Annotated in this window: 57 protein-coding genes, 1 tRNA gene and 1 pseudogene (1 of these 59 running past the window's edge); 39 read left to right on the top strand and 20 right to left on the bottom strand. The window is 41.9% G+C overall.

Features of this window, described 5'->3' with window-relative positions:
- The 4 genes from HY960_11960 to HY960_11945 all read left to right on the top strand — a co-directional run.
- Positions 1-1,376, top strand: the 3' portion of a protein-coding gene (locus HY960_11960; protein ID MBI5216457.1) for a hypothetical protein. The gene continues 1,075 nt to the left of window position 1, outside the view; only the last 1,376 of its 2,451 coding nucleotides appear in the window; its start codon lies off the left edge, out of view; the stop codon is at positions 1,374-1,376.
- 36 nt (positions 1,377-1,412) lie between these two features.
- Positions 1,413-2,819: a T9SS type A sorting domain-containing protein gene (locus HY960_11955; protein ID MBI5216456.1), complete on the top strand. Its 1,407-nt coding sequence runs from the start codon at positions 1,413-1,415 to the stop codon at positions 2,817-2,819.
- A gap of 317 nt (positions 2,820-3,136) precedes the next feature.
- On the top strand, positions 3,137-5,086 hold the full coding sequence (locus HY960_11950) for a hypothetical protein (GenBank protein MBI5216455.1): 1,950 nt from the start codon (positions 3,137-3,139) through the stop codon (positions 5,084-5,086).
- A gap of 134 nt (positions 5,087-5,220) precedes the next feature.
- The gene (locus tag HY960_11945; protein MBI5216454.1) at positions 5,221-6,072 is read left to right on the top strand and encodes a DUF1003 domain-containing protein; all 852 of its coding nucleotides are present in this window, start codon (positions 5,221-5,223) and stop codon (positions 6,070-6,072) included.
- A gap of 208 nt (positions 6,073-6,280) precedes the next feature.
- Here the strand turns inward: HY960_11945 and HY960_11940 are convergent, their stop codons facing one another.
- The 7 genes from HY960_11940 to msrP form a co-directional block, all read right to left on the bottom strand.
- On the bottom strand, positions 6,281-8,386 hold the full coding sequence (locus HY960_11940) for a VCBS repeat-containing protein (GenBank protein ID MBI5216453.1): 2,106 nt from the start codon (positions 8,384-8,386) through the stop codon (positions 6,281-6,283).
- A 498-nt stretch (positions 8,387-8,884) separates the two neighbouring features.
- Positions 8,885-9,355: a hypothetical protein gene (locus HY960_11935; GenBank protein ID MBI5216452.1), complete on the bottom strand. Its 471-nt coding sequence runs from the start codon at positions 9,353-9,355 to the stop codon at positions 8,885-8,887.
- 314 nt (positions 9,356-9,669) lie between these two features.
- Positions 9,670-11,949: a hypothetical protein gene (locus HY960_11930; protein ID MBI5216451.1), complete on the bottom strand. Its 2,280-nt coding sequence runs from the start codon at positions 11,947-11,949 to the stop codon at positions 9,670-9,672.
- A gap of 170 nt (positions 11,950-12,119) precedes the next feature.
- Positions 12,120-12,938, bottom strand: a complete 819-nt coding sequence (locus tag HY960_11925) for a hypothetical protein (GenBank protein MBI5216450.1) — start codon at positions 12,936-12,938, stop codon at positions 12,120-12,122.
- Between the two features lie 121 nt (positions 12,939-13,059).
- Positions 13,060-14,079, bottom strand: coding sequence for a hypothetical protein (locus HY960_11920; GenBank protein MBI5216449.1), 1,020 nt, complete (start codon positions 14,077-14,079; stop codon positions 13,060-13,062).
- 185 nt (positions 14,080-14,264) lie between these two features.
- Positions 14,265-14,879 (bottom strand): sulfoxide reductase heme-binding subunit YedZ, encoded by a 615-nt coding sequence (locus HY960_11915; GenBank protein ID MBI5216448.1) that lies wholly within the window; start codon positions 14,877-14,879, stop codon positions 14,265-14,267.
- Positions 14,880-14,894: 15 nt separating this feature from the next.
- A complete protein-coding gene (msrP, locus tag HY960_11910) occupies positions 14,895-15,848 on the bottom strand; it encodes a protein-methionine-sulfoxide reductase catalytic subunit MsrP (GenBank protein ID MBI5216447.1) in 954 nt (317 codons plus the stop codon).
- A gap of 271 nt (positions 15,849-16,119) precedes the next feature.
- Between msrP and lpdA the strand changes: the two genes are divergently transcribed.
- The 18 genes from lpdA to polA all read left to right on the top strand — a co-directional run bounded on the left by lpdA (position 16,120) and on the right by polA (position 33,803).
- Positions 16,120-17,514 carry a dihydrolipoyl dehydrogenase gene (lpdA, locus tag HY960_11905; protein MBI5216446.1) on the top strand — a complete coding sequence of 465 codons (1,395 nt, stop codon included), beginning with the start codon at positions 16,120-16,122 and terminating at the stop codon, positions 17,512-17,514.
- Positions 17,515-17,550: 36 nt separating this feature from the next.
- On the top strand, positions 17,551-17,871 hold the full coding sequence (locus HY960_11900) for a hypothetical protein (protein ID MBI5216445.1): 321 nt from the start codon (positions 17,551-17,553) through the stop codon (positions 17,869-17,871).
- Entirely contained in the window at positions 17,868-18,080 is a 213-nt protein-coding gene (locus tag HY960_11895) for a hypothetical protein (protein MBI5216444.1), read from the top strand. Before HY960_11900 ends, HY960_11895 begins: the two co-directional genes overlap by 4 nt.
- Before the next feature lie 175 nt (positions 18,081-18,255).
- Positions 18,256-18,558 (top strand): DUF4258 domain-containing protein, encoded by a 303-nt coding sequence (locus HY960_11890; GenBank protein MBI5216443.1) that lies wholly within the window; start codon positions 18,256-18,258, stop codon positions 18,556-18,558.
- Positions 18,555-18,773, top strand: a complete 219-nt coding sequence (locus HY960_11885) for a YgiT-type zinc finger protein (GenBank protein ID MBI5216442.1) — start codon at positions 18,555-18,557, stop codon at positions 18,771-18,773. The genes HY960_11890 and HY960_11885 overlap by 4 nt, the downstream gene beginning before the upstream one ends.
- Positions 18,773-19,480, top strand: a complete 708-nt coding sequence (gene lipB, locus HY960_11880) for a lipoyl(octanoyl) transferase LipB (GenBank protein MBI5216441.1) — start codon at positions 18,773-18,775, stop codon at positions 19,478-19,480. Before HY960_11885 ends, lipB begins: the two co-directional genes overlap by 1 nt.
- Positions 19,481-19,542: 62 nt before the next feature.
- A complete protein-coding gene (locus tag HY960_11875) occupies positions 19,543-21,567 on the top strand; it encodes a dehydrogenase E1 component subunit alpha/beta (protein ID MBI5216440.1) in 2,025 nt (674 codons plus the stop codon).
- A 22-nt stretch (positions 21,568-21,589) separates the two neighbouring features.
- Positions 21,590-21,991: a DUF5618 family protein gene (locus HY960_11870; protein MBI5216439.1), complete on the top strand. Its 402-nt coding sequence runs from the start codon at positions 21,590-21,592 to the stop codon at positions 21,989-21,991.
- A 45-nt stretch (positions 21,992-22,036) separates the two neighbouring features.
- The gene (locus HY960_11865; GenBank protein ID MBI5216438.1) at positions 22,037-23,026 is read left to right on the top strand and encodes a thiamine pyrophosphate-dependent dehydrogenase E1 component subunit alpha; all 990 of its coding nucleotides are present in this window, start codon (positions 22,037-22,039) and stop codon (positions 23,024-23,026) included.
- 93 nt (positions 23,027-23,119) lie between these two features.
- A complete protein-coding gene (locus tag HY960_11860) occupies positions 23,120-24,097 on the top strand; it encodes an alpha-ketoacid dehydrogenase subunit beta (GenBank protein ID MBI5216437.1) in 978 nt (325 codons plus the stop codon).
- A 1-nt stretch (position 24,098) separates the two neighbouring features.
- A complete protein-coding gene (locus HY960_11855; protein MBI5216436.1) occupies positions 24,099-24,686 on the top strand; it encodes a hypothetical protein in 588 nt (195 codons plus the stop codon).
- 20 nt (positions 24,687-24,706) lie between these two features.
- Entirely contained in the window at positions 24,707-26,041 is a 1,335-nt protein-coding gene (locus HY960_11850) for a 2-oxo acid dehydrogenase subunit E2 (protein MBI5216435.1), read from the top strand.
- A gap of 47 nt (positions 26,042-26,088) precedes the next feature.
- On the top strand, positions 26,089-26,451 hold the full coding sequence (locus HY960_11845) for a four helix bundle protein (GenBank protein MBI5216434.1): 363 nt from the start codon (positions 26,089-26,091) through the stop codon (positions 26,449-26,451).
- A gap of 48 nt (positions 26,452-26,499) precedes the next feature.
- Positions 26,500-27,360: a lipoyl synthase gene (lipA, locus tag HY960_11840; GenBank protein MBI5216433.1), complete on the top strand. Its 861-nt coding sequence runs from the start codon at positions 26,500-26,502 to the stop codon at positions 27,358-27,360.
- Positions 27,361-27,381: 21 nt separating this feature from the next.
- On the top strand, positions 27,382-28,614 hold the full coding sequence (locus tag HY960_11835; protein MBI5216432.1) for a serine/threonine-protein phosphatase: 1,233 nt from the start codon (positions 27,382-27,384) through the stop codon (positions 28,612-28,614).
- Positions 28,615-28,623: 9 nt separating this feature from the next.
- Positions 28,624-30,213: an ATP-binding protein gene (locus HY960_11830; GenBank protein MBI5216431.1), complete on the top strand. Its 1,590-nt coding sequence runs from the start codon at positions 28,624-28,626 to the stop codon at positions 30,211-30,213.
- Positions 30,214-30,229: 16 nt separating this feature from the next.
- Positions 30,230-30,922 carry a hypothetical protein gene (locus tag HY960_11825; GenBank protein ID MBI5216430.1) on the top strand — a complete coding sequence of 231 codons (693 nt, stop codon included), beginning with the start codon at positions 30,230-30,232 and terminating at the stop codon, positions 30,920-30,922.
- Between the two features lie 7 nt (positions 30,923-30,929).
- Positions 30,930-33,803, top strand: coding sequence for a DNA polymerase I (gene polA / locus HY960_11820; GenBank protein MBI5216429.1), 2,874 nt, complete (start codon positions 30,930-30,932; stop codon positions 33,801-33,803).
- A gap of 143 nt (positions 33,804-33,946) precedes the next feature.
- Here polA and HY960_11815 read toward each other — a convergent pair whose 3' ends face one another.
- The 10 genes and pseudogenes from HY960_11815 to HY960_11770 form a co-directional block, all read right to left on the bottom strand.
- Positions 33,947-34,477, bottom strand: coding sequence for a hypothetical protein (locus HY960_11815; GenBank protein MBI5216428.1), 531 nt, complete (start codon positions 34,475-34,477; stop codon positions 33,947-33,949).
- 11 nt (positions 34,478-34,488) lie between these two features.
- Entirely contained in the window at positions 34,489-34,764 is a 276-nt protein-coding gene (locus HY960_11810) for a PspC domain-containing protein (protein ID MBI5216427.1), read from the bottom strand.
- A gap of 222 nt (positions 34,765-34,986) precedes the next feature.
- Positions 34,987-35,208, bottom strand: a pseudogene (locus HY960_11805) (PspC domain-containing protein).
- Between the two features lie 115 nt (positions 35,209-35,323).
- A complete protein-coding gene (gene frr, locus HY960_11800) occupies positions 35,324-35,881 on the bottom strand; it encodes a ribosome recycling factor (GenBank protein MBI5216426.1) in 558 nt (185 codons plus the stop codon).
- Between the two features lie 42 nt (positions 35,882-35,923).
- Entirely contained in the window at positions 35,924-36,679 is a 756-nt protein-coding gene (locus tag HY960_11795) for a UMP kinase (GenBank protein MBI5216425.1), read from the bottom strand.
- A 49-nt stretch (positions 36,680-36,728) separates the two neighbouring features.
- Complete coding sequence (tsf, locus tag HY960_11790; protein MBI5216424.1) at positions 36,729-37,331, bottom strand: translation elongation factor Ts; 603 nt, start codon at positions 37,329-37,331, stop codon at positions 36,729-36,731.
- A gap of 17 nt (positions 37,332-37,348) precedes the next feature.
- Positions 37,349-38,092: a 30S ribosomal protein S2 gene (rpsB, locus tag HY960_11785; GenBank protein ID MBI5216423.1), complete on the bottom strand. Its 744-nt coding sequence runs from the start codon at positions 38,090-38,092 to the stop codon at positions 37,349-37,351.
- Between the two features lie 208 nt (positions 38,093-38,300).
- On the bottom strand, positions 38,301-38,699 hold the full coding sequence (rpsI, locus tag HY960_11780) for a 30S ribosomal protein S9 (protein MBI5216422.1): 399 nt from the start codon (positions 38,697-38,699) through the stop codon (positions 38,301-38,303).
- A 9-nt stretch (positions 38,700-38,708) separates the two neighbouring features.
- The gene (rplM, locus tag HY960_11775; protein MBI5216421.1) at positions 38,709-39,152 is read right to left on the bottom strand and encodes a 50S ribosomal protein L13; all 444 of its coding nucleotides are present in this window, start codon (positions 39,150-39,152) and stop codon (positions 38,709-38,711) included.
- A gap of 489 nt (positions 39,153-39,641) precedes the next feature.
- Positions 39,642-39,884 (bottom strand): hypothetical protein, encoded by a 243-nt coding sequence (locus HY960_11770; GenBank protein MBI5216420.1) that lies wholly within the window; start codon positions 39,882-39,884, stop codon positions 39,642-39,644.
- A 443-nt stretch (positions 39,885-40,327) separates the two neighbouring features.
- Here HY960_11770 and HY960_11765 point away from each other — a divergent pair.
- The 16 genes from HY960_11765 (at position 40,328) to HY960_11690 (ending at position 54,901) form a co-directional block, all read left to right on the top strand.
- Positions 40,328-40,401 (top strand) — tRNA-Arg (locus HY960_11765).
- A gap of 96 nt (positions 40,402-40,497) precedes the next feature.
- Positions 40,498-41,196, top strand: coding sequence for a tetratricopeptide repeat protein (locus HY960_11760; protein MBI5216419.1), 699 nt, complete (start codon positions 40,498-40,500; stop codon positions 41,194-41,196).
- A 208-nt stretch (positions 41,197-41,404) separates the two neighbouring features.
- Positions 41,405-42,754 (top strand): MATE family efflux transporter, encoded by a 1,350-nt coding sequence (locus HY960_11755; protein MBI5216418.1) that lies wholly within the window; start codon positions 41,405-41,407, stop codon positions 42,752-42,754.
- Positions 42,755-42,790: 36 nt separating this feature from the next.
- Positions 42,791-44,896, top strand: a complete 2,106-nt coding sequence (locus HY960_11750) for a SpoIIE family protein phosphatase (GenBank protein ID MBI5216417.1) — start codon at positions 42,791-42,793, stop codon at positions 44,894-44,896.
- A gap of 9 nt (positions 44,897-44,905) precedes the next feature.
- Positions 44,906-45,253: an STAS domain-containing protein gene (locus HY960_11745; protein MBI5216416.1), complete on the top strand. Its 348-nt coding sequence runs from the start codon at positions 44,906-44,908 to the stop codon at positions 45,251-45,253.
- Between the two features lie 23 nt (positions 45,254-45,276).
- On the top strand, positions 45,277-45,702 hold the full coding sequence (locus tag HY960_11740) for an ATP-binding protein (protein MBI5216415.1): 426 nt from the start codon (positions 45,277-45,279) through the stop codon (positions 45,700-45,702).
- A 3-nt stretch (positions 45,703-45,705) separates the two neighbouring features.
- On the top strand, positions 45,706-47,448 hold the full coding sequence (locus tag HY960_11735; protein MBI5216414.1) for a PP2C family protein-serine/threonine phosphatase: 1,743 nt from the start codon (positions 45,706-45,708) through the stop codon (positions 47,446-47,448).
- A 65-nt stretch (positions 47,449-47,513) separates the two neighbouring features.
- On the top strand, positions 47,514-47,729 hold the full coding sequence (locus HY960_11730) for a type II toxin-antitoxin system HicB family antitoxin (GenBank protein MBI5216413.1): 216 nt from the start codon (positions 47,514-47,516) through the stop codon (positions 47,727-47,729).
- Entirely contained in the window at positions 47,729-47,950 is a 222-nt protein-coding gene (locus HY960_11725) for a type II toxin-antitoxin system HicA family toxin (GenBank protein ID MBI5216412.1), read from the top strand. Before HY960_11730 ends, HY960_11725 begins: the two co-directional genes overlap by 1 nt.
- Before the next feature lie 60 nt (positions 47,951-48,010).
- The gene (locus tag HY960_11720) at positions 48,011-48,238 is read left to right on the top strand and encodes a type II toxin-antitoxin system HicB family antitoxin (protein ID MBI5216411.1); all 228 of its coding nucleotides are present in this window, start codon (positions 48,011-48,013) and stop codon (positions 48,236-48,238) included.
- The gene (locus HY960_11715; GenBank protein ID MBI5216410.1) at positions 48,239-48,427 is read left to right on the top strand and encodes a type II toxin-antitoxin system HicA family toxin; all 189 of its coding nucleotides are present in this window, start codon (positions 48,239-48,241) and stop codon (positions 48,425-48,427) included.
- A gap of 1 nt (position 48,428) precedes the next feature.
- Entirely contained in the window at positions 48,429-49,319 is an 891-nt protein-coding gene (gene prmC / locus HY960_11710) for a peptide chain release factor N(5)-glutamine methyltransferase (protein ID MBI5216409.1), read from the top strand.
- Positions 49,316-49,765, top strand: coding sequence for a D-tyrosyl-tRNA(Tyr) deacylase (locus tag HY960_11705; protein MBI5216408.1), 450 nt, complete (start codon positions 49,316-49,318; stop codon positions 49,763-49,765). The genes prmC and HY960_11705 overlap by 4 nt, the downstream gene beginning before the upstream one ends.
- Positions 49,766-50,686: an alkaline phosphatase family protein gene (locus HY960_11700; GenBank protein MBI5216407.1), complete on the top strand. Its 921-nt coding sequence runs from the start codon at positions 49,766-49,768 to the stop codon at positions 50,684-50,686. It begins immediately after the preceding gene.
- Positions 50,687-50,701: 15 nt separating this feature from the next.
- Entirely contained in the window at positions 50,702-53,137 is a 2,436-nt protein-coding gene (locus HY960_11695) for a DNA internalization-related competence protein ComEC/Rec2 (GenBank protein MBI5216406.1), read from the top strand.
- Between the two features lie 126 nt (positions 53,138-53,263).
- Entirely contained in the window at positions 53,264-54,901 is a 1,638-nt protein-coding gene (locus tag HY960_11690; protein MBI5216405.1) for a methylmalonyl-CoA mutase family protein, read from the top strand.
- 632 nt (positions 54,902-55,533) lie between these two features.
- Here HY960_11690 and HY960_11685 read toward each other — a convergent pair.
- The 3 genes from HY960_11685 to HY960_11675 all read right to left on the bottom strand — a co-directional run bounded on the left by HY960_11685 (position 55,534) and on the right by HY960_11675 (position 56,439).
- Positions 55,534-55,728 (bottom strand): DUF2283 domain-containing protein, encoded by a 195-nt coding sequence (locus tag HY960_11685; protein MBI5216404.1) that lies wholly within the window; start codon positions 55,726-55,728, stop codon positions 55,534-55,536.
- 86 nt (positions 55,729-55,814) lie between these two features.
- A complete protein-coding gene (locus HY960_11680) occupies positions 55,815-55,988 on the bottom strand; it encodes a hypothetical protein (protein ID MBI5216403.1) in 174 nt (57 codons plus the stop codon).
- Positions 55,978-56,439, bottom strand: a complete 462-nt coding sequence (locus HY960_11675) for a PIN domain protein (protein ID MBI5216402.1) — start codon at positions 56,437-56,439, stop codon at positions 55,978-55,980. Before HY960_11675 ends, HY960_11680 begins: the two co-directional genes overlap by 11 nt.
- Positions 56,440-57,064: 625 nt before the next feature.
- Here HY960_11675 and HY960_11670 point away from each other — a divergent pair.
- Positions 57,065-57,439: a caspase family protein gene (locus HY960_11670; protein ID MBI5216401.1), complete on the top strand. Its 375-nt coding sequence runs from the start codon at positions 57,065-57,067 to the stop codon at positions 57,437-57,439.
- Positions 57,440-57,671 lie beyond the last annotated feature (232 nt).

The following is a 57,671-nucleotide window of genomic DNA, read 5'->3' as shown; positions in this document are numbered from 1 at the left end:
TAGAAGTAGTGGGGACAACAAAAACAACAAACTTTCAAATGACAAATGGCGCTTCTGCTGGTTTGGTCTTGCAAAGTGATGCAAGTGGAAATGCAAGTTGGGTGAATCCCTCAACTCTCACAGGTTCGTATCTTTCCCTGTCTGGCGGAACAATGACCGGAGCGATAACAAGTACAGGCGACCCATCAATCACAATGGGGAAAGGAAATTTCGGAACAAGCAATACAAATGAAGGGACACAAGCCTCCGTTGCAGGAAGTAATAACCATGCACGCGGCAATTTCTCCGTTATTAGTGGTGGTGGTGGTGCTGAGGCAGATTCAAATTCGGCTACAGGAGAATATACAACGATAGGAGGCGGCAGAGGAAATATTGCAAGTTATGACCACGCGACGATTGGCGGCGGTTATTTTAATCAAGCAAAGAGATATTATACCACTATTGGCGGAGGTTACACGAACACAATCTCTGCAAGTTACGGTACAGTTGGAGGTGGCGCGCAGAATTTGGTAAGTCAACAGTATGGGATTATCGGAGGCGGAGGCTCAAACACGGCAAGTGGATTCTCTTCAACAATAAGCGGCGGAAGTTCAAATACAGCAAGCGGTGAATATTCAACGATATCTGGAGGCGAGTCAAACACTGCAAGCGGTGCATATTCGTTTGCGGCAGGCAGACGAGCACAAGCGCTCCATGATGGTTCGTTTGTCTGGGCTGACCAGACGGACGAAGACTTTTCATCAACAAGTACAAATCAATTTCTCATCCGTGCTACGGGTGGCATGCGCGTATATAGTCCGTCGGGAAATGCCGATGCGAAAGTAGAAAGTAATTCAGGACATACATACATGAGTCTTTCTGCTGTATCAGGAAAAGAAGATGCACTTATTTTTCAAACAACAAGCAGTGGATATAAAAACAGATGGGGATTTGGAAAAAGCGTAGCGTCAGAATCAGGTTCGAATGCAGGCTCGGATTTCTTTATTAACAGATATGATGATGCCGGCAGTTATCTCGGTCAACCGTTTACCATTATCCGTTCGACTGGATTTGTCGGAATCAATACAAGTTCAAATAAATCTACGTTGGATGTGAACGGTTCTGTCGGGATGAGAATGAAAACTAATCAAATTGCCGGCACAAATAACCCCGACGAGACGGCGACAACTTGGATTTTTACAACAGGAGCGGGAACTATCAATTTGCCTACGGCAAGCAATTGCACAAACAGGATGTATGTTATTATCAATAAAACGGGAGCGACACGAACAGTCTCCGGTTATTATGATTTATCTGATACATTTCAAACTTCACTTGCGACGGCGACTGCATTGTGGGTTCAGTCAGATGGCACGAATTGGTTGCAAGTGAAGTAATCGTGAATTGATATTTCTATTTGAAAGAAAATTAAAATGAAAATATTTCTAATCTTATTGTTGATGTTCGGATTGTGGGGCTATGCACTGAGCCAATCAATCGAACATCCGTGGAGAACAGTTGACCAAGGAGGCGGAAAAATCATTTCAAGTCAAAGCGTAACGATGAGAAGTTCAGTTGCCAATGCAAATGGAAAATTATCAGGTGTTGCGGGCGTGAATCTCGAAAGCGGGTATATTCCCGGAGTGCGACAGTATTCAGGAACAACTTCAACTTCTACTCTGATTGCAGAAGCAAGTTGGAATATGATTTCACTTTCATTACGTGTGAGCGATAACAGAAAGAGTTCGTTGTTTCCTTCTTCGATTTCGGCGGCTTTTGAATATACTACGGGATATGTAATGAAGGACTCTCTTCAATTCGGGAAAGGATATTGGTTGAAATTTTCCGTTGGAGATACAATGATGTTTTCGGGTTCGTCGTCATTTATTGAAACACTCAATGTGAACAGTCAGTGGAATATGATTGGATGTATTTCGTATCCGGTAGATATTTCAAGTATTGAAGCAATCGGAACAATGGTAACATCACAATATTTTGGTTTTTCAAATTCGGGCGGTTACGTTTCGACTACTACATTACAACCGGGAAAAGGATATTGGGTAAAGACAAACGGTGCAGGGAAATTAGTATTGCGGGCAACAAGCGGACTGGATTTTTCTGCACCTGTTTCTTCCGTGAATAAAAATAAATCACCGATGAAAAACGTAGCCACTGTTCAATCTGATATGAACTCAATTCTCATTCGTGATGCAATAGGGCGGGAGCGAACATTGAATTATTCGACTTCACAAAATGGCATAGATTTGAATCAGTTTGAGTTACCGCCCGTTCCTCCTGCAGGAATGTTTGACGCACGGTTTGCGACGCAACGTTCATTGGTTGTGTATGATATGAAGAAAAAAGAGCCTCAACTATTTGCACTTCAAATCAATGGTGCGGAATATCCATTAACCATCGAGTTGGAAAATTCTTCCGGCGCTTCTTTATTCGTTGATGGGAAAGAAGTGAAGTTGACTGAGAATAGAAAGGCTGAAATCCTAAATCCTGAATCATCAATCAAACTGAAATTAACGCCTCCATCTTCAAAGGAATTGCCGACAGAGTTTGCACTTGAACAAAATTATCCGAATCCGTTTAACCCGTCAACAGTTATTCGTTATCAGTTATCTGTTAATAGTAGAGTAACGCTAAGAGTGTTTGATGTGCTTGGACAAGTAGTTACAACGATGGTTGATGAGATGCAGGATGCAGGATTCAAGTTTGTAGAGTTCACTGCGAATGGACTTGCAAGCGGGACATATTTCTATCAATTGACGGCAACGGAAGATGGGACGGGGAAAGTGTTTCGAGATGTGAAGAAATTTATACTGACAAAATAATTCCACTGTCCCTGTCACTCGAACGTGATGGCAAGGAAGGATATGGTTTATTGCCGTTGACTTTAGTCAACGGTAACGAAAGCAACTAAAAGCACAGTCTCAATTCATCGGACTGTGCTTTTCATTTTTTCTTCCCGAATCATCATAGTTTCTTGGACGAATATTTGGTATATTTACACATCATTTAGGCGTTCTTCCCTTTCCATTCAAACCTGAATGGGCAGTTATCATTTCTTGAAGTTCTTTTGAATATCAGTTCACTCTGAATATCAAATTATTATTTCAGTTATTCTTCATTATCAACAGCAAACGAAACTATGAACCGCAATCTCATTTCTTTTTTCATTTTCATTTTTCTTTTCATATCCATTTCAAGCGCACAGATTGACAGTCTCGTCATCAATGGCTCGGATACGAGTTTTACCATGGTGACAGGTTCTGTGTTGACTTGGAGGATACATGTGGCATCCGGGGTAACTTCCGCAATCGAGGTTTGGTTGGATGTAAACAACAATGGAATCATAGATACATCTACAGACAAACGACGTTATTCTCTTACTCAAACCGATGGTTCCAATAGTGGAGGAATTCCCGATATGGATGGAACTCTCAACGGAATTATTTACCTTGAATACAATCTCGGCATTGCACCGGGAACGTATCTTTTTCAGTTTACCGTAGGCGCTTTAACAGTGACCCGCAGGGGAACAATAACACCATTACCTTCACCTGCACATTCAATTTCAGGTCATGTGACACCACCACCCGGAAAAAGCGCACAGTACCTGTTCATGGAAGCGAGGCGTTCAGGACATAGCGCAGTGCCGGAATCGTGGGAAGGATTGACCGACGCGCTTGGCAATTATGTGATTTATACCGATGCCGACACTTCGGGAAATCCTTGGGAAATACGATTTGCCGAGGGGAGTAGCCCGTATCCACCGTCGGTTCCGTCTCCATCGAAATATTCGATTACGTTGACAGGAAATCCTTCAGTATTGGATTTCACGTTCAGCGCTGTTGCCGCGAAAGTTGTCGGGTATTTGAAAGATGAAATCGGAAATCCCATTCCCAACAGAGGAGTTTCCATCAACAATCAGGATTTTAGTTTGTTCAGAAGAGAGAACACGAATGAATCAGGATACTTTGAAATCGGGTTGATGGAAAGTGAATTGTCGGACAGTACATTTCGTCTTGCATCGTACTTTATTTTTAATACTGACGACGATATGATTGGAGTAAAATTCATTAACGGCATTCACAACGGAGATAGTTTGTTTTATAATCTCGTATCGTATCATGTCAATTCTTCGATTCAGGGACAGGTGTTGGTTAATGGAAATCCTCCCGGATTTCGGATTACCATTGGTGGCAACGTGTATGATACCGCGATGACATTTACAATCGCAGACAGCGCGACCGGAAATTTCTCGCTTCCCGTTTCGGGTAATTTATACAATTACATCGTCAGTCCCAATAATTGGGAGGGAAGTTACAACTATCATTGGAATTCGATACTCGCACATCCCGGTCAGACAGGGCTGATAATTCACATAACACATAATGTTTCTTCACCTCAATATTCATTAAGCCTTAATTCATCGAACGGAACGATTACAAAAAGTCCTAATCAATCGTTTTATGATAGCAGTTCCGTAGTTCAACTCACTGCGATACCGAATTCCGGCTACCATTTTACAGGATGGAGCGGAGACATAAGCGGAACATCCAATCCCGTTTTTGTGATGATGAATTCAAACAAAAACATCACCGCAATGTTTGCACAAAATCAATTCACCATCAATGTTCAGAATAAATGGAATTTGGTTTCGTTGCCATATCAATCTTCCGGAATCCTGAAACCGTTTGCGTACCCGACCGCAGTTTCAAATGCATTCGCGTACGAAGGTTCATACGATGCAAAGGATTCATTGAAATCAGGTGTTGGCTATTGGTTGAAATTCAATGGTGAACAACAACACATTCATCTTGGTAATGATTCGCTGTATTCTCTCTCTGTTGATGTTGTTGAAGGATGGAACTTGCTCGGTTCACTTTCGATACCGTTCGATATTTCATCAATCACCAGCGAGCCGCCCGGCTTGGTGACAAGTCAATTTTATAGTTATGCGAAGGGATACGAAGTTGTTGAGACAATCCAACCCGGGAAAGCATATTGGGTGAAAGTGAATCAGGAAGGTGAATTGTTTTTCTCGACGTTACCTGCAAGCGCGGCAAAGAAAATCAAAATTGTACCGATGCGATAATATAATCACTGTCCCCGTCAGTTGAATCTGACGGTAACTGATAAACGGAATCATTGCCGAGAAAAACCGGTACCTCCGACAGTAAACTCTGAACGGAAATTTAGTTATCTTTGAGAGAATTAATTTCATCAACTATGATTGACCAAAACTTTCTCTCAAAGATTTCTATTTTTTCTTCGCTTGGCGAGGCAGACCTTCATCAATTAAAATCGCTCTGGAAGCCGCTGACAAAAGAGGAGGGACAACTTCTCTTCAAGAAAGGGGACCCGGGAAATTCCATGTTTATTATTAAAGAGGGGGAAATTGCCGTAACTCTTTGGACGGAGAATAATCAGCAAACAATTCTTTCCGTGTTCGGAGAAGGGGATTTCTTCGGAGAACTTGCCTTGTTTGGCGATGCGCCCCGAAGCGCAAATGCGAAAGCGTTGAAACGAACATCCCTGCTGGAAATGAACCGGAAAGATTTCAACGAGTTTCTTCTTTCCCGCCCTCAAGTTTGTTTGACGATGCTTCACGAAATTTCCGAGCGACTTCGCGCAACAAACGAAATGATGGAACGTTCTGCGTCAAAGAATGTCAACGAAGAAATCGAGCATCAATCGCATCTCTCCGACCGTTTCTCCGATATTATTGCGCGGGTCATCGGTAGTTGGAAATTTATCATATCTTTTCTCACGTTTTTTTTCAGTTGGATACTTCTCAACACGATTCAACTTCTTTTTCAGCCGTTCGATTCGTTTCCGTTTACATTTCTGAACCTGATGCTTTCCACCGTTTCGGCAATTCAGGCGCCGATAATATTAATGAGCCAGAACCGGCAATCGAAGAAAGACCGTATCAAAGCAGAACTCGATTATCAGGTCAACAGGAAGGCAGAAATGCAGATTCAAAGCTTGCATGTGAAGTTAGATGAACTCCGTGCAACTGAAATTCATGAGTTGCTGAATATACGACGGGATGAACTTGCACTTTTGAAGAAGCAATAACGGAGCACTGCGTAAGAGTGTGAGACATTCGTACTAAAGAAAAACCCACCGTCTCGCTGGCGGAGACGATGGACTTTCTCTTTGCTTTGTGAATCGTTAATTGGTCTACGACTCGTAGAGTGAGTGGTTAATTCGTGAGTGGTTAATGAGGAAATGTTTTCAACTCACCACTCACACGAATCACGATTCACTAATCACAAGTTACCAATTAACGAAGGAGTAACATCTTCCTTACCTGACTGAACGTGTTCGTCGGGTCGTCCGTGCTGACGGCGTCGAGGCGGTAGAGGTAGAGACCGGACGGAGTTGTCGCTTCCCATTTCACTTCATAATAATTTGCATCTTGCTCTCTGTTCACCAACTCGGCAACCTGCTGACCAAGCGAGTTGAATACACTCAACTTAACATGGCTGCGTGCTGGTAACGCATAACTGATGGAAGTTGACGGGTTAAAAGGGTTGGGGAAGTTTTGTTGTAAAAAGAAATATTCTGGATAAATATTTTCAGATAAAATCGTTTCTTTACTAAGACTGTGAGGAACAGAAATTAAAATAGTTTTGAAAATTTGGTTTCCACTATTATCAATAGCAGAATATGTGACAGAATAATTTCTTCCATTTCCATTGCCTGCTCTTTCAGCTCTCAAAAGGAAAGAGGTATCAAGGCTACCAGTGCTGACTTGTTGAATATCGTTAACCTTATCTCCATTCCCAGTACCATTATCTGCTTCATCGCTTGTAACTGAGAGAAGTAAAACCGAGAAATTTTGTGAATTATCACTCGCTGATATACTTACATCTATTTGTCGCATTTTATGATTAGGTGGCCATAAAAATTGAGGGGTACAGGTTAGAGTTATCTTCGGTTTTTGAGAATCAATTACAGTTACATAAAATGAACAACTATCAGTTCCGCTTTCATTGGATGCATAACACCTCACTTGTGAAATGCCAATAGGAAACAAACTACCTGACGGAGGAAAACAAGAAATGTCTGTAGCTGAAGTATTGAGCACGGAGGGTGTATAGAATGCAATTGCTACATTACTATCAACGCCAGTATACACCACTATGTCGTTAGGACATTGTAAGACAGGTGCTGGAATGAAATCTGAATTGTTAATCAATATAGAAAAGGCAGGCTCATGTTGTGTTGTAACTGCTATATCTAAATCAAAATCATTGTCAAAATCATTGAGGGAAAAGTAATAAGGCACTGGCAAGATATCAAAGTTAACCCTTTCACCAAAGATGAGATCTTCTAAAGATGAGTTGTTTTTCAAAACAGATATACTCGCTCCCAATATATTGGATACTATTAACTCTGGATAATTATCATTATCCAAATCGTTAATATTTAAGTAAACAGGTCCTAAGTCTGTTGTGAAATCAATATGGGTTGAGAATGAGGACGCGTCAATATGTTCGTTGAAGTTAATATTCTTCAGTACTGATAACGTATTACCGAAACCGCCATTGGTATTTAGAACTGTTAGATCATTTTTCCCGTCGATATTTAAGTCTTTAATTACTACATATTCAGGTCCAGTTCCTACCGGAAAATTTATCATTGGGTAAAATTGAATTTCTGAAGTAGACGTATTGTTTTCTAACACCGAAACGATTCCCTTTGCTTTGCTCGGGACTGCAATATCAATTAGGCTATCATTATTTATATCACCGACAGAAATTCCATTTGGTGAACCTTCAGTCGGAAATGAAAAAATATCATCAAAGAGAATGTTTCCTGGCGTACTGATGTTTCGATAAACATAAACCATATTTACATTATTACTGGGTGAAATTATTTCTAAAGTATGATCATGATTCAAATCGGCAAGTGATAAGAAATTTGGATTCACAGCATTTACAATTTCTATTGCTGGTTCAAATGATATATGATTAACGCTACTATTATTACGGTATACTTCTAATTTTACATTTGCACCTGAGACAACAACCAAATCAGGTTTGTAATCATTATCTATGTCACCAATAGTTAGATGCTGTGGCGCATTAAGTGAGACGACATCGAGTTTTTTGAAGGCAATTGAATCACTTATTCCAATATTCTGATACACGGTGATTTTATCCCCTGCATAACTTGTTGTTACTATGTCTATTAGTCCATCGGAATTTAAATCTGCAGATGCAATTCCGTATGTTGTATATGTTGTTGGGAAGTCAAACTTATTTTGAAAAAGAGAAGTATCGACATTGTAAGAATGAAATTTTCTATCGTAGTTTTTTTGACTAAAAGTATTATTTAGAGAAAACATTGTAATTAAGAAAAAAGCAATTATTGTTTTTAACATAAAATGGTTCCTTTTATTAATGGATTGATGTATAATTTTTAAAAGTAAATCGTCCCACATATCTTCCCTTGCAGAATTATCTTTTGAAATTATTGTAACAATTGTAATTTTTCCATCCTTTTTCCGAGAAATACCCTCAAACACTCAAAAAATACCCTCCGAGAGTATTTATAATACCCTTTTTGGCTATTTCTAATACCCTCGGAGATACAAAAATGTATCTCCGAGCCAATTTTCAATACTCTTTGAGAGAGTAATAGGTATCGGAAAGACACTATGAAATACCCTCCGGGAGTGAAATAAGTACCTCCGAGGGTATTTCAAAGACCCTCGGAGGTAGTAAAAGGATGGTTATTGGTTAATTCGTGACTGGTTAAATGGTGCATAGTTAATCGGTGATTAGTCAATTAGTGAATAGTTCTCAGAACGACACTTATACTCACCAATCACGACTCACCAATTAACAAATTAACCCATCACTATTCACCAAATAACCAACTACGGTGTCGGTCCGGATTTTGGTGGGCGACCCGGGAACCGGGTTTTAAGGTCATCGTAAATTGAGGTAATTCCGGTGACGTTCGATTTGGATGCGGCTTTGACCGAATTATAGAATACGAGTGCTGAAGTAAATGCTTCGCTCCCGACTGCCATGTAGGTATCACTCACTGCTTCGAACAGTGAGGCAAGTTCCTGCATAATGGGTGAAAGTTGTTGCGTGAGCACAACATCTTTTTGCAACTCGGTTGCATCGAGATATGGAGGTGAGAGGTTCGGGTTCGCTTTGCAATAGTCGAGCGATTTCGACACAAACGAAACGGATTTATCTCCCATCTTGAGCATTGTTCCTCGCTCTTCGGCGGTGAGATTGATAAGAAATGGTAATTTTGCTCGGGCAGATTTTAATGCATCGATGGCTGCATCGCGATCTGCATCCGGAAGTTCTGCTGATATATTTGAGTATGGCATAAGGTTTTTCCTTTATATGATTATGAATATGAACTATGATTTACAATCGACGATTTATGTCTACAATCCGTAGGGATTGAAGATTTTATCATTACATCAGTAGAGACGGGTAAATGTTCTGATTACTGATTACTCTTTACTGAAATATATATCGTCACAGATTGGAAGGGTTGCAGAAAATTAACCACGAAGGGAACGAAGAGTATTAAGCGTGGTTCCAAAGAGGTCCTTAAGTCTCTCGTTTGAAGGGAATAACCTTGCGAAGGTTAGGATAAATGAAAAACCTTCCATGCCTTCGGCAGGCAGGCGTAAGGTTAGTGTAAGAGTGAATCCGGAATCCCCGGAGGTATTGGTAAACCCCGTTCCTTCAATGCTTGGAGCCAGCGTTTGTTAACGGTCGGTGTGTTGCCCCACTGATAGCCATCCCAGTATTTTATGGTTTTCATCCACTCATTGAAGTACTCATAATCTGGTAATCGGTTGATTCGTTTATTGACAAAAAGACTTTCTGCTAACATATCGAACGGGTCACCTGTAGTGACGAAGGCAGGAGAAAGGTCGAAATTAAAGTATGTGTAGATATTATAATATTCGCGATTTCCGATTGAACCGTTTACATCGTGTACATTAACTTTGAACTGCTTATCTTTTTTCTGTATGTCTTCAATGAAACACAGAGAATATTTTATTTGATATTTGAACGCCTCCCCAACGATGGTTTTTGGAATATTTATATAGGTTCGTTCTAACCCCGGTTTTACTCCTTCTGTAATATAATCTCCTTGCGTAGGAGAATGACCGGTAATGAAACGAGGGTCAAGAATAAAAATACTTGCTGAACGTAGTGGTTGGTCAATACATGGAACAATAATTTCAGTTATACCATCATTTTCCAAATCGATCATTTTTATCTCACCGACTCCGCCAATGTGGAGATAGCATCCTATCTCCTCTCCCGTTGACGCATCGAGTTTGACAATAATTTGATGAAAGTAAGGAGAACCACCTTTCAAAATAATTTCCGGAGTTCCGTTATTATCAAAATCACCAATTTCAAGGTTTCCAGCTATGAAGTTATCATCTTTCGTTTCCGGCTTTTTCGGAAAATGAAAATATTTTTTTAACAAAGAAGTCCAGAGAATTTCATTTGTTGAAATATCTTTACATTTAATAACTGCCGTTTGAAGTCCGGTATTTTCCTGATACTCTATCCAGAATACTTCGTTGATAGCATCTTTGTTAATATCCAAAAAGGATAAAATACGAGGGTTGTGTAACTGATGATTAACAGATTCCGACCCAATTTGCATTACATCAACGGACTCACCCATTCTATTTTTCAATGTCATCATTTCGCCTGCAAATGATGCGCTCACCGGATTCATATCCATCGGTCCATACAAAATCTTCCAAATCACTAAAAGTAACAGAACAATAATCGTTGCCGCAATCGGTAAACGGTGTTTCCAGAGTTTGCGCCCTGCTTGTTTTGCAAGAGGGATTCGGCGGGAGTCAGTGAGGCGGCGGTTGAAGAAGAGTTCGGAGAAGTTCTCGATGCCTACGATTTCAAAAGGTTTTAGGTCATAGGTGGTAGGTTGTAGGTGGTTAACGGTTGACGGTTCGAGGTATTCATTTTTTTGCCGCCTTGCGGCATCCCGCTCTGCGGGAAATTTTTCATTTTTAATTTTGCATTGTTGCTTGGGGACGACAAGAAATCTAATCGGAGAGAAAAGACACGCTTCAACCTTCAACTTCAATCCATTGGAATCAACAGGGAGGAGTTTACCAGAAGAATCGAGCGCTCCGGTGATGGCAACATCGGGACGGATGCTGAATTCTTCTTTGTATTGGTGAAGTCGAAGCAAGTCGGTGAAGATAACTGCGGCAAGTCCTGCACACAACGATTCGCCGATGATGAGATTTGCATGTTCAAAAGTACATCGTACAATCAACTTCCGCTTGATTTTAATGTGCGTTACCCGTTCAAAGAAATCCTTCGCCGCAATTAATGCAGAGCGGAGTTCCTGATGGTTGTTCTTATTGTTTTCTGCAAATTGTGTTACGTGTAATTCATCTTGCTGAATGGGTTTTGGACTGAACGAAACATCAACCCGTAGTTGAGAAAGTGTTGCAAATTCCGGAGGAAGTTCAGTGAGGATTGGCTCATGCTCAACCATAGGAATCCAAACTTTATCCGTCGAAAAAGATTTGGGTTTGGTTGTGGAAAACAAGCCGTTTGTTTGTTGGTGTTGCCACGATGCAAATTTTTCTTCTTCCTGTTTGAGATGCTCAAGCGCTCTTGACAGTTCTTCATTCTTATCTTGTCTTAAGACCTTCGAAGAAACATCAAGCAGATTCTTCAATCGAAAAAGAAACTCAGGGTTTGTTCCGGTAAAATCTGTCTGAAGAATTGATGTGGTAATTTCAGATAACAACTCAGGAAGATAGGCGATAAGATAGTGTGTGGCATCTTCTGACGAAAACTGCTCAATAAACTCAAGAATCTCCAGCAACTTCATTCTCTTGCTTGAAAGAAGCGGGAGAGATTGCTTGAGAGTCTGAAATCTGTTTTCTATTGTTAACGGGTCATTCATAATTTCGAATTGCGAATTGCCAATTGCCTACGGCTCATAGAGCGAATTATCCAATCTTGGATTATCCATCCGATTGAAGCGCGTAGAGATTTTAGGAGGTCGTGCAAACTACTCACCAATCACCACTAACCACTCACGAATAACAACTAACGGATAACAGATAACGAACCTCAACTGAACAACCGGATTTCTGTAATTGTTTGATTCGCAGTCAGCGGAATGGCGATTTGATGAGAATGCACTTCTTTCACTAAGGTTGATTCATCATCGAAAAGAATAAGCGCGTAACGGATGTGTTCGTTCGTAGTTGATGTAATTGTTGCTTTGAACGTGTCCGGTTCCGGATGTAATAGTAAGGAAAAGTTTCCGTCTGTGATATATTCCTTATCATCTTCCACAGTAAGGATAGCTGAAGGGAGATGGAGCGTAACACCCGAACGTTTCCATTCGATTATTTCCAGAGACGGGAAGGATGAGACCCCTTGCTTATTTGTTGGGAGAAAGAACGAACGACCTGATTCATCTACAATTCCAAGCAACACCAACTGACTGAGAAGTGGATTTTCCGCAAGAACATGGAAGCGATACTGTTGCTCGAATCTATCTTTGACAATTCGAACCAATGTTTTCGAAGGTTCTGAGGCAAACGTAGCAACAGTAACAAACCGACCTGTTTCTTCTGCTACATGCTGTGCGGCAAGGACAATCGTGTTATCCGTTCCGGTCAGTTTGTTCAAATCAATTTGAGGTTGGTACAAACTTAACTCAATGATGTTTGAGCGTGTTATCTTTCGTGAAAGCGTTTCAACTCGTTCCGAGATTGGTTTTACCATTTCACCTTCAAGTGTCGAATAATATTGTTGTAAGAACTTTAATTTCTCTTTGCAACTATTACACAAATCAAGATGATTCTTCTCGCTCTCATTAAGACGAGCAGAATCACGGGCAAGCCGGTCAAGTTCGAGTTCTGTTAAATGGTTTTCTGTCATTTGTTAATCATCATTGGTCAATTGTCATTAGTCATTTGTACGAATTTAACAGATAACTGATATTTATTTTCATTTTGAATTTTTCCTTTTGCATTGATAATATCGTTCCATTTTCGATGGTTCACAGAAACCCCAATTCACGTTTCAATCGCTCGCGTAAGTCGTTTTTTGCCTGTTTTGCAACATATTCAATAATTACGCGATGATGTTGGTTATACAATTCCTGAGTTAACGTTGGACTATGACTCTTCATTATTGAAAAGTATGATAGCCCGTCTTGTTCGAACGTGAGGAATTCATGGTCTAAAATATCGGAGATTGTCTGATAGAAAATTGCCGCATCATCTCGTGTAAGTTTACCTTTCTGAACATATGATATGTGGAGAAATTGTTTGGTTTGTTGGAGCGATTCATTGATAAATAGTTTCAACTCTTCTTGAGTGAAAAGAGATTGTTCACAGCATGAAGTCCCTGTATGTTTGCTTGAATAGACTGAGCGAATCAACAACGCAACTTCAACTAACGGAATTATCTTTTGGTGTTCCGGTTGTTCAGAAAGAATTTCTGCTATCACTGATAGCATGTTGTTCAGTGAAGTTTGTTCAGGAAGTCGTCCCCAAAACTGAATGGAGAACAGTTCCGGAGTAACGGGAGAGAATCCTGTTTTACATTCCTTGCTACAAATATATTTTTCACCCGATTTATCTTTTATCTTCAGTGAAGAGTGTTCAGTAAGATATTCTTTGATATTTCGGATGATGCGACCGAGCGATGAATCGTGTTCACGATACGAGCGATAAATTCTATGATTAACGTTGCTGAAGATGAGACAACGGAGGGCGTTCTGAATTTCATCGGCGGACGCGGACTCCAGAGGAGTGAAATTCTCGAAATAGGTAGTTAGTTCAGGGAATCCTGCATCAGAATATTTGAACAACTCTGCTATTGAATCGAAAGCAAAATCTTCAATTGTCAATCCTACATTTTCCGCATTGAATTTCCCGTTTGTCTTTTTCATTCGTAAATATGCGACAGCCATGTTATGGCAGAGATTGATAAACTCCGTCAACTCGCGATGTGTCGAACGATGTTCAAGCACACGAAGCAATAGCGATTTAATATGTGAAGGATTGAAACTCATTCACCCGATTGTTTTTATTTCGGGTGAATATAGTTAAGAGTTGAATTGAAGGCAAATAAAACCAGATTGACGATTTACGATTGAGTCATTGAAGTTTTAGTTTTAGGTTACATATTCTCACTGGACATAATATGAAACTCGAAATCAAAAAACTCAAACCACAAACCAGTAACCTGTAACCACTATTAGCTTTTGTTCAAAGTGAATTTTTGTTTTAGATAGAAGTACAAGCGAATGGAAAGCAGAACAAGTACGATAACTCCATACGTCAGTGGTCTTTGTGTATCTGCTTTCACGAGCCAGAGATAATGAATAACTCCGCCGATTGCGATGAGATACACGAGGCGGTGAAGCCATTTCCATCGCTTACCGCCGAGCCATTGTATCATTTTATTAAATGAAGTTACAGCAAGGGGAATGAGGAGAAGAAAACTTGCAAATCCAACGGTAATGAACGGTCGCTTGGCTACGTCAACTACTATGGATTCCCATTCGAAGAATTGGTCTAAGTAAATGTACGTTGTGAAATGAAGAGAAGCATAAAAGAACGCAAACAACCCAAGCATCCGTCGGAATTGTCCAACCCAATTCCAGCCTGAGATTTTCTTCAACGGAGTAACAGCAAGCGTAATGCACAGGAACCGCAACGTCCATGTCCCGGTTGCATCGGTAATGTCGTCAATCGGATTTGCACTGAGTTCATCATTCAAAAACTGCCACGTTAAAATCGCAACAGGCAGTAACGATGAAAGGAAAAGAAGTGGTTTGGCAATCCACTTTATAGTTTGTCTTTGATTCATTTTCAAATTCAGCAATCAGAAATTTTTCTTCAAATCCATTCCGCTGTACATGCTTGCAACTTGGTCAGCGTATCCATTGAACATGAGAGTTTTTTGTTTGAAAAATTCTCCAATACGTCGTTCCTTCGACTGACTCCATCGCGGATGGTCAACTTCCGGATTAACGTTCGAGTAAAAGCCGTATTCACTTGGCGCTGAAATGTTCCACGATGTTGGTGGCTGAGATTCAACAAATTTAATCTTCACAATTGATTTGATGCTTTTAAATCCGTATTTCCAAGGAACGACAAGTCGCAATGGCGCGCCATTTTGATTCGGAAGTTGCTTCCCGTACAAACCTGTTGCAAGAATTGTCAATGGATTCATTGCTTCATCCATGCGGAGTCCTTCAACGTAGGGCCACTTGAGAACGCTTCGATTTTGTCCGGGCATTTGTTCGGGAGCGTACAATGTTTCAAATGCTACGTACTTTGCTTTTGAAGTTGGCTCCAACCGCTTTATCAAATCACGCAAAGGAAAACCAAGCCAAGGAATTATCATTGACCACGCTTCGACACAACGCAACCGATAGATTCTGTCTTCTAATGTCAATCCTTTCATCAAGTCTTCAAGATTATACTTTGCCGGCTTTTTCACTTCGCCTTCGACAGAAACAGTCCACGGTTTTGGTTTAAGGGTGTGTGCATTCTCGGAAGGGTTTTCCTTATCAACTCCGAACTCATAAAAATTGTTGTACGTGGTAACATCTTTGTAGGGAGTCAATTCTTCGGTCGTGTTGTACTTGCTCGGATTTTTTGGTTTGAAGTCGTCGCCGGGTTTAGCAAGTGCTATTGAAGATGGGAGGATTGTACCGGCGACCAATCCAACGGTTGCCGCAGAAGCAGAAGCAATAAATTTTCTTCTGTTAAGATAAAGTTGTTCGGGTGTAATTTCTGATGACTTGATGTCATCGGTATGTTTGATTAACATAAAAGAACTCTGATAGTTGATAAAATGACAACAGGCTAACAGACAGAAGATAATAAATGTTCCCAACAATCTTTAGTTTCCAGTTACCTGTTTTCTGTTTCCAGTTTCATTATGATTTTGTGAAATGAACGTCAAAGAATAAATCTTCAATCGTAAATCGTCAATCGAAAATCTACCTTGTTATTCCCCTCAATTTTTCCTATATTTTTCACGCCTACATGATAAAATCGCATAGTTTTCCAGCGTTTTACCCATTTTTGAAAGTATCATAGTGACTAAAAAAGAGTTTGATGTTCTGATTATTGGAGGGGGTCCGGGTGGATATGTCGCCGCAATTCGGGCGGCACAACTCGGTTTCAAAACTGCCGTCGTTGAGCGTGACAAGTTAGGCGGCGTTTGTCTCAATTGGGGATGCATTCCCACGAAAGCCCTTCTCAAGAACGCGGATATTTACAATCAAATTAAACATGCCGATGAATGGGGAATCTCCTATAAGGATTTATCGTTCGATTTCGGAAAGATTGTCAAACGAAGCCGAGATGTTGCTCTGAAGAATTCGAAAGGAGTCGAATATCTTTTCAAGAAAAATAAAGTTGAACATATCTCCGGTTTCGGATTTATCACCGGAAGAAGAAAAGTCGAAGTTCGGAAAGAAGGAAAACCGGTTGAAGAAGTTTCCGCGAAGCATATTATCATTGCAACAGGTGCAAGACCGAGAAGTATTCCCGGAGTAACATTTGATGGAAAGAAAATCATCTCAAGTACTGAGGCGATGCTGCTTCAGGAAGTTCCGAAGAGTTTGATTGTCATTGGGGCAGGTGCAATCGGCGTTGAGTTTGGTTATCTTTACAATTCGTTTGGTACAAAAGTGACGATCGTGGAAATGTTGCCGAACATTCTTCCAATCGAAGATAAAGAATTGACGAAACTGCTCGCGAGTAATTTCAAGAAACAGGGAATTGAAATTTTAACAGAAGCAAAAGTAGAAAGCGTTAAGGTTGGAAACGATGTCAGTGTAACAGTTCAAACAAAAGACTCTAAGAAAGAAGTCAAGGCAGATGTCGCTTTGATGGCAATTGGTGTTCAGGGGAATGTCGAGAATATGGGACTTGAATCGCTCGGAGTGAAAGTTGAAAAGAGTTGGATTCAGGTTGATGATTTCAGTCGAACAAATGTTGAAGGTGTGTATGCAATCGGAGATGTGGCGGGCGCACCGTGGCTTGCGCACGTTGCTTCGCGTGAAGGAATTATTTGCATCGAAGCGATTGCCGGAAAAAATCCACAACCAATTGATTACACGAATATCCCCGGTTGTACCTATTGTCAGCCGCAGGTTGCAAGTATAGGATTGACGGAAGAGAAAGCGCTTGCTGAAGGTTATCAATTGAAAGTTGGACGATTTCCTTTCACAGCGAGCGGAAAAGCGAGAGCAATTGGTGAGACTGATGGTTTAGTGAAATTGATTTTTGATGCAAAGTATGGTGAACTTCTTGGAGCGCATATTCTCGGCGCTGAAGCAACGGAGATGATTGCAGAACTTGGTGTTGCGAAATCTCTTGAAGCAATTTCGGGAACGATCGCCGGAACGATTCACGCACATCCGACACTTTCTGAAGCAATCATGGAAGCGGCGGAAGATGCGTACGGACACGCGATTCACTTGTAATTTCGGTTTGCGGATTGCCGATTTCGGATTGATGTAATGAAAAAAAAGGAATTCTTTAAATACTTAGACAGAGAATTTAAAGAAAGATTAAGAATAAAAATCGTTGTTGAAAAAGGAAAGGTCGTTGACCTCTTAGTTCAATACGAAACATATTCAAACCCAACGTGGATTCCAATCGTCCGTTACGATTGTACTCATGGGTTCTTTCATAGAGATATAATGTTGCCGAATGGCGAACAAGAAAAACAAGCAATTGCAATTGAAAAACTCGATGATGGTTTATCATATGCTGAACAAGAACTAAAAGACCGATGGGAATGGTACAAACAAAGATATTTTAAAAGGGTACGAAAATGACAAACAAAGAATTAGTTCATCATAATATCAGTTTAACATTTGATTTTCTCAGAGAGGTTGTTCATCATCCTGAAATACTTGATTCTGTGAAAGAAGGCTCAGATATCGAATTTGTTCAAAAAAATATTGTAAAGCGGTCAAAGAATGGATTGAAAAAATCTACACGTTACTTTAAGGTATTACACAAATTTGAAGTAATTGGTAATTAGCCGCTGTTTTGAAACATGGAATCTCTCAAAACACTTAACATTGGTTGTGCTAATTATGAAGAAACGTGGAATTTAGAGAAGCAATTATGGAAGCGGCGGAAGATGCGTACGGACACGCGATTCACTTATAATTTCGGATTGCGGATTGCCAATTTTGGATTTGTGATACATTAGGATGAATATTGACTTCATACGTGATTCCATCGTTTCTGAATTCTATTTAACGCAACACGCAATGCAAAAAATGCTTGAAAGAGCAATTTCAAAAAATGAAGTGTCAGAAGTGATCAATAATGGAGTCATCATCGAAGAATATCCAAATGATAAATATGGACCTTCATGTTTGATTTTTGGAACAACTAAAGAGGAACGACCGTTGCATGTTTTGGTCTCATATTCTAACCCTGTTTGGGTTGTTACAACATATGTACCGTCAGAAGAAGAATGGATTGAAAATCAATATAGGAAAGTAAGATGAAATGTTTAGTCTGCAATAATATGATGAAAGATGTCATTAGGGGTGAGGCGGAATTTCATCATCAAGGGAAATTAGTCGTAGTGAAAAATCTTAATTACTTTGAATGTGAAGTATGTGGTGAAAGAGTTTTCTCAAGTTCAGTGGCTGATAGTATTTTAAAGAAGTTACAAACTAAACAAACTACCGAATATATAACAGTACCGGTTTATTCCTGATGGAAAAAATTTCTTTTCTTTCTTTGGGATTAACTTCGTACAAGTCAACATGGGATTTACAGAAACGCCTGTTTGAACTTCGGACGAAGAATGAAATTGATGATGTTCTGCTTTTGACTGAGCATCATCATGTTTTTACGCTTGGCAAATCAAGCGATGAAAATCATCTGTTAGCAAAGAGCGAAGAATTAAAAGCAAACAACATTGATGTGTTCGAGATAGATCGCGGGGGAGATGTAACGTATCATGGACCCGGACAACTTGTCGGTTATCCTATTCTTGATTTGAATAATTACTACAACGATATTCATCGTTATCTCAGGGAAATCGAAGAAGTTATCGTTCGAACACTTTCTGAATTTGGGATTTCAGCAACGCGAGACGACAAGTACACCGGCGTTTGGGTTGGAAATGATAAGATTGCAGCGATTGGTGTAAAGGTGAGTCGTTGGGTAACGATGCACGGTTTTGCTCTGAATGTCAATACTGATGTATCGTACTTTGATAGAATAATTCCGTGCGGAATTTTTCACAAAGGAGTTACTTCGATGGAACGCTTGCTTGGAACAACTGTTCCGATGGAAGAAGTTTCGAGTAAGATTGTTCATCATGTTGGAAAAGTATTTAATGTTCGTGTGGAAAATGTTAGCAGGGAAAATTTGTTTGAAAAAATCAAAAAGGAACATGTTCTTCAAGAAAGTATTTGATGTCATCAACGGTTGTAAAAGAAATTTCTAAGAAAAAGAAACATAACGGACAGGCGCAAGTCATGTCGTCGGTGAACGCAAAGTCATTACTCTCAAACGAGAGATTGATTGAAGCATATCGCATGATGTACACTGCTCGAAAGACGGATGACAAGATTCTCGTGCTTCTTCGTCAGGGAAAAATCTTTTTCCATATTGGTGGTTCGGGGCATGAAGCCGCACAGGTTGCGACCGCATTTGCCATGAAGCCCGGTTACGATTGGGCGTATCCATATTATCGCGACATGGCGTTTTCATTAGGATTCGGCTACACAGTTGAAGAAGTGATGCTTGAAGCGATGCATCGAGCGAACGGTCCGAGCAGCGCGGGATTTGCCATGCCGTTTCATTGGGGACAAAAGAAGTGGCGCATCGTTTCTCAATCAAGTTCAACCGGAACACAATTTTTACAAGCGGTTGGAACAGCGATGGGGGCAGTGATGGAAGGGAACGATGAGGTTGTGTATGTTTCTGCAGGTGAAGGAACGACAAGTCAAGGTGAGTTTCATGAAGCGCTTAATTGGGCGGCACGTGCGAAACTCCCAGTCATATTTTTAATTCAGGATAACAAGTTTGCTATCTCTGTAACGAAGCAAGAACAAACCGCTGCTGATTCCGTGTTTCATCTCGCAAGCGGTTACCAAGGATTGAATCGTTATGAAGTTGACGGCTGTGATTTTCTTGCATCCTTTGAAGCCGCTTCTGATGCCGTTGCGAAAGCCCGGAGAGGCGAAGGACCGAGTTTGATTCTGGCTCACACTGTTCGATTGCTTCCTCATTCTTCGTCGGATGACCAGCGAAAGTATCGTTCGGAAGCTGACCTCGAACGAGATAAGAAACTTGACCCGTTACCGAGATTTGAAAAATATTTGCTCGAACAGAAAGTTTTGAGTGAATCGGAACTCAAACAAATTCAAGAAGAAATTCTTGCAAGAATTGATAAAGCGGCTGATGAAGCGGAAGCAGAATCCCAGCAAGAAGCAAGTAATCTTTTGAACTATGTTTACTCACCGAATGCCGGCGTTCCAAAAGATGGATTTGTGGAACGTGAACATTCTGGAGAGAAGATTGTCATGGTTGATGCAATCAATCATGCGATGGCGGAAGAGATGGAACGTAATCCCAAGATGTTGATTTATGGTGAAGACGTCGCCGGTGAGAAAGGCGGCGTGTTCACCGCTACGAAAGGGTTGACGAAAAAATTCGGATGGGGACGTGTGTTCAATTCTCCGCTTGCGGAAGCGAGCATCATTGGAACGGCGTTCGGACTTTCGGTGCGCGGTTTCAAACCCGTAGTCGAAATTCAATTCGGCGATTATATTTGGCCCTCGTTCATGCAACTGCGCGGAGAAGTTGCTGTGCTTCGTTTCCGTTCTTTTAATGAATGGTCGTGTCCGATGGTCGTTCGAGTCGCAGTTGGCGGTTACATTCATGGCGGATTGTACCACAGCCAAAGCATTGACGGATTTTTCACACATATTCCCGGATTACGTGTTGTCTATCCATCCAACGCCGCCGATGCAAAAGGACTTTTGAAAACCGCGTGTCGTTCTGATGACCCGGTAATTTTCTGTGAACACAAAGGATTGTACCGCGCAAGTTTTGCAACTTCACCGGAACCTGATTCGGATTTTTGTTTGCCTTTCGGAAAAGCAAAAGTCGTGAAGCAGGGGAGTGATATTTCGATTATCACGTGGGGAATGTTGGTTCAGCGTTCCCTTGAAGCAGCAAGAAAACTTGAAGAGAATGGAACAAGTGTCGAAGTAATTGATTTACGAACACTCAATCCATTAGATGAAGAAACTATTTTTGCTACCGTAAAGAAAACCGGAAAGGTTTTAATTGCTCATGAAGATACTCTAACGAGTGGTTTCGGTGCTGAGATTGCCGCTTTGATTTCTGAACAATGTTTTACCAGGCTCGATGCGCCAATCAAGCGCGTCGCGGCAAAAGATTCACCGGTTCCGTATTCGCCGACACTTGAGAATGTGATGTTGCCACAGACTTCGGATATTGTGAAAGCGTTGGAAGAGTTAGCAGTTTATTAAATCAAAACATATTGGAAATTCTATGAAAAAAACTAAAACCACTTTGCGTGACAAGGATGCTTTGGGGTATTTACAAAATGCAAAGGAGTTACTGAATAAATCGGAAATTAAAAACGATACCTACATAGATATTAAGTATGTTCGAGAAGCCTGTGGAACAGCTTACTTGGCTGTTCTCAAAGCGATAGATAGTTATTTAGACCGAAGGGGAGTAGGAAAAAAAGAACTACCTCGTTCCGTTGAATCATATCGAGATGTTTTATTTCGCTACGCATCAATTCATAACGGTAGATTGCTTTCAGATTTTGACAAACTCTATGATGAGCTTCATATTGCCGGATACTATCGTGGTTTGATTTATGATGTAAATGTTCTCAAAGTGATTTTTAAAACGGCTGAACGATTCATCAAGATGATGAGTTGAGATATTGATTTGTGTTAATACATCTATAAAGAAACTCTCGTTGTCATGACTCAACAACACGGCAAGAAAAATATTCAATTGACTTCAGAACATAAACATCAACTTTACTTTTTCATGCGCCTTATGCGCGAGTTTGAGGATACAATTCTTCGTCTCTATCATCAGGGAAAGATTGTTGGCGGTGCGTATTCCGGAAATGGAAACGAAGCGACGGCTGTCGGTAGTGCGTTTGCGTTGGAGAAACACGACTATCTATTTCCGATGCATCGCGATATCGGAGCGCATTTTGTCAAAGGTCAAACCGTTCTCAACATGTTCTTACAACATCTTGGACGAGCGAACAGTTTAACTCGCGGGCGTGATGGAACAGGACATTATTCAGACCCAAGTTTGAAAATCTATGGAAACATCAGCAATCTCGGCGCGATGGTTCCGGTTGCGTGCGGAGCGGCGTTGGCAAGCAAGATGCGAAAAGAAAATGCTGTTGCGATGACGTACATCGGCGACGGAGGTTCAAGCGTCGGTGAAGTTCATGAAGCATTGATGATGGCATCAGTGATGAAACTTCCGCTTGTGTTGATTATCGAAAACAATCAATATGCTTACTCGACACCAATCGCAAAACAATTTATTGTTAAGAAATTATCTGACAGGGCGATTGGCTACGGGATTCCCGGTCTAACGGTTGATGGGACAGACGTCTTGGCAGTTTATGATGTTTGCAAGGATGCAGTGGAGCGAGGGCGCAAGGGTGAGGGTCCGACAATAATCGAATCTGTCACGATGAGAATGCACGGACATGCTGCCCATGATAACGCGTGGTACGTTCCGAAACAATTGCATGAAGAATGGAAGAAGAAAGACCCAGTCGAACAATTTGAAAAGAAACTTCTGAAAGAAAAAGTCGTCACGGAAAAATCATTAAAAGAAATTCAAGTAAAAATTCAATTAGAAATTGAAACTGCATTGAAGGAAGCGGAAGCAAGTTCATATCCTTCATCTGAAGAAGTTACTCAAGGAGTTTATGCTGATTAACAAATTGTCATTAGTCAATAGTCATTGGTCATTTGTCATTGGTAGTTTTTTCAAACCGCAAACCTGCAACCACGAACCGACAACAGTCAACCAATGAACAAAACATTAACCTACATTGAAGCAATCTCCGAAGGTCTCCGCGAAGAAATGAGACGAGACAATTCTGTCTTTCTGCTTGGCGAAGATATTGGCGCGTACGGCGGTGCGTTCAAAGTTACAAAAGGATTTGTTGAAGAGTTCGGAGAAGAGCGGGTGCTTGATACTGTGCTTGGTGAAGCGGCAATTCTCGGAGCGGCAAGCGGCGCGGCTCTTGTGGGAATGAGACCCGTTGCCGAAATGCAATTTTCTGATTTTGTATCGAACGGATTCAATCAACTTGTAAACATTTCGGCAAAGTATCATTACAGAAATTTCACGCCGATTCCGATGGTTGTACGACTTCCATCCGGCGGTGGAATTCATGGCGGCCCGTTTCATTCGATTAATCCTGAAGCGTGGTTCTTTCATGTTCCGGGTTTGAAACTTGTTGCCCCATCAACTCCGTATGATGCAAAGGGACTTCTGAAAGCGGCGATACGTGATAACAATCCTGTGTTGTACTTCGAGCATAAATATTTGTATCGCCATATCAAAGGCGAAGTGCCTGATGATGATTACATTGTCCCAATCGGAAAAGCGGACATCAAACGTGAAGGAGCAGATATCACTGTCATAACCTATCACAACGGCGTTCATTGGAGTTTATCAGCCGCAGAGACAATGGCAAAAGAAGGTATCGAAGTCGAGGTTGTTGACTTACGTTCATTAATGCCTCTTGATAAAGAAGCGATTTTGCGTTCAGTAAAGAAAACAGGAAAAGTGTTAATCGTTCATGAAGACACATTGACCGGCGGTATCGGTGGAGAAATTTCCGCCATGATAACGGAACACGCGTTTGAATTTCTTGATGCGCCGATACGTCGCGTTGCATCACTCGATACGCCCGTTCCATACGCGCCGACGCTTGAAGAAGCATTTCTTCCGAGCGCAAAAAAAGTAGTAGTAGAATTACAAAAACTTGCAGCATATTGATATGAAAGAAAAGAAATTACAAATGGATTTTAATCCTGTTATTGTTGAGGTTGCCACTGTGCTTGACAGCGCGAAAATTTCGTACATGGTGTCGGGTGGACAGGCGATGAAACTGCATGGTGTCGAACCGTTCAATAGCGATGTTGATATTTCGCTCGGTGTCGGAGTTGAACAACGAACGACGCTTCAAAAATTATTAGCAAAAATGCAATTGCGGATTATGGTTCGTTCTCCAGCCAATTTTGTCAGGCAAACGCATGTGCTTCCGACAATCAACGAAGGAACAGGAACGCGGGTTGACTTTATCTTTGCCGATTCGCCCTTTGAAAAAGAGGGAGTGTCAAGTCGTTCGCTCAAAGTTGTCATCAATAATTATACTGTCAAATTCATGTCGCTTGAAGATATGCTCATACAGAAAGTTGTCTCCGGCGAAGAAAAAGATTTTCATGAAGCACGGGCATTACTCTCGAAGAAACCGAAATACAAAGTTCGGTTTGTCGAACAGACGCTGAAGGAGTTTTCAAAAATAAACGACAAGGCATATATGCCTGTGTTTGATAAAGCACGAAAGAAAAAATCATTAGCATAAGAAAGTTTTAGGAAACCATCATGGCAAAAGTAGAAGTTGTAATGCCGCAGTTGGGCGAAAGTCTTACCGAAGGCACGATTGTAAAATGGCACAAAAAACCGGGAGATAAAGTCAGGAAGGACGAAACGCTTCTTGAAATTTCCACCGACAAAGTTGATTCGGAAATTCCATCTCCTGTTGGAGGTGTCGTTACTAAATTATTGTTTGAAGAACAAAAAACAGTAGCAGTCCGAACCGTGATTGCAGAAATTGATACGGATGAGTCTGCATCAGGCTCTGCCGAAACACCGAAGGTCTCTCAACCTGTTGAACAAGCGAAACCGGTTGTTGCTGAATCAAAACAACCAAGTGCGTCACCTGTTGTATCTTCACAAGCAAAACCCGCGACAGGTAGATTTTATTCTCCGCTTGTTCTGAACATCGCACGTGAAGAAGGAATCTCGATGAGCGAACTTGAACAACTTCCCGGAACCGGTGAAGGTGGACGTGTTTCAAAGAAGGATATTCTCGCGTATGTTGATGCGAAGAAAAAGGGAACTGTCGTTGTGCAACCGACTATATCTGCACACCCAACCGTTTCGACTGCGCCATCTGCGCCACGATTGGAAACATCGTTGAAACATGTTGATGCAGGAGAACTTCTCAAAAAATATCCTGCGCCGCAGTACGAAATTTTGCAGATGAGCAATATCTTGCAAAAAATGTCAGACCACATGGTGAAGAGCGTTCACACATCACCGCACGTTCAGGCAATTCACGAATGTGACATGACGAAGGTAGATAATTACAGGAGAAAGCACACCGCTGCGTTTGAGGCGCGTGAAGGTTTCAAGCTGACCTACATGCCGTTCATCTGCGATGCGATTGTGAAAGCGTTGAAGAAATATCCACTTGTCAATTCTTCTATAGAAGGTGATAAAATTATTTTGAAGAAGTTCATCAATCTCGGAATGGCAGTCGCATCGGAAAACGGGTTAATTGTTCCTGTTATTAAAAATGCCGATGAGAAAAACTTCATCGGCATGGCACGCGCTATCAACGATTTGGCTACGCGTACACGCACGAAGAAACTCACACCTGCCGATATTGAAGGTGGCACGTTCACGATAACAAACTACGGTGTATTCGGAACGATGGTTGGGATTCCGATTATCAGTCAACCACAAGTTGCAATTCTCGGAATCGGTGCGATTAAGAAACGCCCGGTTGTCATCAATGATGCAATCGCCATTCGTTCCATGTCATACTTCACGTTATCGTTTGACCATCGCACCGTTGATGGCGCACTTGGCGGTTCGTTTATGGATGCAATTGTAAAGGAACTTGAGAATTTTGATGAAACTCAGGTTCTTTAAATCCGAAATTCTAATTTCAAAATCCTAAACAAATTCGAAATACTAAAATCGAAACCCCCAAGAAATATGACCTTGAAGAGCGTACCGAGAAATTTGCATCGCAAGTTGTTCAGTTCGTGAATGTAATTCCTAAAACTATTCCGAATATCGAATATTGTAAACAGGTTGTACGGTCGTCGGGTTCAGTTGGCGCAAATTATATTGAAGCGAATGAATCACTCGGCAAAAAGGATTTCCTTTTACACATCAAAATTAGTAAGAAGGAAGCGAAGGAGACTCGGTATTGGTTACGACTAATTACTTGTGAAGGACAATTTATTGAAGTGAAAGAAAAACTTATACAGGAATCTACTGAGTTAATGAAAATATTTGGCGCGATATTAGAAAAATCATCCGGTAAGGATGAGTAATTAGTATTTCGGATTTGTTTAGGATTTTGAAATTCGATATTAGAATTTATGACATTGTTGATTGAGGAAATAAAGCCACGAAGACCGGAGTGGCTAAAAGCCAAACTCCCCGGAGGTGAAAACTATTCGCGCCTGAAGGGATTGATGGAAACACGAAAACTTCATACTGTGTGTGAAGAGGCGCGTTGCCCGAACATGGGCGAATGTTGGAATCATGGAACAGCGACGTTTATGATTCTCGGTGATGTTTGCACACGGAGTTGTGGTTTCTGCGCAGTGAAAACCGGCAAACCGACGGAACTCGATGCGGATGAACCGCGACGTGTTGCAGAGGCAGTTCAATTGATGGGAGTGAAACATGCAGTCATAACTTCTGTCAACCGAGATGAATTGTTCGATGGAGGCGCACAAATTTTTGCTGAGACAATCAAACAGGTTCGTGCAGTAAATCCCGGAACCCGCGTCGAAGTATTGATTCCGGATTTTCGAGGAGACGAATTCGCCCTCGATATTGTTCTCGATGCTTTTCCCGATGTGTTGAATCATAACATGGAAACAGTACCGCGATTGTACACAACGGTCAGACCGCAGGCGAAATATGAACGTTCACTCGAATTACTCCAACGTTCGAAGCGTCGCGGTTTCCTCACGAAAACCGGATTGATGGTTGGCATCGGTGAAGAGGAACATGAAGTGGTTGATGTGATGAAAGATTTATCTGCAATCAACTGCGACATTCTCACTATCGGTCAATATCTTCAACCGACAAAAGAACATTTACCGGTTGCTCGCTTCGTTCATCCGGATGAATTCAATCGCTACAAAGTTGTCGGAAAAGAATTAGGTTTCAAGCATGTCGAATCCGGTCCGCTTGTTCGCAGTTCGTATCATGCCGAGCAACAAGTATAATCCACTCAATCCATTCATTTCATGCAAATACGAAAACTCTATCGCACAATCGAAACAATCGCTTCCCGCTCATTTACGAACGAGGAAGAGTTGTTGAAGAACGTCCTGCAAGCCGTCATCAGGAATGAAGAAATAAGCATGAAGGGGGGACGGCTTTGGAGATTCGATTCGAAAACGGGGACGTATGCGCTGATATTTCAAGACGGGGAAATCGAGCGTATCCGCGCGAACTTCCGTGTGAAGGTAAAAGACTATCCGATATTTTCCGAACTCGCTCAGGTGCGAACCGTTCTCGCGAAGGAACACGACAAATATTTACGCGAGCGCGGCATTTTGAAATATTCTGCAACGGGGATTGGCGAAAAAATTCAGTGGCGCGGCAAAACCTTGTATCGCTACATGATGGCGTTCAATGCGGATAATATTGACGAAAATCTCACCTCGACGCTCAACATTATTAGCGCAGCGTTGAACTCAGCTTTGAGCGGAAAGAAAATTGAACGGCAAGCGCGCAAACTCGAAGCCGAAATGGATAAAGCAAGGGAAATCCAACGCAGCATTTTACCGCAACACGAAATGCGATTTAACAAGTACGAATTGTACGGCGTTTCGCTTGCTGATTTGGTTGTTGGCGGTGACTTTTTTGATTATCTTCAATTCGAGCAGGATACGGAACGTCTCGGTGTAGTTATCGGCGACGCAGCGAGCAAAGGATTTTCTGCCGCCGCACAGGCGTTGTATGTCTCTGGCGCGTTGCGAATGGGTTTCGCATTTCAAACTAAAATCGGTTCTCTGTTGTCACGTATCAACGCGCTTGTTCATCAAACATTTTCCGAAGAGCAGTTCGTCTCTCTTTTTTATTGTGAATTAACTGATGCAAAAAACGGCTTGGTGTTGTTCGCCAACTGCGGACACAATCATCCGATTGTTTATCGTCATCAAACCGGAAGTCATGAGTTTTTAGAGACAACAGGGCAAATGCTCGGTCCGTTTCCCGAAGCGACATTCAAAACAGAAAATATTTTGATGAACAAAGGGGATATTTTATTGTTGTACACGGATGGGGTTTCCGAAGCGCGCAACGAGCAGGGCGAGTTTTATGGTGAACGACGCATCGTTGAGCAGATGGAAAAGCATCATAAAAATTCTGCCAAAGATATTACGAGATTGCTGCTCGAAGATGTGCAAACATACAGCGCGTCTTCCGAGCATGCAGACGACAAAACAATTGTTACAATCAAACGAGTTGAATAAGGGTATATCATGAACGAAGCAAAAAGTATCGGTTCAATATTTTCAATCAGCACAGGAAAAATTGAAGGTGTATTAAATGACGATGTAGTCATTGATTCGGGGAACGAACAGGAACAATACCGTGTCGGGCAGGTCGGTTCGTATGTGCTTCTCCCTGAAGCCGGGAGAATGATTATCGGCACTATTATTTCCATGTATGATTCAGGACTCGGTGCGCCTGAAAAAAACTTCAGTGGCAAGCGGTTTCTTGTTATTCAACCGCTCGGAACGTTGAAGAATGGAAAGTTCGAGCGAGGTGTTACAGCATTGCCCGTCATCGGAAGTCCGATTTATGCCACCACAGGGAAAGATTTGGAAGCGGTTTTTTCAACCTATCGTGCATTTAATTTTTCGCTTGGTCCCCTCTCGCTGTTTGATAAAGAACAGTTGTACATTGACCCGAACAAATTTTTCGGGAAACACATTGCTGTGTTCGGTTCGACCGGCTCAGGGAAATCATATACTGTTTCCACAATCATTCAAAAAGTCTCTTCGCTTGAAAATTCTCATGTCATGATTTTGGATTTGCACGGCGAATATGCACACGCGTTTCCCGACCAAAACATTATCAAGATTACGGAACTTGAACTTCCGTATTGGCTGATGAACTTTGAAGAACTTGTCGAAACATTTATTGACGAAACAGAAGCGTCGGCAAGTAATCAAATGATGGTGCTGAAAGAAGCAGTCATGGATTCGAAGAAGGCGAAGAACCCGACGATGAAAGATGTCATCACCATAGACACACCTGTGTATTTCGGTTTCCTTGATGTCAGCGCACGAATGAAAGCGCTTGATACGGAACGAACATTGAGCGGAAAAGAGGGACCGTTCTACGGACAATTCACCCGGTTTCTCGTTCGGTTGGAAAGTAAGTTGATGGACAAACGATACGAGTTCATGTTCAAACCGAAAACATACAACTCGTCGGAAACATTTTCTCAGTTGCTGACAAAAATGCTTGGACTTGAAGGGAATAAAACAATAACAATTCTGGATTTAAGTCGTGTCCCGTTTGATGTTATCAACGTACTTGTTTCTCTGCTCGGCAGAGTAATTTATGATTTCAATTTGTGGAACAAAGCGCGCCGCGATTTTCCGATGCTGATTGTGTTTGAAGAAGCACATACCTATTTGATGCAAAGCGGACGCGCATCTGCCGCACGAAAGACGGTCGAGCGAATTGCAAAAGAAGGAAGAAAGTATGGCGTCAGCAGTATGATTGTAAGTCAACGACCGGCGGAAATTTCCGAGACGATAACTGCACAGTGCAACAACTTCGTGGCGATGCGTTTACTCAACCCGAACGACCAACAGTATGTTCGCAAACTCGTCCCCGAATCTCAGGCGAATTTTATTGATGTTCTGCCGACACTTCGGCAAGGTGAGGCGTTCATCATTGGTGATTCGGTCGCAATTCCCGTGCGCGTCATGCTCGATAAGCCTAACCCCGAACCCGGCGGCGCCGACATCATGTACTTCGAAAAATGGAAAAAGCGCGATGCTGAAACAATTGTTCAGGATGTAGTGCAAAATTGGTGGCGGCAAATCAGAGCCTAATAAAGAGGAGGGAGCCATGAATACGGTAGAAAGATTAAAAGAAATTTATCAAGAATCTCCTCTGGTGCGCGGTCTCGCGCAATTGATTACACCTATCGCTGCTGTAGATGCTGCTCTTACAACACATTTACAGAAACTTCAAGAAAAAAAACTCAGAATATTTTTTGATGAATTAGGAAAAGGTCAAAAAGAATTAAGTATAGAAATAATTGAAGAAGTAGATTTTCTTCATGCATACTTCGCGACAGTTAACGCTGTATTACGGGCATACAGATCTGAAAAAATACAATTATTTGCCCGCCTACTTTTAAATTTTGGCAAAAGAGAATCACTTGAAAATTATTCAATAGATGAATATGAAGAGTACCTTGCCATAATTGACGAATTAAGTTGGAGAGAGATTGATTTTCTAATAATACTTGCAGATATTGAAAAGGAACATACTCAGAGATCTTCTCTACTTCCTTATCAGGTAGTTGAAAAGAGCGCGATTATAAGGGAAAAATTAAATGCAAGATTACTATCAATTTATCATATGACCGAAGATGAAATAGATTCAGCACTAATTAGAATTATGAGGACGGGATTTTATCATCCAATTGTCGGTGGCTATGGAGGAGGAAGTTTTACAAACGCGCCTGGAAAATTAACTGATAGTTTTTATAAATTTCTTGAGAGGATAAAAGAAACTATCAGTATGGAAAGTTAAATAGTTTATGTTCACAACTTTTCAAACTTCATCAAATCTTCCCCGTCTCTTTCTTCTTGATGGAATGGCGCTCGCGTACCGCGCATATTTCAGTTTCATCTCCCGACCTCTGACAAATTCAAAAGGAGAAAACACAAGCGCTATTTTCGGATTCACGAATACGCTCATCAAAATCTTAGAAGAAGAAAAGCCGGAGTACATCGCCGTCGTGTTCGATACGAAAGAACCGACATTCAGGCACAAAGAATACACACCGTACAAAGCCACCCGCGAAAAAATGCCTGATGACATGGCTTCTCAGTTGGAACAGCTGAAAGAAGTTGTGCAGGCGTTCAACGTCCCGTCGCTCGAACTTCCCGGCTACGAAGCGGACGACATCATGGGAACGTTGGCGAAGCAAGCAGAAGCAAAAGGGATTCTCACCTATCTGGTCACGAGCGATAAAGATTTCATGCAATTGATTTCGCCGTTGGTGAAAATCTTCAAGCCGGGAAAGAGCGGTGACGAATGGGAAATTGTGGATGAAACCGGCGTGATGCAGAAATTCGGTGTTGAGCCTGAGAAGGTCATTGAAGTTCTCGGTCTTATCGGCGATTCGTCCGATAATGTTCCGGGCGTTCCGGGCATCGGGGAGAAGACCGCTATCCCGCTTATCCGCGAGTATGGAACGATTGAGAATTTGTTGGAGAACGTTGAGAAGATTTCCGCAAAAGGAGTTCGGGAGAAACTGAAAAACAATCGCGAACTTGCACTTCTTTCCAAACGACTTGTCACCATCGAAACAAAAGTTCCGATTGAAGCATCAATCAAGGATTTGAAAACTCAACCGCACGATAATCAAAAACTCATCAAACTTCTCTCCGGGTTGGAATTCAAATCGTTGTTGAGAAAACTTTCCAATCTCTCCATTCAGGTTCAGGAAGATGTCAGTTTTGATGTTGCTGAACTTGAACAAGCGACCATTGAAACCGATGAACATGTTCATCACATCATCAAAACAGAAAAGGAACTTGCTCAACTTCTCAGCGTTCTTTCAAAATCGAAGTTGTTCGTGTTTGATACGGAAACAACATCAACCGATGCACTGAAAGCGGAACTTGTGGGAATGTCATTTTCGGTGAAGGCGAGAGAAGCGTATTACGTTCCGGTACAGTTACAAGTTAAGAGTGAAAAGTTACAAGTTGATAATGTTGGATTTGGTTTATTCGAACAATCAGAAAATCAATCCAAAATTTCACCAGCCGCAGGCGGGCAGGACAATCCGCAATCCGTAATCACGGAAGGGTTACCAGCCGACCTTGTTCTTAATAAACTCTCTCCGATATTTCAGAATCCCAAAATCAAAAAGGTCGGACAAAATATCAAGTACGATGTGCTCGTGCTTGCATCGCATGGAGTGAACGTTGAGGGAATCGAATTCGATACGATGGTTGCTAATTATGTTTTGCGTCCCGACGGACAACATAACATGGACGACATGGCGACAGAACATCTCCGCTACAAAACAATTTCGTATGATGATTTGGTCGGAACAGGAAAAGACCGGAAGGAACTTTGGGAGATTGAGTCGGAGAAAGTCGCAACGTATTCTGCCGAAGATGCTGACATCACATTTCGTTTGTATGAAACGTTACAACAGAAGTTGGAGAAACAGAATCTGTTACAACTGTGCGAAGAGGTAGAGTTCCCTTTAGTGCCGGTTCTGACAGACATGGAACTTGCCGGAGTCAAACTCGACACACAATTTCTTTCTGATTTATCGAAAGAACTCGAACGGATGCTCGAAAACCTGACGAGAGATATTTATCATGACGCAGGGGAGAAGTTCAACATCAACTCGACTCAGCAACTTGGAAAAATTCTCTTCGATAAACTCAAACTCCCGCCGGTGAAGAAGACGAAGACCGGATATTCAACCGATGTTGCTGTTCTCGAAACGTTGCGACATCAACATGCCATCATCGAAAAATTGTTGGAACAGCGTCAACTTCAAAAACTAAAGTCAACGTATGTTGATGCACTGCCGACATTAATCAACCCGAAAACGGGGCGTGTCCATACGTCGTTTAATCAAACAATCGCCGCGACCGGGCGACTCTCAAGCAGCGACCCGAACATACAGAACATTCCCATTCGGACGGAAATCGGGAGAAGTATTCGGAAAGCGTTTATTCCCGGCAAACCTGATTGGCTGATTATTTCTGCCGATTATTCTCAAATCGAATTGCGTGTGATGGCGCATGTTTCGGGTGATGAAGGGTTGAAGGATGCATTCAACAATCATGAAGATATTCATGCAACGACTGCCGCAAAAGTGTTTGGCGTAAATCTCTCTGATGTTACTCGCGACATGAGGCGAAAAGCGAAGGAAGTGAATTTCGGAATCATGTATGGCATTGGCGCCTTCGGGTTGGCGAACCGGTTGGACATCGCTCAGTCGGAAGCGAAAGAAATTATTGCTAAATATTTCGAACGCTTCCCGAACGTGCGACAGTATATTGATGCAACGATTGCGCAAGCACGACAGACGGGATACGTTTCAACGCTTCTCGGTCGCCGACGATTCTTTCCCGACATCAATAATAAAAATCAAAGCATTCGCGGCAACGCAGAACGTCAGGCGATTAACATGCCGATTCAAGGAACGGCGGCAGACATGATTAAACTTGCAATGATTCGAATTCATAAAATGATTATTGATTCAGGATTGAAGATTCAGATGTTACTGCAAGTTCACGATGAATTGGTTTTTGAATCTTCCAAGAACGATGTTGAGGCAGGGAAGAAGTTAATTATTCAAGGAATGAAAGAAGCGCTTCCTCTTTCCGTGCCGGTCGAAGTGGAAATTAATGCCGGAAGGAATTGGTTTGAAGCGCATTAGGGTGTTATGCACTTGTCATCATTAGAACAAAAATCCCAATCTGAATTACCCGGTTAGGGATTGAGCGTTGTTCCAAAAACCACCTGTTCTTTGTGGTACTTCGTGTATGACTTTGTGTTCTTAGTGGTTAAACATTTCAATCATTACATTATAGCCGAAGGAGGAGGAGGTTGAGTTGGCGTTCTTCGCTTGATGAGAATTCCAAGTCCGACAGCAATTAAAAGAACGGGCCAATACGCCCACATCGTACTCCACACTTCGTCACAATCAACATAGCCTAACTCGGAGAGAAGAAACGCACCACCAATCCCGATGAAGAAGACCGATGGAATGATCAAAGCCCACTCACGCACATTGCTGATGAACAACATGAAGAAAGCAATCCCGAAAATAATCATCGTTGATGGGAGGAAGATGTGATGGTAGTATTCAATAAATTCAAATTCGTGGAGAAAGAAATATAAACTGTACAGAAACAAGACCGTTCCCCAAAACACCTTCCCTCGTTTATCACGGGAAAAACCCTGTACAACAATTCCAAGACCTAACACCATCAATCCCGCCCATATTACTTGGGAGAAATCAATATCGAGGAGGTCGGTTTTGATAAGCAAAAGTAACGCGCCGAAAACTATAAGCGCAATTCCAAACCATGAAAAATTTTGTTTGTGCATACATTGAACCTTTAGGTTGTAATAGTTGGTTTTTCTTCGGGCATCAGAAGTGTGAGGATAATGTACAGCAATAATCCCCAACCGAATGAAGCAAAGACGAGAACTAAATACACAATCCGGACAATCGTCGAATCAATTCCGAGGTACTTTGCAACGCCGCCGCACACGCCGAAAATTTTTCTGTCACGAATCGAGCGGACGAGTTCTTTCTTCGGTGTCGGCGTAAAAGGAGTTTCCGTGCTGGTTGAATCCGTTATCGGTGATTGTGCATGAGAACGATTTTTCATCTCGACTAAAATTAAAGCAATGCCTGCTGCAATAATTGTAAGCGGGAAAATCACTTTCCATGAAATACTCCACCACGAGAACGCCGCGAATATTCCGAGATTACTAATCAAAATAAATGCGCCCAACAATATCAGAAGGATTCCCCAAAAGCGTCGGTGGTCAAACTTAGTCCGATGATTTGCTTGACCATAAGTATTGAATCCGATATGTTCAGGATTTGCAGGCATGACTATCATTGCGGCAATGTAGAGGAAGATTCCCGAACCGCCGGCAAGCGTAATCAACACCCAAAGAATCCGAACAATCGTCGGGTCAATTTCAAAATATTCCGCAATTCCGCCGCATACGCCATCAATCATTTTGTCTCGACGAGATTTATACAGTCGTCTCGGCGATGGTTGCGTGGCGTTCGTTTCCGGGTTATATGGTTGATTTTCAGTCATTGCTACACTTGCTTACGGCAAAAGAGTTATTCATGTTACAGTTCGAGTTGGTGAAAAAGAGAAAGCCGAATCTCGAACGATTGAGAATCGGCTTTGCAGATTGTTACTATATGGATTACACTTCCATGATTTCTTTTTCTTTTTGAACGACTAACGCATCAATGTCTTTGATAAATTTATCGGTGAACTTCTGAGCATCCTGTTCGCCACGCTTACGTTCATCCTCAGAGAAGTGTTCGTCTTTCTCCGCTTTTTTTAATTTTTCTATTCCATCCCGGCGGATATTACGGATTGATATCTTTCCTTCCTCAGCAAACTTTTTTACAAGTTTGACGAGTTCCTTTCGCCGTTCTTCGTTCAGAGGCGGTATAGGAACTCGGATAATCGTTCCGTCATTAATGGGATTGAATCCGAGATTGGCGGCAAGGATTGCTTTTTCAATCGGTTGCGCCATCGTTTTTTCCCACGGCGTGATGCTGAGTGTGTGAACATCGAGCACGCCTAAATTAGCAACTTGTTTCAGCGGCATGTGTTGACCATAATAATCAACCTTCACCATGTCGAGTAAACCGGTTGTTGCTTTCCCGGTTCGGATTTTTGAAAATTCCTGTCGAACGACTTCGACAGCCTTGTGCATTTTATCTTCGATTTCTTTCATGATTGTTTTTATCATAGAATGCTTTCTATATGTTCTCAAATAAGAATTATTAGAAACTCATTTTCTCTTCGATGTCTTTTTCAGCGACTTCACTTCCGGTGAAACAAGCGTTCCGACCTTTTTTCCTTGAATGAGATGCAGAAGATTCCCGCGCTTGTTCATGTTGAAAACAACAATCGGCATATCGTTTTCTTTGCAGAGTGTTATTGCCGTGAGGTCCATGATGCGGAGATTTTTCTCATACACATCTTCATAAGAAATTTCGTGGAACATTGTTGCCTTCGGATTTTTCTCCGGGTCGGAATCATACACGCCATCTACACGTGTCCCTTTGATGATGACATCGGCGTGAAGTTCAACTGCACGTAACGCGGCGGCGGTGTCGGTTGTAAAGTACGGGTTGCCTGTCCCTGCGCCGAAGATAACCACGCGTCCTTTTTCCAAATGCCGGATTGCTCTCCGACGGATAAACGGTTCTGCAATTTCTTCCATGTTGATGGAACTCAGTAGGCGTGTGAACACTCCGTGATGTTCCAGTGCGCTTTGCAATGCCAAGCCGTTGATAATCGTTGCCAACATTCCCATCTGGTCGCCGGTAACTTTATCAACGCCGTCGGAAGAATTTTCGACGCCTCGGTAAATATTTCCGCCGCCAATGACAATCCCGATTTCAACGCCGAGTTCGCGGATGCTGTGAATTTCTTCTGCGTACCACTTCAACACGGTCGAGTCAATGCCGAAGTCTTTGTTTCCCATCAACGCTTCGCCGCTGACTTTGAGAAGAATGCGTTTGTATTTTGGTTTCGTACTCATACTTCAACTATATACAAAAAAGGTCTCATTGAATTGAGACCTTCATCTTTTACTGACTTGTTTCGCCTAAATGATAGCGTTGAAAACGACTGATGGATATTTTCTCTCCAGTCTTTCCCATCATCTCAAGAATCAAATCTTTTATTGTTTTGCTTGATTCACGAATGAAGGATTGTTCGATAAGACAAAATTCCTGGAAATATTTTTCCAATCGTCCTTCGGAAATTTTTTCGACGACTGCGTCCGGCTTCTTTTCGTTCCGTGCCTGCGTCCGGTAAATTTCCATTTCCCGCTCGATGATTTCCTTAGAAACATGTTCACGGGAAATATACAACGGGTTCATCGCCGCAATCTGCATTGCAATATCTTTGGCGAGCGCTTTGAATTCTTCAGTCTTCGCGACGAAATCCGATTCACAATTCAATTCGACCATCGTCCCGATACGTCCGCCTGCGTGAATATATGCTTCAACCACGCCTTGCTTTGTTGCGCGGTCTGCGCGCTTCTCGGCAGTGGCAGCGCCTTTCTTCCGAAGGTACTCGATTGCTTTTTCAAAATTGCCGTTGGTTTCTGCAAGCGCTTTCTTGCAGTCCATCATTCCGGCTCCGGTCTGGTCGCGTAATTTTTTTACAATTTCTGCTGTGATTTCCATGTTCAATTTCTGTTTATTTATTCTTCTGATTCTTTTTCTTCCAATGCCTGAATATCTGCGCCTTCAAATTGTGCAGATGTTCGTTCTCCGCCTTCGAGAACCGCATCGGTAATTGCTTTGGTTATTACCTGAATTGATTTTATTGCGTCATCGTTTGCCGGGATGACGTAATCAATATCTGACGGGTCGCAATTCGTATCAACGATTGCAAACACGGGAATTCCGAGTCGCTTTGCTTCTTTCACCGCGATATCTTCTTTCTTAATATCAACGACGAATAATGCGCCGGGAAGTCTCGTCATTTCAACCACGCCGGAAAGTATTTCCTGTAATTTTGCTTTTTCTCTATCGAGTGTCAGGATTTCTTTCTTGGTGATTTTATCATACGTTCCGTCTGTTTCCATCTTTTCGATGTTCGTGAGACGTTTCACGCTCTTACGAATGGTGGTGAAGTTGGTTAACATTCCGCCAAGCCAACGGACCGAGACATAAAACTGTCCGCATCGCTTTGCTTCTTCTTCAATGACCGAACCGGCTTGCTGTTTCGTACCGACGAATAAAATTCGTTTTCCTTCGGCAGAAATCTTTGCAATGGCGTTGCATGCTTCTTCAACAAGCATTTGTGTTTTTTTGAGGTCGAGGATATGAATCCCGTTCCGTTCCATGAAGATGTATGGTTTCATCTTCGGGTTCCAACGGCGGGTGAGGTGTCCGAAATGAGAACCTGCGTTGAGCAAGTCCAGTAATTCTACACGTGGCATTTGGTATTTCTCCTTGGTTATTTGTTTAGTTTTCTCTACAAGTTGTAGACTTCTACTTCCGTCATTTCATTTCGGAATCCCGCACCTCGCTGAGGAGCGGGACACTGCCGATTTGATCGGGAAGTATGTTTGATTTAATTAAAATGTTATGAGTTGTGCGATATGTGATATGAAATAATATCTCATATCGCACATCCCACATCGAAGACTAACGTTTCGAGAATTGGAATCTCTTACGAGCCTTCTTCTGCCCGTATTTCTTACGTTCGACCATTCTCGGGTCGCGGGTCAACAATCCGAACGTGCGAAGTTTTGAACGAAACTCTTCGTTGCTGGTTACTAATGCTCTTGCAATTGCTAATTTAATCGCTCCTGCCTGACCATTTACTCCGCCTCCGTCCACATTGACGTTGACATCATATTGCCCGCTTGTTTCGGTTGCAACGAAAGGCAATAACACTTCTGCCTGTTGTGTATCAACCGGGAAAAATTGTTCGAGTGATTTGTTGTTGATGGTGATTTTCCCGCTTCCGGCTAACACGGTTACTCGGGCGACTGCCGTTTTCCGGCGTCCAACAGTTACTTCTACATGATGATGACTGTGCATTCCTACTCCTTAAAAACTGAGAACTTCGGGTTGTTGTGCCTGATGCGGATGCTCCGTTCCACGATACACTTTCAACTTTTTAATAACTTGAGCGCCAAGACGGTTGTGAGGAATCATCCCTTTCACAGCATGCATAAATACTTTTTCCGGCTTTGTTTTAATGAGATTTTTGAATTCCTCAACCGTTGCGCCGCCGGGATAAAGCGTATGATGGAAGTACGTTTTCAATTCCGCACGCTTACCGGTTATTCTTACTTTATCGGCATTGATAATGACAACAAAATCGCCTGTGTCGGCATTGGGAGTAAATTGCGGTTTATGTTTTCCGTACAAAATGCTGGCAACACGCGATGCAATCCGACCGAGAGTTTTCCCCTCAGCATCAACGATGTACCATTTCTTTGTTATTTCATCCGTTCTGAACGAATGAGTGAGTCTTTGAGCTAAAGCCACTTAAAAAAGTCCTTAAATTGAAAAAATTTGAAAAGGTTGCCGAAAAAAGGCTCACAAAAATACTGAAATTTTTGATGAAAGACAACTTGGGTTAGTGAGTAGTTGATTGGTGAGTGGTTAATTGGTTAGAGGTTAGGGGTTCGCGGTTCGTGGTTCGAGATGAAAGGATGATAATACTGGAAATATGAGAACATGAAGATATCTGCTGGCGTAGAGGATTTTAGAGCACATTCCTTTGAATTTTATTTGAGTAGCAATCTGTTTGCCTTGATTTTTCTACAAATCCTCAAAAACAAACCAAAATAAAGGTATTTTTTCCCAAAACATGCATATTTTTCCTTGAAATACGCGTATTTATTTAATTTATTCCCAAATAAAATAAATTATTTCCAGAATAAATCTATTTTTTTCCTGAAATAAATAATTTTTCTCCGGTATTTCCGGAAGTTTTTCCTGTATAAAATTATCTTTTTCCCAAAATAAATAATTTTATTCCTGAAGAACATTATTTTCTTCAGGAATAAAATAATGTTTCATGGCAGTTTTATAATCTTTTTCCGGCATAACATTATTTTTTCCCGAAATAAAAGAATCTTTTTTGGGTATAAAATAATGTTTCATGGCAAGTTTATAATCTTTTTCCGGCAAAACAATATCTTTTCCCGAAATAAAAGATTCTTTTCTTGACATAAAAGATTGTTTTCCTGAAACAAAAGATTCTTTTTCGGGCATAAAACTAAGTTATCCGACTGTATTTTTGTCTGTATGGGCATGTTTTCAATAACTAAGTGGTAAGAGGTTGTCCAAAAAGTCCGATATGAGTAGCCGCAGACTTTATGTCTGCGTTTTTTGATATGGAAGGGGCTGTCTCATAAGGCACAAATGACGGTAGGACAGACCTTCTTGTCTGTCGAAAACTTATCATATTCACAAACGTGACAGGCAGGAATGCCTGTCCTATCAACTTTTGAGACAGCCCCCTACAGTGAAAGAAACTACAAATAGGTTTGAAATGCAAAGAGTCGTTTGTCACTCAAGCCATATTTTGGTATATTTGCACCGCAATTTAGTTAAATGGTTAATTAGTGATTAGTTACTTAGTGAATTTGAATAAATAAACAATATCACTTACTTCAAATCACCAATTAACTAATTAACGAATCACTAAAGTACATGCGCCCGTAGCTCAGCTGGATAGAGCGTCAGCCTCCGGAGCTGAAGGTCATGCGTTCGAATCGCATCGGGCGTACTACTCATTTCGAATTGCGGAATGCCAATTGCGGATTAGTTCGTACTTGTTTACCCCCGATTCTGTAATATTACATCATTAAGGAAAATTATTTAGATGCTTACACCTAAAAAGAAAATTACAAAGAAAGAATTAAAAGAGGATGCACTTGTTACTTCATACAGCAAGTTTTTGATGTGGTATGAAGAAAACAAAAAGTTGGTCAGTTATGTGACAACAGGAGTTATCGTGCTGGCGGTGTTGATAATTATTTTTGTCAACAATCGAAATGCAAACAACGAGAAAGCCGCGACAGAACTTGGAAAAGTGTTTTCGTACTATGATGCCGGCGCAAGCGATGTAAACCAGTACAATCTTGCCATCAACGGAATCCCGGAAAAGAATGTCATGGGATTGAAAGCCATCGTTGAGAATTATGGCGGCTCACCTTCCGGTGAATTGGCTGGCTTTTATCTCGCAAATGCATATTATGCAACAGGCAATATTGATGAAGCGATGAAAATGTTTGATGATTTCAGTTCAAGCGACCCGTTATTAAGTGCATCAGCGATTGCCGGCGTTGCCGCATGTTATGAAGCAAAAGGAAATTTTGAAGAAGCCGCATCGAACTTTGAAAAAGCGGCAGGATTCCAATCGGTGAACACACCGGAGTATCTCCAATCAGCCGCTCGGAATTACAGTGCGAAAGGAGAGAAGGAAAAGGCGCTCAATCTTTGCAAGCGCATCAAGAAAGAATTTCCTCAATCAACCCAAGCGCGCGACATTGACAGGCTTATTGCTGAGTACTCGTCATAACTCGTAACCGGTTTATAGATTTTCGAAACCCATTCACTCAACGAATGGGTTTTTTGTTTCTTGATACTTGATGCTCGATGCTTGATGTTTTATCTTGAATCAACAATCATAAATCGAGAATCCAGCATCCAGTATCCAGCATCGAGCATCCGGTAAGTTGTGATTTCAAAAAGAAAATTCCTACTTTGGCTCACACGATTTTGACTGAATGAAGTTACTTCCTGATAAAGTTTATGCAAGAGAAATTCTTACACTTGCGGCGCCTGCAATCACCGGACTTTCATCGCAGATGGTTGTCTCGTTGGTGAATACGGCAATGGTCGGTAGGTTAGAGAATTCACACATCCAACTTGCGGCGATGGGCTTGGGTTTGCTTGGCACGTGGGCGTTGACAAGTTTCTTCTCAAGTTTCAGTACGGGAACTCACGTGCTGACAGCACGAAGACATGGTGAAGGAAATTTCGAGGGAGTCGGTCAGGTCCTTAACAATTCGCTTCTCATTTCATTGGTGCTTGGAACCATCTTCGGAGTTATCGGATATTTTCTTTCAACACCACTCATGGATGTTTTTGCAAAAGATTCTACGGTTGGTCGAGTCGGTGCGGAGTATATGAAGTATCAATTTCTCGGACTCCCATTTTTTCTGCTCACTGTTTCGTATCGGGGATTTTTCTATGGTATCGGACGAACAAAGGTGTTCATGCAATCGGCAATCGTAATAAATATTTTCAACATTTTCTTCAATTATGTATTTATTTTCGGAGCGTTCGGTTTCCCGAAAATGGAGCTTGCAGGAGCGGGAGTCGGATATTCACTAAGTTTAATTATTGGCTTTTTTTTCTTTGTCGGTGTAACTTTCATGCGCGAATATCGAAAACAGTATGGGTATTTTTCAGGTTTGAAGATTTCAAAAGATATTATCGCACAGATTGTTAAAATTTCGATTCCCGTTTCACTTCAAAACATTCTTATCCTGCTCGGATTTCTTGTGTTTCTTGCAATTACAGGAATTATCGGTGTGATGGAACAAGCAGCGAGTCAGGTTGTAATAACCGCGTTGTTTATTTCTATGATGCCCTGCTTTGGACTTGGTATAGCGACGCAAACGCTCGTCGGTCAATCTATCGGAAAAGGCGACAAAGGAAACGCGCATCGTTATGGATTTGAAGCGGCGAAAATCGGAACAATCTTTACAATAGTTGTGGGATTACTTTTCCTTCTTGTACCGGACACAATTATCATTCTCATCACAACAAATGATGAAGTGACTGAGGTCGCGAGACCGGTTCTCCAAGTAGCAGGTGTCGCACAGATGCTGTATGGAGCCGGAATTGTTTTCGCGAACGCGTTGCAAGCAGGCGGCGCGACTGTTTATGTTATGGTAGTTGAAATCATCACACATTGGATTCTCTTTTTACCGGTCGCTTATGTATTCGCCATCGTATTAGGCGGCGGTATTCTTGGTGCATGGCTTGCGCTTCCGGTGTACGTTATTTTCTTCACGTTATTGAACTTCACCAAGTTTCGTTCATTTGCTTGGCTACATCATAAAATATAACTTTATCAAGAACCTGTGACTGCCCTTCGGACAAAATTGAAAAAAGCATTCCTGCTGTTAACATCGGCAGGGTTGTTGGTTCTTGTTTTTATCGGCGACCTCATCCGGCGAAGTCTTGACATAGAGATGGGATGGCTTGGAGTAATCCGCGATGTTCTGCTTATCGTTGCCTTCGTGTTATTTTATTTATTGATAGAATCAATGTGGAAGCGGGAACAAAGTCCGGTGAAGAAATTAGGGTTCGGGCTTGTTCTCTCAATCGTGATTGGTATTGCCATGTTGGTTTTATCATTCATCCCCAACAGTGATTTCGACATCAAAGGATATTCACTCATACCGTTAGGGTTCGATGTTGTTGTCCTTGCCAACATTTTGGGTATCGTTGTTGGCGCGTTGATGATTATTATTTTTCTCAGCGTACGCGACATCATTCTCTCAAAACGAAGAAAAGGGACGCGACGAAATTTCCTGCTTCTTACGGCATTGTTGTTGGTAACATCACTCACTTCGTTTGCCGCTGAACCATTAGATACAAGTATCCTCACTTCCATATTATTTGCGCTGACCATAACGGCGATGTTGATGAACGCCTTCCGGCTTTCGTGGATTGTTTATCTTACAAAACGGGAGAAGATGTTTACGATGCTGTTTGGGTTCATACTGTTCTGCATTTTCATCGGTTTTGATATTATGCTGTTGAGCAGTTCGATGGTTGGTAAATCGTTGCTGTTTTATTCGCCGCCGCTCAAGTCGTTCTGTTCAAGCATCAGTGTCTTCTCAACAATCTATTTCGGAATGACATTTCTCAGTACGTTGTTCCATCTGCCGACTGCCGAAGCATTCGACAGAAAAATGACGGAAGTGACATCGCTCCACAATCTCAGTCGCCTTGTAACGCAAGTGTTTGATTTCAATGAGTTAGTGGAATCGGTAACGAGGATGACGCTTGACGTTGTTCAGGCAAAAAGTTCGTGGCTTGAAATCATTAAAGAATCCAGCACAAGAACAATTTCGCTTTCAGGAATTCATGATAATAATATTGAGACTGTCGGATTGAAAAACATTTCCCATAGTGAAGTGACAGAAATTGTTTCGGCAAACGGAAGTTCACTCCGTGATACGGTTCTTCAAACCCGGAAAGCGCTTGTTATTGATGATGTCGAAAATGACAAACGGACCGAACATCTCTCTGACATCAAACATAAAATAGGTTCATTGGTTATTGTCCCGTTACAATCGCACGATAATTTCATCGGCATTTTATATGCGACGAAAGATATAGCGTATGGTTTTGATAAAGACGATGTTGATGTCATCACCGCGTTTGCCGACCAGGCGACAATTGCGATTGATAATTCGCGTTTGATTGAAAAATCATTAGAGCGCGAACGATTGCTTCGCGAAATGATGGTCGCACAGGAGATGCAGAAGAAACTCCTGCCGCAAATCTTGCCCGACTTCAAAGAAGTGGAAATCGAAGCCCTCTCAACTCCGGCGTTCGAGGTCGGCGGCGATTATTATGATTACACGATGCTCGATGAACATCATCTTGGAATTATTGTCGGTGATGTTTCGGGTAAAGGAGTTTCTGCGGCGTTCTACATGGCAGAGATGAAAGGAATATTCCAATCGCTCAGTAAGATTTATCGTTCGCCGAAAGAGTTTCTCATCAAAGCGCACGCGGCTCTTGCAGAAACAATAGACAAGCGTTGGTTCATTAGTGTTATTTATATCGTACTTGATTTACGAACCGGAAAGTTACAGGTCGCACGTGCAGGACATTGTCCAATGTTGTATATTGCAGAAAACAACGTACGGTTTGTTCAACCGAAAGGTCTCGGTCTTGGAATGGGAAGTCCGGATTTCTTTGCCCTCACGCTAGCAGAAGAAGAAATTCAAATGCAGCCGGGTGATGTTGCCGTGTTATTTACCGATGGAATTACGGAAGCGCGACAATCGTCAGGCGAAGAATTCGGATATGACCCGTTGCTCGAAATTGGGAAGACCGTACGCAACAATAATGCTATTGAAATACGCGATGCAATCATTACCGCGGTGGATACGCACATGGGACATCAGCCGCCGGAAGATGATTTGACGCTCGTTGTTCTCAAATGGCGAAAACCATCAACAATTTTGTAGGAATTATGTATGAGTGATTTCAAACTTAACGTACGCAACATCAACGATATACATGTCGTTGATATAAAAGGCTACCTTGACGCGCACACTGCGCCGGATTTGGAATCCGCGTTCAGTAAATTATTAGATGACAAGAAATTTAAAATAGTTGTAAACTGCAAAAATCTCAATTACATCAGCAGCGCGGGGCTTGGCGTGTTTATGATGTTCATTGAAGAAGTGAGAAAAAATTCGGGCGATATCAAACTCTCGAACCTGACGCCGAAAGTCTATAACGTGTTTGATTTGCTCGGCTTCCCGCTTCTGTACGACATCACGCAGGAAGAAACCGACGCAGTAAAAAAATTCGGCGCATAGAATTCTCATCAACCATGTAAACAATGTCAGAACAGTTAATCATACAAAGTCGAACTGAACACCTTCGCGAAGCACGTGATTTCGTCGCTGGCTTGGCGCGTGATTTCGGATTCGACGAAGAAATGGTGGGAATGATTTCGCTCGCTGTGGATGAAGCGTGTACGAACGTTATCAAGCACGCGTACCAATACGCTTCCGATAAAAAGATTGTCATTCATGTTTCACAAAAGAACGGAGCGTTTGAGATACAAATTTCCGATGAAGGGAAGTCGTTCGACCCTGCGCACATTCCATCGCCGAACATGAAAGAATATCTTTCCCATTTTCGTCGCGGCGGTTTGGGGATGCATCTCATGCGTTCACTCATGGATAATGTTGAGTATAAATCAAATGAAAAAAATAATGTTGTACGAATGGTAAAATATCTTTCCGACAAAAAACCTGCATAACGTATGGCTCGTCTTTCACCCTCCTCTTCGCAAGGAGACCGACAACAAACCGACCGGTTTGACCTTTCCGCGCTTTTTGAATTCAGCAACATCGTCAACGCTTCTCTTGACTTAAATTTCATCCTCGGACATTTTCTTCTCACCATCATGGGAAAAATCCTTTCCACACGGGGAATAATTTTGTTGAAGAAAGAGGAAGAGAAGTTTGCTGTCAAAACAACTAAAGGAATACATACGGAGTTATTGAACACGGAAATTGTTTGTAAGAAAATCCCTCAGCGTATTGTGTATGTTCAGCGCGAAGATGCAAGAAAATATCCGTGGCTAAAACTGTTTCGTGAACAAGGAATATCTGTGCTTATTCCTTTGCTCGTGAGAGAAAGGATTTTTGGTATTGCAGGATTCAGCCCGTTGCAGAAAATCAAAAAACTCGGGCAGAAGGAAGAAACGTACATCAAATCATTGGCAAACATTGCCGCAACTGCAATTGAAAAGAGTTTGATAATAGAAGAGGTGAAGCAGGTGAATCGCCGATTGGACGGGAAGGTGCAGGAACTCAATACGTTGTTCGAGATGAGCAAAGAATTCAACGCGGCGCTTGATGCGGAACGATTGTTGAAGTTGCTCTCGTTTTCATTGCTCGGTCAGGTTGGAACAAGTCGTTATTTTGTTTGTTTGAAAAAAGAACGGGCGATGCAGGTTGTTCTTTCCCGGTTACAGAAAGAGTTGAGCCCGTTATGTCTCGAAGCAATTTCTACCATCCAACAACCGACATTGATTGAATCACTTACGAAAAAGCCATACAAAGTATTTTGTTCGATGTTGAAAGACGCGGGAGTTCAGGTGCTTGTGCCGCTTAAAATTCAAAACGAGGTGAAGGGAATTCTCGGCGTCGGTGAACGAATGAGGGGAGGAGAATACACGCAAACCGACTTGGAATTTCTTTCATCGTTGGGAAATCTTGCAATGATTTCTCTTGAAAATGCCCGGCTCTTCCGTGATGCAATCGAGAAACAAAAGATGGAAGACGAATTGCTGATAGCAAGAGAAATTCAAAAGGGATTGCTTCCGTCCGTTCTGCCGGCAATTCCGCATTACGATATTGCGGCGACAAATATTTCCTCCAAACAAGTCGGCGGAGATTATTACGATGTCATACGTTTGTCGGAGACAAAAGTGCTTGTGGCAATCGGAGATGTATCGGGAAAGGGAACGCCGGCATCATTACTCATGGCGAATCTTCAGGCGGCAATTCACGCGCTTGTTCCACTTGGTCTAACGCTCCCCGAACTTTCTGCACGAGTAAATGATTTGATTTTTGAAAACACAACTTCAGATAAATTCATTACGTTTTTCCTTGCAATTATTGACAGCGAAACAAAATCACTTATGTATGTCAACGCCGGACACAATCCTCCGTACATTCTTCACAAGGATGGAACACTTGAGCGACTCGATAAGGGTGGAATAATTTTCGGTGTGATGAAAACAATGATGCCGTATGAACAGGGAACCGCGCAATTGAACGAAGGAGAAGCGCTCATCCTTTTCACCGACGGAGTTAGTGAAGCAATGAGCAAAGAGGGAGAAGAACTCGGCGAGCCGAAATTGGAGGAAGTCATCAAAGCAAATGCAACGGAACCAGCAGAAAAGATTCTCAACGAAATCGTTGCCGCAGTTCAGCAACACAGTACGGGAACAACACAATATGATGATATTACGATGGTGGTGGTGAGAGGAATTTAAGCAGTCATTTACTTGTATTTGTTCATTTCGTTTTGTATTCTTAACAACATTAATTAGGTGTATAAATGATATTTCATATTACATTACAACAAGCAGAAGATGGTTGGGTCGTTGCAGAGTGTCCGGCATTGCCCGGTTGCGTTTCTCAAGGGAAGGATGAGAAAGAAGCCATAGAAAATGTGAAAGAAGCAATTACAGCATGGCTTTGGGCAGAAGACCAAAAAGCAGTGGCAAATTTTCAACAACATGAAACTAATTATCCTGTAGTCGTTGCAGTGTAATGGGCAGGTTAGGAAATATTTCCGGTAAGGAAACTGTGAAGGCATTTTCAAAAGCAGGGTGGAAAAATGTTGGACAAGTCGGGAGTCATGTTGTTATGATTAAACAGGGTATGCGTGTCAACCTTTCTATTCCTCAGCATAAAGAATTATCAACGGGGACACTCCGGTCATTGATTCGAAATTCAGGGATGACAGTTGAAGAGTTTATCGAATTACTGTAACAGACATCGCTTGGTTTTTCTCTTTTCGGTTACTATCTTATCCTCGAAATAATGAAGTACATCATGAAATCATTTACAGCAAAATACACACATATTGAGTCAGGGTACATGGGGCAATTAGTGGAGTGGCCCGAAGTTATTACAGAAGGAAGTACTTTAGAAGAATGTCGGGAATTACTTTCGGATGCACTCAATGAGATGGTGCTCGCATATAACCAACTCGGGAAAGAAATACCAGTTGGTGGTGGAATCTACGAACAACTTCCTGTTGAAGGTGAATTAGTATAAATGTCAGTCAAGAGGCGCGACATTATCAAACATTTTGAAGAAAGCGGGTATTCTTTTCTGAGGGAAGGTAAAAAGCACACAATCTATACTAACGGAAAGAAAGCGATACCAATAAAACGGCACACAACGATTGACCGTATAACAGCAAATCAACTTTGTAAGCAAGCGGGGATAGAGCCCAAATTTTAATATGTCAGTAACCAACCCTCAACAATGGACAATCCTCTCTCTCCAAAATTGGTCCGTGGAGTATTTGAAGGAGAAAGAGATTGACAGTCCGAAACTGACGACGGATTTGTTGTTGTGTCATGTTCTCAAATGCAAACGGATTGATTTGTATTCTCAGTTTGAAAAAATGTTGTCGAAGGAGGAACTTGCCCACTTCAAAGAACTTTTCAAAAGGAAATTAGAACACGAACCGATTCAATACATCACCAACGAAGCGCATTTCATGGGACTGCAATTTTATGTTGATAAGAAGGTTCTCATTCCGCGACCTGAAACAGAAATTTTAGTCAGCGAAGCATTAACACTTCTTAAAAGCAGAGAGAATGAAGAAATCCGGGTGTTAGATATTGGAACGGGTTCGGGAAATATTCCAATTAGTATCGTTCACTTTCAAAAGAAAGTACACGCTGATTCGATTGATGTAAGTGATGAAGCACTTTCAGTCGCCCGGAAAAATGTTGATATGCATGAAGTTTCTGACAGAGTTCAATTAAGGAAATGTGATGTGTTTAAATATGAAAACGAATTGGACAGTCAACAATATGACATGCTCGTTTCCAATCCACCATACATTTCGAATTCGGAATTTGAGTTGCTCTCAAAGGAAGTTACAGATTTTGAACCTCATCTTGCACTAAAAGATGGAAGCGATGGTTTGACATTTTACAAAGCAATAACGAGTCTCTCTCATCAATTATTAAAACCGAACGGATGGCTCCTGTTTGAAGTTGCATACAATCAAAGCGAAGATGTGAAATCAATCTTGCACGAAGCTAAGTTTCAGAACATTGAGGCGGTGTTGGACTTAGAACGAATACCAAGAGTTGTCAAAGGACAGAAGGTAAATTCGTGAGAGCATTAGTACAGCGGGTGAGTTCGGCAAGCGTGAGCATCAATGGTTCACTTCACAATAACATCGGGAAAGGAATGTTAGTATTTCTGGGAGTGACACACAAAGACACAACCGAAGCGGCGAATTATTTAGCACGACGCTGCGCGGACTTGAGAATCTTTGAAGATGCTCAACAGAAAATGAATCTTTCTGTGAAAGATATTTCCGGAGAAGTGTTGGTTGTTTCTCAGTTCACATTGTATGCGGACACACGAAAAGGAAATCGTCCGAGTTTTGTAGATGCCGCTCCGCCACAACAGGCAGAAGCATTGTACGGGGAGTTTGTGAAATTTCTTCGTCATGAAATCGGTGATGCGAGAGTGGCGACGGGAGTTTTCCGTGCAATGATGGATGTCCAACTTGTCAACGACGGTCCGGTTACGGTAATGCTTGAAGACAAATCGTGAATGAAACAGAAATCTCCCCATGTCTTGATGCTCTTTCTTGATGGTGTTGGAATTGGGAAGAAGGATGCAAACATCAATCCGTTCTTTGCCGCGAATCTAAAAACACTCAACACGCTTCTTGACGGGAATATTCCTTCGTTGCACAGTTCATCATTTTCAAACTCGGTCACTTCACTCGTTCCAATCAATGCGACGCTTGGCGTTGAGGGATTACCACAAAGTGGGACCGGACAAACAGCGTTGATGACAGGAATGAACGCCTCGAAGTTTATCGGCAAACATTTTGGACCGTATCCTTACTCGACTCTGAAACCGATTATTCAGGAACAAAACATTTTCAAAACGCTTTCAGATAAAGAAAAGAAAGTTTTCTACGCTAACGCGTTCCCTCCAAAATATTTCGAATACATTAATTCTACAAAAATGAGGATGACAGCAATAACGTACTCTTGGCTGTCATCAGGATTTAGTTTGAACACACATGAAGTCCTTGCTCGCGGCGACGCGCTTTCTGCCGATATTACGAGTCAGCGTTGGAATGTTCAGGGATTTCCGAGTGTGCCGAATCTGACTCCCCTAGAAGCAGGCGAACGACTCGCTCAGTTTTCCGATGAGTACGATTTCACCTTGTTTGAATTTTATTACACCGACCACATCGGTCATAATCAATCAATGCAACAAGCTATTGAAGTGTTGGAATTGTTGGATGCTTTGTTGGAGGGAATCATCAGTCACTTTGATGCAGAACGAAATCTTTTTTTCCTCACAAGCGACCATGGAAACCTCGAAGATTTGTCAACGAAAACTCACACGCGAAATCCTGTTCCGTTATTGGCGTATGGTAAACGGCACAAGGAACTGACGTCGTCAGTGAAGAATCTGACACACGTTGTTCCTTCATTGTTGGAAATAATGGCATAAGAAGAAGGGAGGAAAATGTTTGACCGATATCCTGCAATAAAATTATGTGTTCCGTTTATTGTTGGCATTCTCATCGGTTGGCAGTTGAACATTTCTTTGTGGTGGTTCATCGCCGGACTTTCAATTCTTGCTCTGCTCTCCATCCTCTTTTTGAAGTTCAAACCACAAGAGAGTGTCACTTCGCTCTTTATTCTTTTTAGTTTAATGTTGTTCGGGATGTTCAAAATCTCGTTCGATGCAAAATATCAACCGAATAATTCGATCGAGCGATTTCTTACTGAGGAAGAACAGGAAGCAACGCTTGTCGGAGTTGTGAACGAACGGGCTGTTTCGAAAGGAGAGTATTACTCGCTTCGGATTGAGACGGAAACGCTGATGGTTTCGGGTTACGGGTTGCAGGTTACAGGTTTCAAGTTGAAACAACAAGTTGATGGAGATGCGATTGTTTCGATTCCTAAGAAAAACATTTCAAAAGATGTAATCGAAAATCTTTCTTATGGAAGAAAGGTAAATCTAACCGGAATGTTCAAACGCCCGCCGAGAGCAAGAAATCCCGGAGAATTTGATTATCGGAACTATCTCAAACTGCAAGGAATTTATGCGCAAGTGTATGTCCGGACTGACAGCAACATACAACTTGGCGAAAAAACGGGAACATGGATTCTTTCTGAAGTGATTCATCCGTTCAGAGATTGGATCAGCACGACGATGGATTCGCTCATTGGCGGCGAAGAAGCAAAACTTGTCAAGGGCTTGGTTATCGGTGAGCGAAGCGAGATTGACCCGTCAATCAAACTCGCGTTCACGAATGCGGGATTAATGCACATCCTCGCAGTCTCAGGTTTGAATGTCGGTTTGGTGGCGATAATGTTTTGGTCGGTCTTTTCTCTGTTCCGTTTTCCGCGTTCATTGATTGGAGTGCTGACCGTTCTCAGTCTTGTCTTTTTTATTTTTCTGACAGGTGCTGAAGCATCGGTAACCCGTGCTGTTATCATGGCATGTGTGTTTATCGGGGCGAAAATATTTGAACAACGAACCAGTTTATTGAACGCACTTGGTGTTGCCGCACTTGTCATTTTACTTATTGATTCGCGATGGCTGTTCGATGTCGGGTTTCAACTTTCATTCGTTGCGGTTCTTTCGCTTGCATACATTCTTCCGAAGTTAGAGCGACAAGTCAATACATTGCCGGAACGATTTCGGGCAAATTCTTTTTTTAGAAAGTACATTCTTCTTGCAACGGCAGTTACACTTTCAGCAACCATCGGAACGCTTCCACTCACAGCGTATTACTTTCACAAAATATCCATCGTCGGAATTGCGATGAACTTGCTTGCAGTTCCTGTTTCAGGAATTATTCTTGCATTGGGCTGTGCCGTTGTTTTGATGGCGGCAATTTCGACTTGGCTTGGTTCGATGTATGCAACGGTTGCGTATGCGTTTAGTTGGTTTCTCCTTCGATTTACAGAATGGGGCGGAAACTTACCATTCAGCGTGGTTGAAATAAACTTGAGTTTCCCTCAAGCGGTAGGAATGTTTGCCGTAATTTTATTCTTGCTTGAATTTCATCGTCCGCTTGTCAGGAGGCTCGGAATAATTTCTTTTTTGTTGATTGCCAATGTCGTTCTTTACTCGTCGCTTTTTGCAGAATCAAATTCTTCTCTGAAAATAACGATGCTTGATGTCGGGCAGGGAGATGCAATCGTTGTGCAACTTCCGAACGGGAAGACAATGTTGGTTGATGCCGGACCGATTGACAGCAAACGGGATGCAGGAACGAAAACAATTGCGCCTTTTCTGAAACGAATCGGAGTTGAGAAGATTGACGCGCTGTTTATCAGTCATCCGCACGCCGACCATCTTGGCGGAACGCCTGCGTTGCTGAGAGCAATTGAGGTTGGAACAATTTACGAATGTGGTGCGAAGAGCGAATCCAAACTTGTGAAAGAGATTGGACGATTGACGGATTCATTACAGATTGAGTCCAAGAAACTGCTTGCAGGAAATATCGTCACGGTAGATTCATCAGTAAGATTGTACATTCTTCATCCATTCGATGATAAGAATTCGTTCGAAGAGAATCTGAACAATCACTCACTTGTCATAAAACTCGTATATGGAACCACGAGCATTTTGTTTTCCGGCGATGCTGAGGAACCTGCTGAGCAAGAGATCACTGCTGCGTTTGATAATTTTCTTGATTGCGATGTCATCAAAGTAGGACATCATGGAAGCATCACAAGCAGTTCGGAAGAATTGTTGGAAAAGGTTACGCCGCAGATTGCGCTTGTTTCTGTCGGAAACAAAAACAAGTTCAAGCACCCGTCTCCGACCGTGATTCAAAGATTTCAGGATGGAGGATGCAAGGTTTTTCGAACGGACAAAATGGGAGCCATCGTGTTAGAATCCGATGGTCAGTCGTGGAAAGAAATTCAGTGGAGAGAAGATTGAATAATGCGGGAGGATTGATTATTTTACCACCGATTAAACGGATTCGATACGGAAAAACACAGATTCAATATCAGTGAAAATCTGTGGTAACATCTGTGCACTCCGTGGTGAATAAATAAAACATCTATGAACGAATCATTAAACAAAAAGAAAACAATCTGGGAAGACGTAACACTTGAACCTGTCTTGAAGAAATCAAGTGAACGTAAGAAACAATTTCAGACAGACTCAGGGATTGAGATTGAACGGCTCGCGCTTCCATCGGAGGCCGATTACGAAAAGCAACTTGGATTTCCGGGTGAGTATCCATTCACTCGCGGAGTCTATCCGACAATGTACCGCGGTCGCTTTTGGACGATGAGGCAATACGCGGGATTTGCAAGTGCGGAAGAATCAAACAAGCGGTACCGGTATTTGTTGAATCAGGGAACGACCGGGCTTTCCGTCGCATTTGATTTGCCGACACAAATGGGTTACGATTCTGACCACGCGTTCGCTGAAGGGGAAGTCGGGAAGGTCGGCGTTGCAATTGATTCTTTGCAGGACATGGAAACATTGTTCGATGGAATCACGCTCGACAAAATTACGACTTCGATGACCATCAACGCGACTGCAGCAATATTGCTTTGCATGTATGTTGCAGTTGCGAAGAAGCAAGGTTCTGATTTGAAGAAACTTTCCGGCACAATTCAGAACGATATCCTGAAAGAATATATTGCGCGAGGAACCTACATCTATCCGCCGAAGCAATCTATGCGGCTCGTAACGGATACATTCAGTTGGTGCGAGGAACATCTTCCGAAGTGGAATACAATTTCGATTAGCGGTTACCACATTCGTGAAGCAGGTTCGACAGCGGTTCAGGAAGTTGCATTTACGCTTGCCAATGCGATAGCGTATGTCCAATCAGCGGTTGATACGGGGTTGAATGTGGACAAGTTCGGAGCGCAACTCTCGTTCTTCTTCAATGCGCACAATAATTTCATAGAAGAAATTGCCAAGTTTCGGGCGGCGCGGAGGATGTGGGCGAACATTATGAAGGAACAATTTGGCGCAACGAATCCCGAATCCATGAAACTCAGATTTCATGCGCAAACCGGTGGCTCGACATTAACCGCGCAACAGATTGATAACAACATCGTGCGTGTTACGTTACAGGCGCTTGCGGCAACGCTTGGGGGATGTCAATCGCTCCACACCAACAGCAGGGATGAAGCGCTTGCGTTACCGACGGAAGAATCAGTGCGGATTGCTCTCCGTACTCAGCAAATCATCGCACATGAATCAGGCACGGCGGATTCGGTTGACCCGCTCGGTGGTTCCTTCCTTCTTGAACAGATGACGGATGAAGTAGAGCGACGTGCGTGGGAATATCTTGATAAAATCAAATCGCTCGGCGGCGCGGTGAAAGCAATCGAGCAAAGTTATTATCAAACGGAAATCGCGACGAGCGCATACGAGTATCAAAAAGCAATCGAGAAGAAAGAGAAAATAATTGTCGGTGTGAACGAGTTCGCAATTGAGGAAACGAATCAACCTCCGTTATTCAAAGTGGATGAAACGGTACGTTCAGTTCAAAGTGAAAAGTTAACAGCCTTAAGACAACAGCGAGATAACAAACAAGTGAATGTTTCTTTACAATTGTTGAAGCAAGCAGCGAACGGAAGCGAGAATGTTTTACCACATATTCTCTCATGCGTTGAAGCGTATGGTACGCTGGGGGAAATTTCGGATGCTTTGAGAGGTGTGTGGGGAGAATATTGAGGATTTCTGATTTAAGATTTCTTATTTCTGATTGCAGGAACTTCATGTACCATGAGGGCTTCCCTTCCGACCTGATGAACACTCGCCGAGGTAATTTGAAATTGATTGAAGTTCTCTCGGTATTGAACTATCTCCTTTTGAAATAGCAGTATTTCGAACCAACATAGTACTATTTTCCTCCAACACATCACTATTTCCCACCGGCATAGTACTATTTTCCTCCAACACAGCACTATTTCCCACCGAAATAGTACTATTTTCCTCAAGTATAGCACTATTTTCCACAGATATAGTACTATTTCCCACCAAAATAGTACTGTGTTGTACCAGAATAGTGCTGTTTCTGACCGAAATAGTACTATGTTTTACAAAATATGCTTGATTTAATTTGTTTTCAAAGGATATGGATAAATTATTGGCTCGTCAGGACATTCTGAAAATACTTTTGGGAAAGGAAGATTGGAGTCCACTCCACGATAGTTGCTGAAAGGAAAAAGGGCTCTAGTTTTTATACTGGGAAGGAGTTGCACTCCTGACCTGTTGTTGGTCGGGAGTGTAACTCCATTCCAGACGAGATTACATTACAACGGAGGGCGTTGTAATGAGAATAAACTTCCGACACAACATTAAACCTAGGCGCTTTCTAGTTCGTGAACATTTCTGATAATGTCCTCAATGTTAATATCCATTATTTCGATGTTCACTATATGACCTTGCGCGTCATAGTCGAGAACAACATTCTCTTTGATTTCACTATCAACACTTTTGTCTTCACGAAGACGAATGTTGAGAATTTTGACTTCCGGGTCGTATTGAATTTTAGGCATAACGTTCTAAATATTTTTTTACTTTAGATGTTTCAATAACGGTAATTATTTTTCTTGTTTCAAGTTGTCGTGGATGCGGCTTTGCTCTAATGAGAAGTGATTCGTCCTAAATTTTTTAGTTCACTATTTCTGAGTTTCTCAGATATATATTTTTTGAACTCTTCAAACGCCATGTCCTTCGTTTCTTCATCTATCCTATTTCGAATATCACGCATCATTTTTACGGCATCAAATTGTTTTGTTGTCTGTTCAGTTTTCATAGTTAATAATTTCCTTTGGACTTCTGATTTCAATCATCGGATAACCGTGTTTCACATTTACGGCATTATATCCTCTGATTCTATCAAGATTGACAATATGCTTGAAATTCCAACTTACCAACACGTCAACGTTGTTCACTGTCGCAAGAGCAATGTGCCGGCAATCTTCGATGCTTGTTTTCCCTACAACGTTTTCGGTAATGTACATATCTGCTAACCGAACGACTTCTTCCGTAATCTCTACTCTTTCAAATGTGCCTTTCGGGTACCGGAGTAACAATTGCCTGACATGTTGGGGTGCATTGATTAATTCAAGTTCAAGGAGGTCTGAAACAACAAAGTTCAGTTCACCATTTTCAAATCTTAGAAACAATCGTTGTGTTGCTTCCTTGAACTCGTCATCGAAGTAACCGCCAATAACAGACGTGTCAATGTAAATTCTTTGCTTCATGCAGGAATAATGTACTCCCCTCCGGTGTGAAAAACAAAAAATGTGTGGTAAGTTATTGCTCGTTTTAAGGTGGTTGCAAGTTCACCTTCTTCCCAACGTTTTAGTTCATACGCGCGAAGTGTCTGATGCAACATTCCCACGCCCACCACAGCGGGTCGTTGACCTGATAAATGATGGGAGCGTGGGAACGAGATGAAATAATCCTTTATTTTGCTTATTTCAAAAATACTCCTTACCATTGCATCCAGAAAAAGGTGCCTGCTTCGTTAAAGCAGTCAGGAAAGAAAAAAGTGGGAACCACGCAACGATACAATCGAACTATGTTCACACGAATCACATGAGGAAAAAATATTTCACAACTCAGCTCTAAAAACCTCATCGCCGGAGTACCGGAACTACGGAAATACAGATACGTCTATATCGTTGACGACGTAGAAGTAGGCTTGGTTCTGGAGTTGAGTGTGATGGTGATGATATAAATAAATGATAAACCAAAAACGAAATACACTAACCATAGGTTCGTCTGTCATGCCAATTTTGGTGGATGGACGAATCTGTGGGGGTTGTGGTACTAAGTCAACCGCTACCACCGTCTTACTTTTTAAATAGATCTCGGAGAACAGATTTGGATACTCAATCTTTGCATCCCAATTACAATAGTAGTCACGCACTTGTTATAGGTATTAATTCATATCCGTCAGCACCTCCTTTGAGATATGCAGTAAACGATGCGATCGCTGTTTCGGAGTTGCTTAAGAACCAATTTGGTTTTAGCGAATCCAATATTCACTTGCTTCTTGACGAAAAGGCAACTCATGATTCAATTATCGATAGTTTCATGTCGTTTACCTCTCAAGGAACTGTCCCTGATGATAGGCTTCTATTCTTCTTTGCGGGCCACGGTTTTACTATTCGATCTAGGAGAGGTGATGTGGGATACTTTCTAAAATCCGACATGGAAAATTATGAGGGGCAAATCCAACAAATACGTGAAAAGTAAGAACTAGATACACCTATGAAATGGTGGATGAGGAAATAAAACAGAGGAACGAGAACGAACGATGTTCAAAAAAAGAGAACTCCGTTATCCTTTAAATAAAGCACACCCCTGCCCTCTTGACGAGTGCCAATCCTTGAACAAGTCTTCTGTATCTATTGAGCGAGTCCTTCTGTTGTGCTACACACCGAGCGGGATGTGTCGCATGGTCAAATACGACCGTGCAAGAAATTCC

The organism is Ignavibacteriota bacterium (genome assembly GCA_016212665.1).
Taxonomy (GTDB): domain Bacteria; phylum Bacteroidota; class Ignavibacteria; order UBA10030; family SZUA-254; genus FW602-bin19.
The sequence above is the reverse complement of the archived record's forward strand: the minus strand, read 5'-3'. Positions and strand labels throughout refer to the sequence as shown.

Excerpts from the sequence above, each read along its gene's own strand:
- HY960_11955 (MBI5216456.1), top strand. The coding sequence starts at position 1,413 with ATGAAAATATTTCTAATCTTATTGTTGATGTTCGGATTGTGGGGCTAT.
- HY960_11950 (MBI5216455.1), top strand. The coding sequence starts at position 3,137 with ATGAACCGCAATCTCATTTCTTTTTTCATTTTCATTTTTCTTTTCATA.
- HY960_11945 (MBI5216454.1), top strand. The coding sequence starts at position 5,221 with ATGATTGACCAAAACTTTCTCTCAAAGATTTCTATTTTTTCTTCGCTT.
- HY960_11940 (MBI5216453.1), bottom strand. The coding sequence starts at position 8,386 with ATGTTAAAAACAATAATTGCTTTTTTCTTAATTACAATGTTTTCTCTA.
- HY960_11935 (MBI5216452.1), bottom strand. The coding sequence starts at position 9,355 with ATGCCATACTCAAATATATCAGCAGAACTTCCGGATGCAGATCGCGAT.
- HY960_11930 (MBI5216451.1), bottom strand. The coding sequence starts at position 11,949 with ATGAATGACCCGTTAACAATAGAAAACAGATTTCAGACTCTCAAGCAA.
- HY960_11925 (MBI5216450.1), bottom strand. The coding sequence starts at position 12,938 with ATGACAGAAAACCATTTAACAGAACTCGAACTTGACCGGCTTGCCCGT.
- HY960_11920 (MBI5216449.1), bottom strand. The coding sequence starts at position 14,079 with ATGAGTTTCAATCCTTCACATATTAAATCGCTATTGCTTCGTGTGCTT.
- HY960_11915 (MBI5216448.1), bottom strand. The coding sequence starts at position 14,879 with ATGAATCAAAGACAAACTATAAAGTGGATTGCCAAACCACTTCTTTTC.
- msrP (MBI5216447.1), bottom strand. The coding sequence starts at position 15,848 with ATGTTAATCAAACATACCGATGACATCAAGTCATCAGAAATTACACCC.
- HY960_11900 (MBI5216445.1), top strand. The coding sequence starts at position 17,551 with ATGAAAAAAAAGGAATTCTTTAAATACTTAGACAGAGAATTTAAAGAA.
- HY960_11895 (MBI5216444.1), top strand. The coding sequence starts at position 17,868 with ATGACAAACAAAGAATTAGTTCATCATAATATCAGTTTAACATTTGAT.
- HY960_11890 (MBI5216443.1), top strand. The coding sequence starts at position 18,256 with ATGAATATTGACTTCATACGTGATTCCATCGTTTCTGAATTCTATTTA.
- HY960_11885 (MBI5216442.1), top strand. The coding sequence starts at position 18,555 with ATGAAATGTTTAGTCTGCAATAATATGATGAAAGATGTCATTAGGGGT.
- lipB (MBI5216441.1), top strand. The coding sequence starts at position 18,773 with ATGGAAAAAATTTCTTTTCTTTCTTTGGGATTAACTTCGTACAAGTCA.
- HY960_11875 (MBI5216440.1), top strand. The coding sequence starts at position 19,543 with ATGTCGTCGGTGAACGCAAAGTCATTACTCTCAAACGAGAGATTGATT.
- HY960_11870 (MBI5216439.1), top strand. The coding sequence starts at position 21,590 with ATGAAAAAAACTAAAACCACTTTGCGTGACAAGGATGCTTTGGGGTAT.
- HY960_11865 (MBI5216438.1), top strand. The coding sequence starts at position 22,037 with ATGACTCAACAACACGGCAAGAAAAATATTCAATTGACTTCAGAACAT.
- HY960_11860 (MBI5216437.1), top strand. The coding sequence starts at position 23,120 with ATGAACAAAACATTAACCTACATTGAAGCAATCTCCGAAGGTCTCCGC.
- HY960_11855 (MBI5216436.1), top strand. The coding sequence starts at position 24,099 with ATGAAAGAAAAGAAATTACAAATGGATTTTAATCCTGTTATTGTTGAG.
- HY960_11850 (MBI5216435.1), top strand. The coding sequence starts at position 24,707 with ATGGCAAAAGTAGAAGTTGTAATGCCGCAGTTGGGCGAAAGTCTTACC.
- lipA (MBI5216433.1), top strand. The coding sequence starts at position 26,500 with ATGACATTGTTGATTGAGGAAATAAAGCCACGAAGACCGGAGTGGCTA.
- HY960_11835 (MBI5216432.1), top strand. The coding sequence starts at position 27,382 with ATGCAAATACGAAAACTCTATCGCACAATCGAAACAATCGCTTCCCGC.
- HY960_11830 (MBI5216431.1), top strand. The coding sequence starts at position 28,624 with ATGAACGAAGCAAAAAGTATCGGTTCAATATTTTCAATCAGCACAGGA.
- HY960_11825 (MBI5216430.1), top strand. The coding sequence starts at position 30,230 with ATGAATACGGTAGAAAGATTAAAAGAAATTTATCAAGAATCTCCTCTG.
- polA (MBI5216429.1), top strand. The coding sequence starts at position 30,930 with ATGTTCACAACTTTTCAAACTTCATCAAATCTTCCCCGTCTCTTTCTT.
- HY960_11815 (MBI5216428.1), bottom strand. The coding sequence starts at position 34,477 with ATGCACAAACAAAATTTTTCATGGTTTGGAATTGCGCTTATAGTTTTC.
- HY960_11810 (MBI5216427.1), bottom strand. The coding sequence starts at position 34,764 with ATGAAAAATCGTTCTCATGCACAATCACCGATAACGGATTCAACCAGC.
- frr (MBI5216426.1), bottom strand. The coding sequence starts at position 35,881 with ATGATAAAAACAATCATGAAAGAAATCGAAGATAAAATGCACAAGGCT.
- HY960_11795 (MBI5216425.1), bottom strand. The coding sequence starts at position 36,679 with ATGAGTACGAAACCAAAATACAAACGCATTCTTCTCAAAGTCAGCGGC.
- tsf (MBI5216424.1), bottom strand. The coding sequence starts at position 37,331 with ATGGAAATCACAGCAGAAATTGTAAAAAAATTACGCGACCAGACCGGA.
- rpsB (MBI5216423.1), bottom strand. The coding sequence starts at position 38,092 with ATGCCACGTGTAGAATTACTGGACTTGCTCAACGCAGGTTCTCATTTC.
- rpsI (MBI5216422.1), bottom strand. The coding sequence starts at position 38,699 with ATGCACAGTCATCATCATGTAGAAGTAACTGTTGGACGCCGGAAAACG.
- HY960_11770 (MBI5216420.1), bottom strand. The coding sequence starts at position 39,884 with ATGCCCGAAAAAGAATCTTTTGTTTCAGGAAAACAATCTTTTATGTCA.
- HY960_11760 (MBI5216419.1), top strand. The coding sequence starts at position 40,498 with ATGCTTACACCTAAAAAGAAAATTACAAAGAAAGAATTAAAAGAGGAT.
- HY960_11755 (MBI5216418.1), top strand. The coding sequence starts at position 41,405 with ATGAAGTTACTTCCTGATAAAGTTTATGCAAGAGAAATTCTTACACTT.
- HY960_11745 (MBI5216416.1), top strand. The coding sequence starts at position 44,906 with ATGAGTGATTTCAAACTTAACGTACGCAACATCAACGATATACATGTC.
- HY960_11740 (MBI5216415.1), top strand. The coding sequence starts at position 45,277 with ATGTCAGAACAGTTAATCATACAAAGTCGAACTGAACACCTTCGCGAA.
- HY960_11735 (MBI5216414.1), top strand. The coding sequence starts at position 45,706 with ATGGCTCGTCTTTCACCCTCCTCTTCGCAAGGAGACCGACAACAAACC.
- HY960_11730 (MBI5216413.1), top strand. The coding sequence starts at position 47,514 with ATGATATTTCATATTACATTACAACAAGCAGAAGATGGTTGGGTCGTT.
- HY960_11725 (MBI5216412.1), top strand. The coding sequence starts at position 47,729 with ATGGGCAGGTTAGGAAATATTTCCGGTAAGGAAACTGTGAAGGCATTT.
- HY960_11715 (MBI5216410.1), top strand. The coding sequence starts at position 48,239 with ATGTCAGTCAAGAGGCGCGACATTATCAAACATTTTGAAGAAAGCGGG.
- prmC (MBI5216409.1), top strand. The coding sequence starts at position 48,429 with ATGTCAGTAACCAACCCTCAACAATGGACAATCCTCTCTCTCCAAAAT.
- HY960_11700 (MBI5216407.1), top strand. The coding sequence starts at position 49,766 with ATGAAACAGAAATCTCCCCATGTCTTGATGCTCTTTCTTGATGGTGTT.
- HY960_11695 (MBI5216406.1), top strand. The coding sequence starts at position 50,702 with ATGTTTGACCGATATCCTGCAATAAAATTATGTGTTCCGTTTATTGTT.
- HY960_11690 (MBI5216405.1), top strand. The coding sequence starts at position 53,264 with ATGAACGAATCATTAAACAAAAAGAAAACAATCTGGGAAGACGTAACA.
- HY960_11685 (MBI5216404.1), bottom strand. The coding sequence starts at position 55,728 with ATGCCTAAAATTCAATACGACCCGGAAGTCAAAATTCTCAACATTCGT.
- HY960_11680 (MBI5216403.1), bottom strand. The coding sequence starts at position 55,988 with ATGAAAACTGAACAGACAACAAAACAATTTGATGCCGTAAAAATGATG.
- HY960_11675 (MBI5216402.1), bottom strand. The coding sequence starts at position 56,439 with ATGAAGCAAAGAATTTACATTGACACGTCTGTTATTGGCGGTTACTTC.